This is a genomic window from Xenorhabdus sp. PB62.4 (assembly GCF_014467285.1).
Lineage (GTDB): Bacteria > Pseudomonadota > Gammaproteobacteria > Enterobacterales > Enterobacteriaceae > Xenorhabdus.
In genome coordinates this window covers 57,672-115,342 of sequence record NZ_NKHR01000013.1, presented here as the reverse complement: position 1 = coordinate 115,342, position 57,671 = coordinate 57,672, and the positions used below count along the sequence as shown (strand labels likewise).

General features: G+C 42.4%; 47 protein-coding genes, 1 pseudogene and 1 other annotated feature (2 of these 49 cut by a window edge). Of the genes and pseudogenes, 16 read left to right on the top strand and 32 right to left on the bottom strand.

The window, feature by feature from the left end:
- Window positions 1-329, bottom strand: the 5' portion of a protein-coding gene (locus Xenpb_RS12295) for a gamma-aminobutyraldehyde dehydrogenase (RefSeq protein ID WP_187654586.1). Its footprint begins 1,102 nt before the window's first position; 329 of the gene's 1,431 nt are visible here — the first part of the coding sequence; the start codon lies at window positions 327-329; its stop codon lies beyond the left edge, outside the window.
- Between the two features lie 324 nt (window positions 330-653).
- Between Xenpb_RS12295 and Xenpb_RS12290 the strand changes: the two genes are divergently transcribed.
- Window positions 654-1,052 (top strand): hypothetical protein, encoded by a 399-nt coding sequence (locus tag Xenpb_RS12290; RefSeq protein ID WP_187654585.1) that lies wholly within the window; start codon window positions 654-656, stop codon window positions 1,050-1,052.
- A gap of 179 nt (window positions 1,053-1,231) precedes the next feature.
- The gene (locus tag Xenpb_RS12285; protein WP_187654584.1) at window positions 1,232-1,459 is read left to right on the top strand and encodes a hypothetical protein; all 228 of its coding nucleotides are present in this window, start codon (window positions 1,232-1,234) and stop codon (window positions 1,457-1,459) included.
- Here the strand turns inward: Xenpb_RS12285 and Xenpb_RS12280 are convergent.
- The 3 genes from Xenpb_RS12280 to Xenpb_RS12270 form a co-directional block, all read right to left on the bottom strand.
- Complete coding sequence (locus Xenpb_RS12280; protein WP_187654583.1) at window positions 1,435-1,971, bottom strand: IS630 family transposase; 537 nt, start codon at window positions 1,969-1,971, stop codon at window positions 1,435-1,437. The genes Xenpb_RS12285 and Xenpb_RS12280 overlap by 25 nt on opposite strands.
- Window positions 1,965-2,438: a helix-turn-helix domain-containing protein gene (locus Xenpb_RS12275; RefSeq protein ID WP_187654582.1), complete on the bottom strand. Its 474-nt coding sequence runs from the start codon at window positions 2,436-2,438 to the stop codon at window positions 1,965-1,967. Before Xenpb_RS12275 ends, Xenpb_RS12280 begins: the two co-directional genes overlap by 7 nt.
- Window positions 2,439-2,847: 409 nt before the next feature.
- The gene (locus Xenpb_RS12270) at window positions 2,848-3,111 is read right to left on the bottom strand and encodes a hypothetical protein (protein WP_187654581.1); all 264 of its coding nucleotides are present in this window, start codon (window positions 3,109-3,111) and stop codon (window positions 2,848-2,850) included.
- Window positions 3,112-3,601: 490 nt separating this feature from the next.
- Between Xenpb_RS12270 and Xenpb_RS12265 the strand changes: the two are divergent.
- Both Xenpb_RS12265 and Xenpb_RS12260 read left to right on the top strand, forming a co-directional pair.
- Window positions 3,602-3,765 (top strand): annotated as a pseudogene (locus tag Xenpb_RS12265) (ISKra4 family transposase); the annotation flags it as partial.
- 53 nt (window positions 3,766-3,818) lie between these two features.
- Window positions 3,819-3,986 carry a hypothetical protein gene (locus tag Xenpb_RS12260; RefSeq protein WP_187654579.1) on the top strand — a complete coding sequence of 56 codons (168 nt, stop codon included), beginning with the start codon at window positions 3,819-3,821 and terminating at the stop codon, window positions 3,984-3,986.
- A gap of 75 nt (window positions 3,987-4,061) precedes the next feature.
- On the opposite strand, the gene Xenpb_RS12255 is transcribed toward Xenpb_RS12260, so the two are convergent.
- From Xenpb_RS12255 to tnaC, 3 genes are all read right to left on the bottom strand, one after another.
- Window positions 4,062-5,309, bottom strand: coding sequence for an aromatic amino acid transporter (locus Xenpb_RS12255; protein WP_187654578.1), 1,248 nt, complete (start codon window positions 5,307-5,309; stop codon window positions 4,062-4,064).
- Between the two features lie 65 nt (window positions 5,310-5,374).
- Window positions 5,375-6,778, bottom strand: a complete 1,404-nt coding sequence (locus tag Xenpb_RS12250) for a tryptophanase (RefSeq protein ID WP_187654577.1) — start codon at window positions 6,776-6,778, stop codon at window positions 5,375-5,377.
- Window positions 6,779-6,886: 108 nt separating this feature from the next.
- Window positions 6,887-6,991, bottom strand: a complete 105-nt coding sequence (gene tnaC / locus Xenpb_RS20485) for a tryptophanase leader peptide (protein WP_072061467.1) — start codon at window positions 6,989-6,991, stop codon at window positions 6,887-6,889.
- Between the two features lie 301 nt (window positions 6,992-7,292).
- Between tnaC and Xenpb_RS12240 the strand changes: the two genes are divergently transcribed.
- The 5 genes from Xenpb_RS12240 (at window position 7,293) to Xenpb_RS12220 (ending at window position 25,429) form a co-directional block, all read left to right on the top strand.
- Window positions 7,293-7,586, top strand: a complete 294-nt coding sequence (locus tag Xenpb_RS12240; RefSeq protein ID WP_187654576.1) for a hypothetical protein — start codon at window positions 7,293-7,295, stop codon at window positions 7,584-7,586.
- Window positions 7,587-8,671: 1,085 nt separating this feature from the next.
- Entirely contained in the window at window positions 8,672-13,036 is a 4,365-nt protein-coding gene (locus Xenpb_RS12235; RefSeq protein WP_187654575.1) for an AMP-binding protein, read from the top strand.
- Window positions 13,036-13,791: an SDR family oxidoreductase gene (locus tag Xenpb_RS12230; RefSeq protein WP_187654574.1), complete on the top strand. Its 756-nt coding sequence runs from the start codon at window positions 13,036-13,038 to the stop codon at window positions 13,789-13,791. The genes Xenpb_RS12235 and Xenpb_RS12230 overlap by 1 nt, the downstream gene beginning before the upstream one ends.
- Window positions 13,792-13,876: 85 nt before the next feature.
- The gene (locus Xenpb_RS12225; RefSeq protein WP_187654573.1) at window positions 13,877-23,905 is read left to right on the top strand and encodes an amino acid adenylation domain-containing protein; all 10,029 of its coding nucleotides are present in this window, start codon (window positions 13,877-13,879) and stop codon (window positions 23,903-23,905) included.
- A gap of 87 nt (window positions 23,906-23,992) precedes the next feature.
- The gene (locus Xenpb_RS12220) at window positions 23,993-25,429 is read left to right on the top strand and encodes an MATE family efflux transporter (RefSeq protein ID WP_222942960.1); all 1,437 of its coding nucleotides are present in this window, start codon (window positions 23,993-23,995) and stop codon (window positions 25,427-25,429) included.
- Between the two features lie 369 nt (window positions 25,430-25,798).
- Here the strand turns inward: Xenpb_RS12220 and pdxY are convergent, their stop codons facing one another.
- The 4 genes from pdxY to anmK form a co-directional block, all read right to left on the bottom strand.
- Window positions 25,799-26,677 carry a pyridoxal kinase PdxY gene (gene pdxY, locus Xenpb_RS12215; protein WP_187654571.1) on the bottom strand — a complete coding sequence of 293 codons (879 nt, stop codon included), beginning with the start codon at window positions 26,675-26,677 and terminating at the stop codon, window positions 25,799-25,801.
- Window positions 26,678-26,779: 102 nt separating this feature from the next.
- The gene (tyrS, locus tag Xenpb_RS12210; protein WP_187654570.1) at window positions 26,780-28,051 is read right to left on the bottom strand and encodes a tyrosine--tRNA ligase; all 1,272 of its coding nucleotides are present in this window, start codon (window positions 28,049-28,051) and stop codon (window positions 26,780-26,782) included.
- Window positions 28,052-28,264: 213 nt separating this feature from the next.
- Complete coding sequence (pdxH, locus tag Xenpb_RS12205; protein ID WP_187654569.1) at window positions 28,265-28,918, bottom strand: pyridoxamine 5'-phosphate oxidase; 654 nt, start codon at window positions 28,916-28,918, stop codon at window positions 28,265-28,267.
- Between the two features lie 118 nt (window positions 28,919-29,036).
- The gene (gene anmK / locus Xenpb_RS12200; RefSeq protein WP_187654568.1) at window positions 29,037-30,146 is read right to left on the bottom strand and encodes an anhydro-N-acetylmuramic acid kinase; all 1,110 of its coding nucleotides are present in this window, start codon (window positions 30,144-30,146) and stop codon (window positions 29,037-29,039) included.
- Between the two features lie 334 nt (window positions 30,147-30,480).
- Here anmK and Xenpb_RS12195 point away from each other — a divergent pair, with 334 nt between their 5' ends.
- Window positions 30,481-30,954: a glycine zipper 2TM domain-containing protein gene (locus tag Xenpb_RS12195; RefSeq protein WP_187654567.1), complete on the top strand. Its 474-nt coding sequence runs from the start codon at window positions 30,481-30,483 to the stop codon at window positions 30,952-30,954.
- A 77-nt stretch (window positions 30,955-31,031) separates the two neighbouring features.
- Here Xenpb_RS12195 and slyA read toward each other — a convergent pair whose 3' ends face one another.
- The 20 genes from slyA to Xenpb_RS12095 all read right to left on the bottom strand — a co-directional run bounded on the left by slyA (window position 31,032) and on the right by Xenpb_RS12095 (window position 51,634).
- Window positions 31,032-31,469, bottom strand: coding sequence for a transcriptional regulator SlyA (gene slyA, locus Xenpb_RS12190; protein WP_187654566.1), 438 nt, complete (start codon window positions 31,467-31,469; stop codon window positions 31,032-31,034).
- 677 nt (window positions 31,470-32,146) lie between these two features.
- Window positions 32,147-32,386 (bottom strand): DUF1289 domain-containing protein, encoded by a 240-nt coding sequence (locus Xenpb_RS12185; RefSeq protein ID WP_187654565.1) that lies wholly within the window; start codon window positions 32,384-32,386, stop codon window positions 32,147-32,149.
- A gap of 649 nt (window positions 32,387-33,035) precedes the next feature.
- Window positions 33,036-33,422 (bottom strand): 4-amino-4-deoxy-L-arabinose-phosphoundecaprenol flippase subunit ArnF, encoded by a 387-nt coding sequence (gene arnF, locus Xenpb_RS12180; protein WP_187654564.1) that lies wholly within the window; start codon window positions 33,420-33,422, stop codon window positions 33,036-33,038.
- Entirely contained in the window at window positions 33,422-33,769 is a 348-nt protein-coding gene (arnE, locus tag Xenpb_RS12175) for a 4-amino-4-deoxy-L-arabinose-phosphoundecaprenol flippase subunit ArnE (protein ID WP_187654563.1), read from the bottom strand. The genes arnF and arnE overlap by 1 nt, the downstream gene beginning before the upstream one ends.
- Window positions 33,766-35,427 (bottom strand): lipid IV(A) 4-amino-4-deoxy-L-arabinosyltransferase, encoded by a 1,662-nt coding sequence (arnT, locus tag Xenpb_RS12170; RefSeq protein ID WP_187654562.1) that lies wholly within the window; start codon window positions 35,425-35,427, stop codon window positions 33,766-33,768. The genes arnE and arnT overlap by 4 nt, the downstream gene beginning before the upstream one ends.
- 7 nt (window positions 35,428-35,434) lie before the next feature.
- The gene (arnD, locus tag Xenpb_RS12165) at window positions 35,435-36,328 is read right to left on the bottom strand and encodes a 4-deoxy-4-formamido-L-arabinose-phosphoundecaprenol deformylase (protein WP_187654561.1); all 894 of its coding nucleotides are present in this window, start codon (window positions 36,326-36,328) and stop codon (window positions 35,435-35,437) included.
- Window positions 36,329-36,369: 41 nt separating this feature from the next.
- The gene (arnA, locus tag Xenpb_RS12160) at window positions 36,370-38,355 is read right to left on the bottom strand and encodes a bifunctional UDP-4-amino-4-deoxy-L-arabinose formyltransferase/UDP-glucuronic acid oxidase ArnA (protein ID WP_187654560.1); all 1,986 of its coding nucleotides are present in this window, start codon (window positions 38,353-38,355) and stop codon (window positions 36,370-36,372) included.
- Window positions 38,355-39,329, bottom strand: a complete 975-nt coding sequence (arnC, locus tag Xenpb_RS12155) for an undecaprenyl-phosphate 4-deoxy-4-formamido-L-arabinose transferase (RefSeq protein ID WP_187654599.1) — start codon at window positions 39,327-39,329, stop codon at window positions 38,355-38,357. The genes arnA and arnC overlap by 1 nt, the downstream gene beginning before the upstream one ends.
- 3 nt (window positions 39,330-39,332) lie before the next feature.
- Window positions 39,333-40,478 (bottom strand): UDP-4-amino-4-deoxy-L-arabinose aminotransferase, encoded by a 1,146-nt coding sequence (gene arnB / locus Xenpb_RS12150; RefSeq protein WP_187654559.1) that lies wholly within the window; start codon window positions 40,476-40,478, stop codon window positions 39,333-39,335.
- A 158-nt stretch (window positions 40,479-40,636) separates the two neighbouring features.
- Window positions 40,637-41,404 (bottom strand): vitamin B12 ABC transporter ATP-binding protein BtuD, encoded by a 768-nt coding sequence (gene btuD, locus Xenpb_RS12145; protein ID WP_187654558.1) that lies wholly within the window; start codon window positions 41,402-41,404, stop codon window positions 40,637-40,639.
- 53 nt (window positions 41,405-41,457) lie between these two features.
- Complete coding sequence (gene btuC / locus Xenpb_RS12140) at window positions 41,458-42,453, bottom strand: vitamin B12 ABC transporter permease BtuC (RefSeq protein ID WP_187654557.1); 996 nt, start codon at window positions 42,451-42,453, stop codon at window positions 41,458-41,460.
- A gap of 101 nt (window positions 42,454-42,554) precedes the next feature.
- Window positions 42,555-42,851, bottom strand: coding sequence for an integration host factor subunit alpha (gene ihfA, locus Xenpb_RS12135; RefSeq protein WP_038233943.1), 297 nt, complete (start codon window positions 42,849-42,851; stop codon window positions 42,555-42,557).
- Between the two features lie 4 nt (window positions 42,852-42,855).
- Complete coding sequence (pheT, locus tag Xenpb_RS12130) at window positions 42,856-45,243, bottom strand: phenylalanine--tRNA ligase subunit beta (protein ID WP_187654556.1); 2,388 nt, start codon at window positions 45,241-45,243, stop codon at window positions 42,856-42,858.
- Between the two features lie 14 nt (window positions 45,244-45,257).
- On the bottom strand, window positions 45,258-46,241 hold the full coding sequence (pheS, locus tag Xenpb_RS12125; RefSeq protein ID WP_187654555.1) for a phenylalanine--tRNA ligase subunit alpha: 984 nt from the start codon (window positions 46,239-46,241) through the stop codon (window positions 45,258-45,260).
- Between the two features lie 81 nt (window positions 46,242-46,322).
- Window positions 46,323-46,445 (bottom strand) — a sequence feature (Phe leader region).
- Window positions 46,397-46,441 (bottom strand): pheST operon leader peptide PheM, encoded by a 45-nt coding sequence (pheM, locus tag Xenpb_RS20480; RefSeq protein ID WP_366301101.1) that lies wholly within the window; start codon window positions 46,439-46,441, stop codon window positions 46,397-46,399. It overlaps the preceding feature by 45 nt.
- A gap of 171 nt (window positions 46,446-46,616) precedes the next feature.
- Window positions 46,617-46,973 carry a 50S ribosomal protein L20 gene (gene rplT / locus Xenpb_RS12115; RefSeq protein WP_010847342.1) on the bottom strand — a complete coding sequence of 119 codons (357 nt, stop codon included), beginning with the start codon at window positions 46,971-46,973 and terminating at the stop codon, window positions 46,617-46,619.
- A gap of 42 nt (window positions 46,974-47,015) precedes the next feature.
- Window positions 47,016-47,213, bottom strand: a complete 198-nt coding sequence (gene rpmI, locus Xenpb_RS12110) for a 50S ribosomal protein L35 (RefSeq protein ID WP_006118955.1) — start codon at window positions 47,211-47,213, stop codon at window positions 47,016-47,018.
- A 95-nt stretch (window positions 47,214-47,308) separates the two neighbouring features.
- Window positions 47,309-47,848, bottom strand: coding sequence for a translation initiation factor IF-3 (gene infC / locus Xenpb_RS12105; protein ID WP_099115544.1), 540 nt, complete (start codon window positions 47,846-47,848; stop codon window positions 47,309-47,311).
- Window positions 47,849-47,851: 3 nt separating this feature from the next.
- A complete protein-coding gene (gene thrS / locus Xenpb_RS12100) occupies window positions 47,852-49,780 on the bottom strand; it encodes a threonine--tRNA ligase (protein ID WP_187654553.1) in 1,929 nt (642 codons plus the stop codon).
- A 282-nt stretch (window positions 49,781-50,062) separates the two neighbouring features.
- On the bottom strand, window positions 50,063-51,634 hold the full coding sequence (locus tag Xenpb_RS12095; protein ID WP_368666823.1) for an alpha/beta hydrolase-fold protein: 1,572 nt from the start codon (window positions 51,632-51,634) through the stop codon (window positions 50,063-50,065).
- A 209-nt stretch (window positions 51,635-51,843) separates the two neighbouring features.
- Between Xenpb_RS12095 and Xenpb_RS12090 the strand changes: the two genes are divergently transcribed.
- Window positions 51,844-52,227, top strand: coding sequence for a hypothetical protein (locus Xenpb_RS12090; protein ID WP_187654552.1), 384 nt, complete (start codon window positions 51,844-51,846; stop codon window positions 52,225-52,227).
- Between the two features lie 6 nt (window positions 52,228-52,233).
- On the opposite strand, the gene Xenpb_RS12085 is transcribed toward Xenpb_RS12090, so the two are convergent.
- A complete protein-coding gene (locus tag Xenpb_RS12085) occupies window positions 52,234-52,914 on the bottom strand; it encodes a transglycosylase SLT domain-containing protein (RefSeq protein ID WP_368666822.1) in 681 nt (226 codons plus the stop codon).
- A 294-nt stretch (window positions 52,915-53,208) separates the two neighbouring features.
- Between Xenpb_RS12085 and Xenpb_RS12080 the strand changes: the two genes are divergently transcribed.
- From Xenpb_RS12080 to Xenpb_RS12060, 5 genes are all read left to right on the top strand, one after another.
- On the top strand, window positions 53,209-54,123 hold the full coding sequence (locus Xenpb_RS12080; protein ID WP_187654551.1) for a metal ABC transporter substrate-binding protein: 915 nt from the start codon (window positions 53,209-53,211) through the stop codon (window positions 54,121-54,123).
- The gene (locus tag Xenpb_RS12075; protein WP_187654550.1) at window positions 54,120-55,031 is read left to right on the top strand and encodes a manganese/iron ABC transporter ATP-binding protein; all 912 of its coding nucleotides are present in this window, start codon (window positions 54,120-54,122) and stop codon (window positions 55,029-55,031) included. Before Xenpb_RS12080 ends, Xenpb_RS12075 begins: the two co-directional genes overlap by 4 nt.
- Complete coding sequence (locus tag Xenpb_RS12070; protein ID WP_187654549.1) at window positions 55,028-55,903, top strand: metal ABC transporter permease; 876 nt, start codon at window positions 55,028-55,030, stop codon at window positions 55,901-55,903. The genes Xenpb_RS12075 and Xenpb_RS12070 overlap by 4 nt, the downstream gene beginning before the upstream one ends.
- On the top strand, window positions 55,900-56,796 hold the full coding sequence (locus tag Xenpb_RS12065) for a metal ABC transporter permease (protein WP_187654548.1): 897 nt from the start codon (window positions 55,900-55,902) through the stop codon (window positions 56,794-56,796). Before Xenpb_RS12070 ends, Xenpb_RS12065 begins: the two co-directional genes overlap by 4 nt.
- A gap of 130 nt (window positions 56,797-56,926) precedes the next feature.
- A protein-coding gene (locus tag Xenpb_RS12060; RefSeq protein ID WP_187654547.1) for a fructosamine kinase family protein crosses the window boundary here: on the top strand, window positions 56,927-57,671 show its 5' portion. Its footprint extends 119 nt past the window's final position; the window shows 745 of its 864 coding nt (coding positions 1-745); it begins with the start codon at window positions 56,927-56,929; its stop codon lies off the right edge, out of view.

Genomic DNA, 57,671 nt, shown 5'->3' with positions numbered 1-57,671 from the left:
TCCACCGAGGTTGCAATCTCCTCGGAGGCAATCAGGTGCTTGAGCTGCCCTGTATTGCGGCTTTGCGATTCAATCAGGCGTTCAGCATTTTTTTCTACCGTATCAGCCAGCGCTAGCAACGCCTGCTGACGTGCCGAGGGGGTGCTGCGTCCCCAAATTTTAAACGCCTCTTTGGCCGATGCGTAAGCATCATCAACATCCGCCGCGGTCGCGTTAGGAGAACGCGCATAAGATTCACCAGTGACCGGGCTTACCAGATCAAAATATTCGGAACCTTTAGATTCAATATACTGACCATTAATGAAATGCCTGAGCTTCGGTACTGACATCGCTACCTCCTGATAGATTAAATGTATAAGATATAACCTATGATTTAATATATTTAATGGTTGCATTTTAGTCAAACTTGTAGCGGAAATGTAAAAATAAGAGGCAATTTAGATACATACATGTAACTTTAAGTATTTCTGTCAGAAAAAAATATTCAGATCTGTGAAGAGGATCGAGGATTTCATATTTACGGACCGGATGTTACGGATCGGGTTTTACGAAGAGACAGTACGAACAAACCGGCTGGTTCAGTTCGTGACTCCTGAAATGATGATAGACTCAATTCCAACCTCAACTACACCCATATTAAAGGTAAATGTACAATGAGTAGATTTCCAGAAAATTCAATTATTGTTAGAGACATATCAACTAATACTTTAAAGATTATGGTTACAAAAAACGGAGATATGCTAGTTAATAAGATGAAGTTACTAGGTTTTTCTCTAATGAATGATGAAATTAGAGAATATTATAAGGATGATGATAGATATTATATAGACCCCTTTGCAAATTTTATGAAACTATCGGTAGATACGGAAGAGGAAAAAATAAAAATAATTAAATTATTAATCAAAGAAGAAGCTCTCTTTTCATGCGGACGTAGTTGGTCCCCTGAAGAAGTCATGGATTATTACAAAAATGATAAGAAGCTTATATCAGAAAAATATAAAACTATACATTGGTATGGTTCGGAAAAGTATTACATTAAAGAAATAGAATAATATTTGTTTAAAAATAAAACTGGGAGAGCTTACGGTCTTCTGGTTTTATTATCACATCAAATTTTTACATTGACATTGATCTATAAAAAGAGCTAACTATAATATAATTATAAAAGAATTTAATGAGCCGTGAAGTGAAAATAATTAACTAGATTTTTAGAAATTTAAGAGATTTTACAATGAAAGAACTATCTTTAAATATTACAAGTATTACTTTGGTATCAAAGAATTATAACAAAGATTCAAATGTAGTTACTTATTATTTGGATATAGGTGGAATTAGCAAACATTTTCAGGCAAAACTTCATGGTGGAGCAAGTGTTGAAATTTTAAACGATTATGAATTATCTAGATTACCTTATAAATCTAGCGAGTTAAGTACTCAAGAAAAATTAATTGTAAATTGATCGCTATAACCTTCCAATAACGTATTTAGCTCATACTCCATGGTATCTTGAGTCCAGGTGATAAAACGTCGCCAGTGATATTTGGCTTGTTTCCAGACGATTTCAATCAGGTTCAGCTCTGGGCTGTAGGCGGGAAGATAAAGTAAAAGCAGGTTGTGCTCTCGTAACCAGCGATGTCTGGTTTTTTCCGCGATCCCATGGTGGATACGCGCATTATCTAGCACTAAAAATGTCAAACGGTTGTCTCCTTGTTTGGCGACCTGCTCTAAAAAATCAATCACATCAGCTCGTGTGATACTGCCTGACGCTGTCTGGTAAAACAGCGTGTTGTCCGTGTAATTTAACGCCCCCAGAACTGACCATCTGCCATGGGCTTGAGGCTCAGTCTCATGGGGCTTACCCCGTGGACTCCAGCCATATTGCACTGGAGGAGATGCGGCAAAACCCGCCTCATCAAAATAGACCAGACGGTAATGGCCTAACTGTGCCCCGGCCTTAATTTTGCTCAGCAAGGCGGATTTTTTCGCAAACTCCGTTTCGTTGCGCTTTTTTTAAGCGACAGGCGGGTTCGTTTATAGGTCAGTCCCTGCTTTTTCAGGGTATTCGCCAGCGTTTCAAGCGTACAGGGCAGGGAACCATGCCTTGCCTCAACGCACTGGGCTATTCGGGCGAGCGTCAGGGACTCTGCGCTGGCCGCTTCGACCGCAGTGGCAATCATTTCAGGCGTCATAGCGAGATACCGGCCGCCAGCATGACCGCCTAATAATCCCGCAATCCCGGAATTGTGCCATGTGTGAACCCAGTTGTAGATAACCCGGAGACTGCATCCTATCTCAGCGTTGATCTGGGACGGCTTGATGCCTCTGGCAAGCATGAGCAAACCCGTTCCTCGCGTACGGACGTCCCGGTGTGGGTGATTCAAGGCCAGTTGTTGCAATGTAATTCGTTCAGGCTCAGAAAGTGTTATCTTCGATTTCATAAGAACAGGTGGAAAATCGGGTTATCGGGTTATTGATTATAACAGTAATGCAGATAATTTATCTTATTAACTTACAACAAATGGATCTGAAGATATGAAAAATATACATTTTTATGGTGATGATACTAAAACTAAAATATTCATAGATGGTAAACCCTATTAATAATAGTATATTTAAAACAACTTTACTGTTTTTTTAAGAAATAATTTAATACTTCGAATAGAAAGTTAAATTCATGTAAATAAAAATCCACTGAATTCAGTGGATTTTTATTTATTAACGAATTTATTGATTAAGAATAAACTAATTTTCTATGTTCTTTTCAAATATAAAAGCAACCTTTAGTTAGGCCTTCAGAGATATACAGTTTGGTTGCCAACACGCTCAGCTTAGGACCTTCAGTTGCAATCAACTGAGAAACATATTCAGATAGGTTTTCGATAGTTGTTTCTTTTCACAGATGTGAATATTCACGTCTTTGGTATTAGCCAAGGTCGTAGTTTCCAAAGCCATCTCTATGAAACCGTGTTGTTCAGTAATATAGCTGATGACATTAAAATGCTCATTAAGTACGCTCTGAATAACCAGGTTTTCTTTGTTAATGAAAATGCAATTGGTTAAACGTTTAATCCGACGGTAATATTCTTCGCTGACTTCTATTACTTTATCCATTGGAACTTATAGATCTTTCTGGAAGTACAAATAAGATAAATGGCCGTAAGCAATGTTCTTACAACCATAAGAAGAACTGTTTTCAGGGAGAGCATAAAAAAACCTTAGGGCATTTTCATTCAGTAGGCGATAGAATGAGCAACTAAACGTACTGATCGGGCATCTCATCATGAAAGCCTATGTCGTTAAAAGGCCCTTCGAGGTATCAGCCCTATGGTCTGGCGCCGCTTCAGAATGTCAGTCAATACTTCTTTAGCCGATTTTCACTATATTATTCTGATCGCTCAGGGATTACATTTCCTGATAATCCTGACAAAATCGCGCTTGATGACTTTAAATTTGATGCCGATGATCGTACTTATGAGTACAATTTTTTCGAGAACTGACTTCACAATATTACATTAACTCAATCTTGATTCGCCTGAACTTAAATCTGTTGTGACAAAGCCATAACGGGTATGTATGATCGATATCCATAAAGATATGGTGAAAAAAACAGCAAATGCAATGGAGCTAACAAGGTATCATTGCTTACTCCAGACGCGAATAGCAGTACTCAATGATGATTTAAAATTCCGCTTTGAGCGTGAGTATCCGGGAATAAAATTAAGTGAAGAAACAGAGAATTATTTTACAGAAGTGGTTGCTACATAAGTGCCCCACAGTTTTTTTATATTCTCTCTGATAATGGCGGCTCCGAAAGCCGTTTGCCTGTCGAACAAAGCGCAGATCTTATCGACTATCTGACCGCCAGCTTGTTACGTGCGATCGCCCAAATTGTGGCCTATGCCCGGGGGTATTGGCAGATTATTTTCATTCTTGCCGGTATGACAAAATGGTTTCACCATCAGGCTTCAACTACAAGAAACCCATGAGTGCGATGCCAATAAGCGGCAACAATTTATTGATGTCTACCGACACTACGCAGGTTTATTAACGGCTTATATCAATCAGCGATAAATAGGTAATATATTAAACTGTGCCAATAATTGGCAAATGATACCGAATATACCAAATGCAATGACTGTATAAATTAATCCTTTACCGCCCCATACTTTAAAACCAGATTCAGAAAATTTTTTTCGGACTTTTAACACCATCACTGCGGGACAGATAATCGCCCAAATACAAGCTGCCATACCAGCATACGCAATAGCAATTAAAAATCCGTTTGGAAAAAACATACATAACAACAGAGGAGGAGTAAAACAAATCAGTGCTGATTTAAATCTTCCACCAGCATTATCCTTAAAATTAAGCGTAGCTAATATATAATCGAATAATCCAATTGCAACGCCTAAGAATGAGCAAAATACCGCACTGATTGAGAACCATAATAAAAATGTCTCGATATAATCACTATTTAACACAGTATAAAGAGAATCAATAAACGCGTCTAAGTTACCGCCTTTGTTAATAATGGTAATAAATTGTTCTCTTGGTAAATTCCCCATAGTGCCGATCATCCAAAGTAAATAAATGATCAACGCCAACACACATCCGACAATACAACTTTTTATTACTTTTTTTTCATTCTGATTATAAATTTTATACAAACTACACACATTTCCATGATAACCAAATGAAGTAATCGCATATGGGATGATAATGAAAACAAAAGGATACAATACTAATTGATTACTTCCCTCTACCGAAAAACTAAAGAGTAATGAACTTTTTGCTTGTATAAACAAGCCTGAAAAAGCCAATACAAAAAGCACTATTTTAATGAAAAGAAATAACGAAGTAAGCCGGCTCGCACATGTTCCTCCCCACCATATGGCTGCACCAAGAACAATGGAAAATATAATAAAAATCGCTCTCAGGTTGATATTGTATCCATAGAGACGCGAAGCTCCATAAATAACAGATCCAGCAGCAGAAATATAGGCATACATTAATATATATAAAACAAAAATTAATGATACATTAGCAATATAACATGCCCACTTTGGTAATAACTCTTTTGAAATATAAAAGTAATTTGTTCCTGCACCATACTTCGATGTACATTCAAGAATATATATCCCTGAATGAAACATAATAAAGCAAACAATAAGTAAAACCAAAAGAGAGTTAATAAACCAAGCGCCTGACATTATGGTCGGTAAACTAAACATTCCGGCCCCTATCATTGCACCACCCAGCACAAAACCTCCCACAATAATTGAGGGCTCTTTATTAATTAAATAGCTCATTGTTATTTCCTTAATAGAATAAGGATGAGGCTCTCGTGCAATACGAGAGCCATTATTAATGATGGTTATTTGATAGGTTTTAATCTGGCCGTAAAGTGTCTTAATACCGGAGGCTCATATTCAAATTCAAGCCCTTTAAGGGTTGGGAGTTTATCTTTCAAGCCAATTAATGCATCTGCAATATAATCCATATGGTCATTGGTATATACCCGGCGAGCAATAGTCAGGCGCATAAATTCCATAGCAGAAGGTTTCTGTTCTCCGGTTGCCGGATCACGTCCTAAAAGAAACGAGCCAATTTCTACCGCACGCACACCTGATTCCAGATAAAGTGCATTAATAACAGTCTGCGCCGGGAACTGATCACCGGGAATATGAGGAACTAATTTTTTACAGTCGACAAAAACAGCATGTCCGCCAGTAGGATACTGAATAGGAATGCCACCTTCCCGCAGACGATCTCCCAGATATTTCACCTGACCGATACGATAATGCAGATATTCTTCCTTCGTTCCTTCTTCTAACCCTTGAACCATTGCTGCCATATCACGCCCAGCGAGTCCACCGTAGGTGACAAATCCTTCCATAGGAACACAACGTTGTCTTGCTAAAGTAAAGGTATTTTCATCATTTTTAATACATACCAATCCACCGATGTTTAATAGTGGATCTTTTTTTGCTGACATGGTTAATGCATCTGCATATTTGTACATCTCAAGAATAATTTCTTTGATTGTTGCGTCTTTATATTTAGGATCGCGCTCTTTAATAAAGTAGGCATTTTCACAGAAACGCGCTGAATCCATGACTACAAAAATATTATGTTGTTTGGCTATTTCATATACTTCTTTTAAATTACTCATTGCGACCGGCTGACCGCCTGCACTATTACAAGTTACCGTTGACACAATAGCAACCACATTATCCCCACCGTGTTCAGCAATAGTGGATTTTAATTTTTCAATATCAAAATTACCTTTCCAATCATAATAATTTTCAGAGTCGAATGCTTTTTCAGTGACAATGTTAATTGCCTTACAACCGTTTAATTCTACGTGTGCTGCGGTTGTATCAAAGTGGAAATTTGAAATAAAAACAGGCTGTTTCGCTTTACCTTCTTGTTGTTTTATTTTTAACAACACCGGGAAAAGAATATTCTCTGCCCCACGTCCCTGATGAGCTGGAATAACATAATCGTAATCAAATAATTCTTTTACCTTATCCTTTAAATCGTAATAATTTCTGGAACCTGCATAAGCTTCATCACCAGTCATCATCGCAGCCCATTGCTGGTCACTCATCGCATTTGTTCCGGAATCGGTTAATAAATCGATATATACCGCACTGCTAGGAAGTAAAAATGGGTTATAGCCTGCTTCTTTTAATGCCTCCTCACGCTCTTCTCTTGATGGAATGCGGATATTTTCTACCATTTTAATACGGAACGGTTCTACGATTCTTTTAGCCATAACAATACCTTTAATATGAAATTAAATAATTTAAGTAAAATTTTCTGACTCTTTTTGCATGAGCAAAAAAAGCGAAATTAAAATGAATAGAGGAAAATAAATCAGGTATTATTTTTGAGGGAAAAAGAAGGCGAGTTCGGTATCAATATTAAACCATTTCTTCATATTGAAGAAACCTCTTAATACTATTAATACTTCATAAGACGAGTACATACTTTTATCCTTCCATTTTGGAACTAGTATACTTTTCGTAACAATGTATATAACAGTTAAGACCATATAGTAATAGTATCAATGTATAAATTGAACAATAATCACATTATTAGTAAATTACTCATAAATAATTTAGATATACGTCACATTAATTTTCCTTGTGATTACTCTGGTTTATTGATAATGATGAATGCTCAGATAGGCTAACCCGCCCGAAAAACACCACTATCCGTGATCTGGTCATTTTGCCAAGCAGCGTTGATCTTGAGTCACAAAAGAGATAGGCGCTGAAGGAGAAACTATGAACAATAATGTCCAGAGCAGACAGGACAGTAACAAAGTCATCATTGGTGTCGATGTCGGTACCCAAGCCAGTGAACCCTGGGTGCAGTTGCCGATAGTGTTTCTGAGAGTGTCAGACAGGCGGTGGCACATTTTTCTGCCATTGACCGCACATATCAGCCAAATGAGGCCTATCACGAACGCCATAATATCCGGTTTGCATCATTTCAGTGCCTCCAGCAGTGTGCCAGAGAGCTTAAAGGCTAGTTACAGTGCATCCAAGAGAGCCTGCTTTTACAGGCTTTCTTATTGAGTGCCGGGCATACATGACAGCCAAGGAGTAAAAGTAACCCATTGACGCAGCAAGAAGTTAAAAATGGGGTGATGACACTAATTAGCTATCCTAACAAGAACCCCCTTAAATTATTCATATATTATCAAAACGCTGTAAATGTTTTGCCATTAGTCCCTGAAAATAAAAATATCTTATTAAATAATAGATTAATCGTGTTCAATTACGAACCGCTACGAAACTTATCTGCTAACGGTATCAGGCAAAAGTATCGCAGTGAGATACACCGTACTCGACTATGAAAAACAAAATACATAAGAAAGTCTTGTGAAAATAACTCAGGTATCTGTGATACTGAATGGGCATTACATATCAGATACTATCGCAAATGATTATACTAAACCGTTATGTTGTTCAAATTCCACCCAGAAAACTTTTATATTCTCAAGTAGTTATTGACATACTATTAGTTATACAACATTATTAATATGTAAACTAATTGATTTAAATGTTGCATGTTTTATAAGTATTGGTCACAACTGCATCGCTGTTGTGTCTTTGTTGTTACTGATAGAGGTTATGCAAGATTATGATGAAAGATCATTATGTGAAATTCTTTCCCTGCACTCATCATTTATGGCTGCAAGAATACAAAAACACTTTAACTCACTATTCATATCATTTAGAAAAGTTTAACTTTTATTCCTTTAAATCCAACTTTAAGACAAACATCAAACCCTTTTCCAAACAACGCCTAGCTCCGGCCAAAATCAACTGCCATTCATCATCAACTGGATAATTTATACCGGAAAGGTGATCATAAAATAATTTTCATCGCTGTATTTTAATTATCATACAGCGATGAAGATTATTTTATTTATTGCCATCCAAAATCAACCAAGTTTTCTGAATTATTATTTTAATTCACTTATACATTGTTGAAATAAGCAAGGTGGACTTTATATGTAAAATTAAACATTAGCGCTTTTCCATTAATCATAAGCACCTACATTTATCATGCTGATGCTAAATAACATACCTGAGTGATTAAAAATATCACTTAGTTCTATTTCTATTAATTTTCCGACTGAAACAGAAAGAAAAAAATGTTATTGCAAAAAATTGAGTATCACTTTTCTTATAATGCCGATAAGGTAGCGATTTATTCTAAAACGGAAGCCATGACTTATGCACAATTGGCAACCAGTTCTTATAATATCGCGAAATCCATTAATCAGCGATTAGCTGAACCTGATTCTCTTATCGCCATTTTAATGAACAGGCAGCCTGCTATTATTGCAACGCTTCTTGGGATTATGCGATCAGGCAATGCCTATTCCATTGTGGAAGCAGGCAATAATCATCAAGAAACAATGGCAAGGTTGAATGCCATTCAACCGGATTTCATTATCACTGACGAAGATAATGAAGCGTTCGCAGAGGAAAGCGGTTTCCGTTGGATAACTTACCGTACAGCAGCCTCTGACCAGAATGAGTCGGGGCTTCCATTAATGCCAGATGGTCACACTGTAGCCTATGTATTATATACTTCAGGTTCAACAGGAACGCCTAAAGGCGTTGAGGTTAGCCATGATAACCTAACCCATTATTGCCGCTCATTAACTGAACAATTAAACTTAGCGCCCCATTTAACATATGGTCATGTCAGCACACTGGCCGCTGATTTAGGTAATACATGCCTGTTCTTATCCCTTTGGTCTGGTGGTTCATTATACCTCGCCAGTGAATCAGAACGAAAAGATCCTGCTGCCCTTGCCCGCCTGATCGCTGACAAAAAAATCCAGTTTTTAAAGATAACGCCAACCCATTGGCGACCTGTTCTAACCGCATTACAGGCTCAAAAGTATAATGAACCACTTTTAGAATACCTGTTGTTGGGGGGTGAGGCTCTGCAAACAGAACTGGCTCAAACCAGCCTTGAACAACTGACAACACGACGTTTAGTCAATCACTATGGCCCGACTGAAACGACTATCGGTGTCACAATCCATCAAGTTTCGCTTCAGGAGTTACACGCTACCTCCGAATTAACATTACCGATTGGTCAACCTTTCGGGTGTACTCAAATTGTTTTACGTGGGAATGATGGTGAATTCAGCGACAAGGGTTTCATTGAAGGAGAATTATTCATCGGTGGCCCTTCTGTAGCAAAAGGTTACAGAAATTTGCCTCAGGCCAGTGCGGAGCGCTTTGTAGAACTCTCTGGCTATACCGGCCGGTATTACCGTACAGGCGACCGGGTTCGAAAAGAAGCTAACGGGACACTACATTTTCTCGGCAGGGTTGATAGACAGGTTAAAATTAAAGGTTATCGGGTCGAACTTGAAGCAGTAGAACGAGAAATACGCCACCTTGGCGGTGTCGATCATGCTGTCGCATTCTGTCATCGTTACAATAACCACGATTATTTATTATGTGCTTACTCAGGCATCGCAAACAATATTGAGGCAATGCGCCATACTCTCAGTGAGCGTGTTCCTTCTTATATGATCCCTGCCCGCTTCGAATATCTTGGCAATATGCCGATGACTCCCAACGGCAAAGTAGATTTAGCATCTATCAAGAAAATATTGATTGAAAATTTCGAACAGCGTCAGTCTAAAGAATCAATAGGCCCTGTCGGTAACCTTGCCGATAAATGCGAACAAGACGTTATATGCGCATTTAAAAAACAGCTTCAAGGCGTAACATTCACAATAAATGATGATTTCTTCCAATTAGGGGGAGATTCGCTTGATGCTATTCAACTGGTGTCCGATTTACAGCTTCAGGGCTATCCTCTCACCGCCCATAGTTTTCTTGCCCAACCTTCGGTACAAGGCGTGTTGACGAGTTTACGCAACTCGAATAATCATAAAACAACTCAACGTAAGAAACGCAGTGAAGCAACTTCTTGCTCTCCTTCGCAGCAATGGTTCTTCCGGCAAAATATGAAGGAGCCGAACCGTTGGACTCAGGCACTCGCTCTGGAGGTCGGTACCAAACTTGACCACCACAAACTGAATACTGCGTTCATGCAACTTGCTACAGAGCACCCCATGCTCACAGCACGTTTCTTCTGTAATGAGTTACAAGAATGGCAATTTATTGCCGGCCAAACCAGCCAACAGCTATTTATCCACGAACGGCTTATCCACGATAACACGCCTGTCCGCTCTTGGTCAGAAAGAGAATCAGCCGTGTGTGAAGCTTATCAAAGGCTGGAATCACAATTAGACCTTCACACAGGTCAACTCTGTCGCGCTACCCTGCTTGATTTCTGCGACGGCCCATCAATCTTACTGCTGATCGCTCACCATTTAGCTGTTGATATCATTACATGGCGATTGTTATTGGATGACCTGATGAGGCATTACGCCGTTGAAGCAGGGCTGGAAACCTCAACAAAGTCGTTCAATATCAGCCAGTTTAATGACTGGTGTCAACATTTGGAATCTGAACGGAATTTATTTGTTAATGACCTCCATTACTGGCAATCACAGCCACAGATGGAAATAACGGAATTAAATCCCGGGCAAGAAAAAGATTCAAAAACACTATGGCTTGCCCTGACTGAACAGGAATCCAGTCATGTTAATCAAGTTGCAGCCGAAAAATGGAACTGCACGCTGGACAGATATCTGCTGGCCGCATTCCTTGAAGAAGCAGCGCAACTCAACGGAAAATCAGTTATCAATGTGGATGTAGAGAGTCATGGTCGTTTGTCACTGCGCTCTGATATTGATGTGTCACGTACGGCTGGCTGGTTCACGTCCATTTTCCCGCTTACGTTCGACATAACTCAAGAAACAGATGACACATTAGTCTCTATCGTCAACGACAGGATGAACGCACTCCCTCATCTGGGTACAGCTTACGGTTTGTTGCCAATAAATGGTTTGTTACCAATAAATGGTCTGTTGCCAATAACAGGTACTGCTCCGGCAGCACTCTGCTTTAATTATGCCGGGCAATTTAAACTTGGCATGAGGAATGACTGGCAGTTAACGCCAGCCGATGTTGCTCTCCCATCATTAAGAGGAACAACGAATAGCCGCATACATGAGTTAAAGCTCACTGGTCGTATGTATAAGCAGCAATTATTGCTGGACATCAATTTTAACAGTCAACAATACAATGATGAGCAAATGTTAGCGTGGGCACAGCGCTTACATATTCGTTTGTTACGTCATACGCCTGTGAGCGGTAAAGGAAAACACCCCCCCATTCTGGATAACAACAACTCTGCTGGCGCTATCTGGAATCCACTGCCTGCTTTATTAACTCGTACAAAGCAAGAAAAACAGCGTCAATATAAACATATACTTCTTACAGGCGCGACGGGCTTCATTGGTATCCATGTTCTGCAAAAACTACTGGAACAAACGGATGCCTGCATTCACTGCTTAATTCGCCCCCGTACAGAAACAACCGCAGAACAACGTTTACAAGAAGCATGGCAAGTATTCTTTGAACCAGAAACGCTGCAATGCCATCAAGATCGAGTTCAATGTCTCTCTGCTGATCTGGTTCAGCCGAATCTTGGGTTAACGCATTTAGTCTGGGAATCTTTAGGTCAAACCATAGACGCAATCTACCATTTTGCGGCTGATACAAAACTTGTAGGCAGTGGCAATACCGCTCATGACAATATTCTCGCTCCGGTAAAAGGTTGTATTCACCTTGCGGAAACCGGCAAACCCAAAGATCTTCACTTTATGTCAACGCTCGCCGTGAGCGGTACTCGAAAAGGTAAACAGACAGGCTATTTCGATGAAACAAGTCTGGAAATAGGCCAAGAGTTTCAAAACAGCTACGAGCGATACAAATACGACGCGGAAATTTTGGTACGTAATTTCGCTTATCGGGGTAGCCAAACATTTATTTACCGTACCGGAAATGTAACCGGACATTCTCAAAGCGGGAAATTCCAACGAAATGCCGCAGAGAACCGTTTAGTACAAAGCTTAAAAGGCATTGTCGCCCTGGGTCAGATCCCGCTTTCTTACGATGAGGAAATTGTTCTCAGTCCAGTCGATATCGTTGCCCATGGATTAGTTGCCCTATCGCTAGACACATCTCTAAATGGTGGAACTTTCCATCTGGATTCTGAATACACATTACCAATACATACCCTTATTAAGGTATTGGAACGCTATGGTGCTCAAATCGAAAAGGTGAATAGCCCTTCTCTGGAACACTTATTCCGTCAATCAGGCAGGTTAGATCATAAAGATATTGCCATCGGCTACTTCTGGTCAGCACGGGGTAATCGAAACATCCAATTCAACCATAGGAAGACACTGACGCACTTAGAGCGTCACGGTATTCAATTCAAACAACTTGATCGGGAATGGGCCGAGAAATTCATCAAACATTTGCTGGATCAGCACGTTATCCAACCATCCCTGATTCATTCAACAAAAGAAAAAGCCACTGCTTGTCATTCTGAAACTTTAGGAGCGTTATAATGAAAAACCATCAAATTATTGCTATCTCCGGTGCTACCGCTGGCATGGGCAAAGCGGTGTTAGATCTCGCCGCACAAAACCAAGCCAAAGTTGTCTTCAGTGGCCGCAGAGCTGAGCGTATTCGTCAAATCGAAGAAGAACATCAGCAACTGGGACATCATGTCGTGGGACTGTGCGCCGATGCAACAAAAAGCAATCATTATGACCAACTCCATTCGCTGGCAGAACAAAAATTCGGTCAGGCTCCCACCGCTTTTGTATTGAGTGCCGGACGCGGATTGCCGGGGACACTGACCACGTCCGATTCAGGGCAATGGCAAGATCTGATTAATACCAACGTATTAGGTGCCATGCACCAATTGCGCTCTTGCGCGGCTTTGTTCTCACAACAAGCACTCGTAGAACCCAAAGTCCGGGATATTGTGGTGATAGGTTCAACGGTCGGCCGTACCGTATCAGCCGGAAATCCCGTATACGGCGCCACTAAATTTGCCCTGCATTCTTTAGTTGAATCACTACGCCAGGAACTGTGCGGAAAACTCATTCGGGTCACATTAATCGAACCCGGTTTTGTCCATTCAGAGTTTCAGGCTACCGCCGGATACAATATGGAATGGTTCGAACAGATAGAACGCGAGCAAGGGCCTTTCTTACACGCTCAGGATATTGCGGATGTTATTCATTTTGCTCTGGAACTTCCTGCCCATGTCCATGTCGATGATTTTCGCATTCGTCCAACCAGACAACGTGCCTGATTGGAAACGGAAAATTTTGACGCAATAAGTCCCCAATAATCTAAACATTGCCGTAAAGATACGGCTGGAAAATTAGAAAGATAAAATGATGGAACACATCTCATGCTCAAAACGACAATTAGTCGTTGAATTATTTGAAAGAAGCGCTGAGTGCCACGCCAATAAACCCGCTTTAATTAGCGCTCATGATACGCTGACCTTTAATCAATTAAATCAGCACGCAAACCAGCTCGCTTCTTTCCTGAGCAAAAAAGGCATTACCAAGGGAGATCCCGTTCTGTTCTGCTACGAACGCGGAGCGAATGCCATTATTTCATTAATTGCATTACTAAAAATTGGTGCTTTCTATGTACCAGTAAATCCGGATTTTCCAAGCGATCGCATCGCAATGGTTGCTGAAGATGCGCAAACACACTTTGCGCTCACAGACACTGCAACATCTCAGGCCCTTGATGGATTGGATATTGATGTCATCAACATCAGCACTCTTACACAACTAGACCTTTTTCCAACAGAAAATCCCGGCACGATATTGTCTGAAACAGACATTGCTTGGATCATTTATACCTCAGGCTCCACAGGCCGCCCCAAAGGCGTCATGGGCACGCATCTTGGGATGATCAACCGGCTGGAGTGGATGTGGCAGGCTCAACCCTTCCAGCCTGACGAAGTGTGTTTTCAAAACACCGCATTCACGACGGTAGATTCTTTCTGGGAAATTTTTGGTCCCCTTTGCCAAGGTGTGCCACTCCAGCTCTTACCTGACAACGTCGTAAAAGATGCCAATTTGTTGGTACCTGCACTGGCACGTTACTCTATTTACCGAATTTGCCTTGTGCCTTCCTATCTCAGCACCATGCTGACTATCTTCCCTGATCTCGGACAGCGTGTGCCAACCACCAAACTTTGGGTTGTGAGTGGGGAGCCATTAATTATCGATATCTGTAAACGGTTCTACGACAGCATGCCGGATGGCTGGCTATCTAACCAATATGGGCTGACCGAAAGCTGTGCAGATGTGACTTATTTTGATACACGTTCACTGCCCTTCACGCAATATGAAAGCGCCGGAGAGTTTTCTGTACCTATCGGTCGCCCAATAAACAATGTCCATTTACTTGTTCTTGATGAGAAAATGGGGCAAACGCCGATTGGAATCGAAGGCGAACTCTATATTGGCGGAGACAGTGTATCAGCGGGTTATCTCCGCCAACATGAACTCACCCGGCAACGGTTTATACAGATAGCCCCTGACACGGATATGTCCCAACAACTGGGTTTTCACGGAATTTTACTGCGTACAGGCGATCGCGCAGCCTGGCGCCAGGATGGTGAACTGGTCTACCTTGGTCGTGGGGATGATCAAGTGAAGATGAACGGCTACCGTATCGAATTGGGTGAAATAGAATCTGTGTTACAACGTCACCCCGATGTTCAGGACTCCGCTGCCACTGTTCAGCGAAACAGTCAAGGCCACCAACGCCTGACCGCATTTGTCACCATTAAGCCGGATGCCATCGCGCGTTCACATGCAATTCTGGCTGAAATACGCCAGTTGGTGGTTGCCAGACTGCCGGCCTATATGGTGCCCGGCCTTATATCATTTCTGGATGCCATACCGAAAACCAACTCCGGCAAATTAGACCGTAAGGCACTTGAACATCTGGTCGTTGATGTTCTTGCATTATCCCCCGATGAATATGTTGCCCCATCGGGTAAAACAGAAACTTGGCTCAGTCATCACTGGTCAAAATTATTGGATATCACCACTATCAGTGCTGAGGCCAATTTCTTTACTCTGGGCGGCCACTCTTTGCTGGCAACACAATTACTGTCAGCCATCAACAAACAGTTTGGCATGGCGCTTAGTCTGCGGCGCTTCTTTCAGGCGCCTACAATCCGTGCCTTAGCGGCACAGATAGATGGCGCTTCAAAAACAGAACACCGCTCAGAAATAGTGATTCCGCGTCAGGCGATATCTGAAAAATACCCGCTGTCTTTCCCTCAGCAACGACTTTGGTTCCTGTCACAACTGATGCCTGATTCAGCGGTTTATCATATCCCCATCGCCTTTGAATTGAACGGCACTTTAGATATCAAACGGTTACAACAGGCCTTCGTTCATGCCGCAAAACATCATCCATTGCTGCGTGCGCGATTTGTGCAAGAACATAATCAAGTGGTGCAAATCTTAGCTAATGCGATGACGGAGCTAAAAGTCCAGCATTGTGAAGAGCTGGCAAACCTTGATGGCGCCAGTCTGCAAACCGAGTTGGCCCAATTGCTCAGTATTGAAGCTACACATGCCATGGATTTGGAAAATGAGGGCGGATTGAGAGCAACCTTATTCCAGATTCATGAGCAGAAGCATTATTTGGCACTGACTTTCCACCATCTTATTACGGATGGCTGGTCACTCAGCTTGTATCTTCGCCAACTGGGCGAAGCCTACAATGTGCAGTGTGAGAAGACTTCACTTTCTACACTGCAAGATATCAGTTATTTTGATTTTGCCGTTTGGCAACAGACGCAAATCATGTCATCGGATATCAACAAACAGCTTGATTATTGGAAAGCGCATCTGCAAGACAGCGATGCCCTTCTGCCTCTTCCAACAGATAGGCCTCGTCCTAAATCCACCACTTATCGTGGCGCATTGCACCAGAGCAGAATCAGTAAAGAGACGCTGGAATCTATCAAACAGTTAGGTTTGAAACAGGGTGCAAGCCCTTTCATGTCCTTAATTGCTGTTTTTTCCTGCTTGCTCGCCCGTTATAGCGGTCGGGAAGATATTATTGTGGGAACTCCGGCAGCCAACCGTCATTATCCGGGGGTAGAAAATGTATTTGGCCTTTTCGTCAATACCGTTGCTATCCGCAGTGATTGCCGTGGAGAATTGACTTTCCCTGCCCTTCTGGAACAAGTACGGGATACCACACTCACCGCTTTTGAAAATCAGGATGTGCCATTTGAAAAAGTGGTAGAAGTTCTGCAACAAGAACGTGATCTCAGCTTTAACCCTATATTTCAGGTGATGTTCGATTATCAGCACCGGGATGAACTCAGGCTACAAATGCAAGGCGTTCATAGTCAGCCATTGCTGGTGGATTCAAACAGTTCTCGTTTTGATTTATCGATGACAGTATTGGAAGATGATGATGGTGCCCAGATCAAACTGGAATACTCAACCGATCTGTTTCAGGCAGAGACCATGAAGCGATTCTGTGCAAACTTCAATACCCTATTGGATGCCATCGTGCAGCAACCAAACGCTGCGCTGCACACTCATTCCGTCACGAATATTGAAGAAAACAGAACGTTATCACAATGGAATGAGACAAGTGCTGATTTCGATTTGGAGCGTAATGTCAGCGGATTATTCAGCCAGCAGGCAAGTATTCGTGGTGATGCCATCGCCGTAGTTTGTAAAGATCAGCAACTGAGTTACACAGAGCTCGACAACCGTTCTAACCAATTAGCCCATTATCTTCGCACCAAAGGGGCAGAGCCTGACAAATTGGTGGCAGTGTCGCTCGAACGATCTGTAGATATGGTTATCGCGCTGATGGCGGTGATGAAATCGGGTGCGGCCTATGTCCCGATTGATCCTGCATACCCAGCAGACAGAACCGAATACATGCTAACCCAGTCCAATGCCATTGCTTTAATCACCTCAGCTTCATTGAAAGATCAGCAAAACTGGCCGCAAAATAAAACGCTATTAATCGATACCGATTGGCCTGTTATTGCTGAATCAAGCAATTCTGCATTACCCGTACTTAGCAGGCCAGAAGATCTCGCTTACGTTATTTTCACATCTGGCTCAACAGGTACGCCAAAAGGTGTTCAGGTCATCCAACGCGGACTCAGTAATCTGCTTCTCGATATGCAACAACGGTTGAGAATAACAGCAGAGGATACCCTTTTGTCAGTCACGACAATTTCATTCGATATCGCTGGCCTGGAGCTATATCTGCCATTAATTTCTGGTGGACAGTTACGGATTGCAGATAAAGAGGAAGCCGCTGACGGTGAACGGTTGGCAGAGCTTATCACAACCAGCCATTGTTCAATGATGCAAGCAACACCGGTGACCTGGCGGCTCCTGTTAGAAGCGCACTGGCAATGCCCGACTGGATTCAAGATCCTTTGTGGCGGAGAAGCACTCAGTGAAGAGCTTGCTCATTCACTCGTCAGCACAGGGGCTGAGTTATGGAACGTATACGGGCCAACAGAGACGACCATTTGGTCTACCGCGGAGCGCCTATATCCTGATTTTGATAAAATCACCATTGGTCGCCCTATTGCCAACACCACTATCCATATTTTCGATAACCAGATGCAGCCAATACCGATTGGGGTGATCGGGGATCTTTATATTGGTGGTGCTGGCTTAGCACGTGGCTATCATCAACGTCCGGATTTAACCGCGGAACGTTTTATTGAACATCCCTCTTTAGGTCGTCTCTATTTTACCGGCGATGTTGCCCGATTTTTAGCCGATGGCCGCATTGAGTATCTTGGCCGTTCAGACAACCAGATAAAATTACGGGGTTTCCGAATTGAGTTGGGTGAAATTGAACAGTGTCTGGAACAAGCTCCGGCGGTAAAACAAGCAGTGGTTGTTCCTGTCAAAGGCCACTCTGGCGATACCAGTCTGGTTGCCCATATTATTCCGAAACATGAACACGCCTCAGCCGCAATGGATTTCAGCCTGTTCTACTTCTCTGCGGGTTTCGAGACATCGGCAAAAGAGAGCTATCAGCTCTATCTGGAAAGTGCAAAGCGTGCTGATGCCCTTAACTTTAAGGCAATATGGACACCAGAACGCCATTTCCATGCTGTAGGCGGCCAGTTCCCTAACCCTTCTGTTTTGGGCGCGGCTATCGCTATGATCACGAATAATATCCAGATCCGTGCAGGCAGTGTCGTTCTGCCACTTCATAATCCGATACGGGTTGTTGAAGAGTGGGCGGTTGTCGATAATTTGTCTAATGGTCGGGTCGGGTTGGCTTTCGCTTCTGGCTGGAACCCGAAAGACTTCGCCATACTGCCTGAGAACTTTGCTGACAGACGCGAAATCATGGCCGAACACATTGAAACGGTCAAAGCGCTGTGGCGTGGCGAAGCAATCACTGTCAAAGATGGCATCGGTAATACTGGCGAAGTCAGCGTATATCCAAGACCACAACAGGAAAATCTGGAAACGTGGATTACCGCAGCAGGCGATCCCTCTACTTTTGTAGAAGCGGGAAAAACAGGAGCCCATTTACTGACTCACCTTCTGGGACAATCTGTTGAAGTCCTACAGGAAAAAATTGCTCTTTATCGACAAACCCTGCGGGAATATGGACACAATCCAGCCGAAAAAACCATCACCTTAATGCTTCACGCCTTTGTCTGGAAGGATGAATCAGACGCGGTGGAAATCTGCCGCAAGCCTTTCTCTGACTATTTGCGTGCTCATTTATCCCTTGAGAAGATGGCAAAATCCTTTGGTAAGGAGGAAATGTTCGAAACAGAAGAAGAAGCAGAATCCATCATCGAACTTGCGTTTGAAAGATATTCCAAAACGTCTTCACTCATCGGCAGCGTTGAATCTTGCCTGAATATGGTACGCCAATTAAAAGAGATCGGGGTTGATGAAATCGCCTGTCTGGTTGATTTTGGCATCCAATCATCACGGGTATTGGAGGGGCTTGATTATCTGGGGCAATTGCAAGAGAAAGCCAAGACCTTGTACTCAGTAGATCGCAACCTGCTGAAAGAACACATGCGCAGCCAGCTTCCTGATTATATGGTTCCGGCACACATTATTGTTGACCAAAGTTTCCCGATGACGTCCAACGGTAAAGTGGATCGCAAACGCCTTATTGAGGACACACAAAAACAGGGGCTCACCCATATTGAGGAAGAAGAACGCCCTGCACAAACTGATACTGAGCATCGCTTAGTATCACTATGGAGTGAAATACTTGGTTTAGAAGTACGTAATATCGGCGCAAACTTCTTTACTCTGGGAGGGCATTCATTACTCGCCGCACAGTTGATCGCAAAAATCCGCAGTTCGATGCAGGTTAATTTGCCTCTGCGCGCAATTTTCGATGCCCCAACGATTTCTCAATTGGCCCAGAAAATTGAAGGATTGCTGGACAATAGCGTAAATCCGGCTTCCCCAACTCACACTGAAAGGACATCAAATTTACTCTCTTGCGCAACTTCACATATTGCACCTTTATCATTCGCTCAAGAGCGGTTATGGTTCATTTCCCGACTGCAACCAAACTCACCGCTATACAATGTTCCTATCGCCTTTGTCTTAGAAGGTCTGTTAGACAAGCCAGCATTTGTTCGGGCATTTCGTGAATTGTTGGTATCTCATGAAGTTTTCCGTTCAACGATTAATCAGGAGAATGAGCAACCTGCGTTGAATATCAGCGCCAATGCCCCTGATATCCTGCAATTTGTTGATGGTAAAGCGTTCGCCAATGATCAGCACTGGCTGCGTAATCTCAATATGTCGTTGCAAAGCGAAGCAATCCAACCTTTCGATATTGAGCATGGGCCACTTATTCGGGCCAGCCTGATAGAGATAAGCGCCACTCGCAATGTCTTTTTCATGAATGTTCATCATCTGATCTGGGATGGTTGGTCACGAACCATCTTCCTGCATGAACTTGGACAACGATACAGCGCTATCATCGAAAACAGATCGATCCCCATCGATAAGCAAGGACTGTGTTATAGCGAGTTCGCTACTTGGCAACGTCAGTATCTATCTCATCCGGATCTTCAACATCAGGCAGATTATTGGCGCACTAAGCTATCCGGTGCCCCGGATTATTTGGCCTTGCCAACAGACTATACACGTCCGGCACAATTGGGATATCACGGAAAAGTACTCAACTCCCGGATACCTTACGAAACCTATATGCAGTTACGTAAATTAGGCGAACAGAGCGGTGCCACTTTATTTATGATGCTGCTTACCGCCTATAAGGCCCTGTTGTTCCGCCTGACTACCCAAGAAGATCTTGTTGTCGGCGTTCCCATCGCCAACCGGCATTATCAGGGTGTTGAAAAGACCATTGGCCTGTTTGTTAACACCGTTGCTATCCGCAGCCAGTGTGCTCCTGAGATGCCGTTCAGCCAATTCTTGGAAGTCGTCAAGAACAATACACTGGATGCTTATGAACATCAGGATATTCCGTTTGAACGAGTCGTGGAAATCTGTCAGGCCAAGCGCGGGCTTAACCAGCATCCGGTGTTTCAGACGATGTTTGATATGCAAAACGAAAACGAATGGCAACTGGATTTGCCTCATGTAAAAACAACGTTCTTCGAAGTCGATACGCAAATCGCCCGCTTTGATCTATTACTTGCCGTCAAAGAAGATAGCCACGGGCTTGAGCTGGCTTTTGAATATTCGACAGAACTGTTCCGTGAAGAGTCTATCCGTCACTTTGCCGACAGTTTCGCTGCCTTACTTCAGGCAATCGCGAATACGCCAAAACTGGCGCTGGCAAACATACCACTGCAAACAGGTTCGCTGTCCATACCTACGGCATCAATATCTAAGGCCGAAGGTAATGTTGTGTCGATCTTCAGGCAACAAGTCAGCGCTAATCCTGATGCCATTGCACTCATCACAGGGGAACGCTCAATCAGTTATGTTGAGTTGGATGCAAAATCATCAGAACTTGCAGACTTCCTGCAACTCAAAGGAGTTTCGTATGAAACGCCTGTCGGTATGTTGTTACGCCCTTCGCCTGAAGCCATCGTTACGATTCTGGCAATACTCAAAGCGGGAGGAATGTACGTCCCTGTTGATAATGACTATCCAATAGAAAGAATTAATCTCATCCTGAACGATGCGAAAGTGAGATGTCTGATTACTGACGATGACACAAAGGACAAATGTAAAGCGTTTGAGGGTGAAATCATCTATCTAAACTCAATTAACGAGTTGCCTTACGCTGAAGGCGCTATTTCTGAGCAGATAAGAGATATCAAGCGGGACAATCTGGCCTATGCTATTTATACCTCCGGTTCCACAGGTCTGCCCAAAGGCGTTTGTGTTGAACACCAAAGTATTATAAGGCTGGTGAAAGAAAACGGTTTTCTGGATATATCGCCAGAAGATCGGATTGCTCTCGCATCCAGTCTGGCATTCGACGCTGCCACATTTGAGATTTGGGGAGCACTACTCAACGGTGCTACGTTGGTCATTTTGGATAAAACAACCGTGCTGGACCCTCACAAATTGTTTTCCGCCATTCGCGAAGCGTCTCTCAGCGTGATGTGGTTGACATCCAGCCTATTCAACCAACAAATCTCCGCTGTCCCGGATATGTTCCAGCCATTGCGTGCTCTCATCATTGGTGGTGAAGCCCTGAGCGTTCCGCATATTCAAGAATTGTTAAATAGCGGACAAGGGCCAGAAAAACTTATTAACGGTTATGGGCCAACTGAAAATACCACTTTCTCAACAACATATGATATTACCAGCCATAAGAATGACTTCGTACGAGGAATTCCTATCGGGCGCCCAATCAATAACACTTGTGCCTTTATTCTGGATAAGCAATTAAACCCATGCCCTGTTGGTGTTGTCGGTGAATTGTATTTCGGGGGACAAGGTCTGGCTCGTGGTTATCTCAACCGACCGGAGTTGACCCGCGAACGCTTTATTGAACTTCGCACAACAGACAACCTCTCTTTGCGGTTGTACAAAAGTGGCGATTATGCCCGATATCTCTCCAGCGGTGATATTGAATATCTTGGCCGGTCAGATGATCAAGTGAAACTTCGTGGTTTTAGGATCGAATTAGGGGAAATTGAAGCCGCCATGCTGACATATCCCGGCATTCACGCCGCGGTTGTTGTCATGCTCCAAGAGGAAAATGGTGATAAAGAGCTGGCAGCTTACTTTTGTACCAATGTAACGCCAACACCTGAGTGGATCGGACAGCTCCGCCAGGCGCTTTCAACACGCATTCCAGAATTTATGATCCCGACATCTTTTACGCCTGTTGATGAGATCCCGCTCAACGCCTCTGGCAAACTTGATCGTCGGCGTTTACCTGCGGTTTCTCGTCTGCAACTCAAAGACAATGCTTACCAAGCACCCCGTACTCATATTGAGCGAGCGTTAACCGAGTCTTTCCAAGAGGTTTTGGGACTGGAGCAAGTAAGTATTACCGATAATTTCTTCCAGATTGGAGGCCACTCATTACTCGCCCTGCGACTTGTTGTCGCTATCGAAAATAAGTTGGGTAAGCCTGTACAAATCATAGATATTTTCCAACATCCAACACCAAAAGAGCTGGCAGAAATCTTTGATGAAGTGACGCTGGATCCAGACAAAGAAATCTTGTTAACCATTTCAGAAACGGATTCCGATGAGGCTATTTTCCTTGTGCATCCTGTTTTTGGTTTGGCGTTTCCATATCTTGCCCTGAGTAAGCGTATGTCGGGCAAACGGATCTTTGGATTAAATAACCCTACCTTTGGTCAAAAGCAGGGGCGTTTTATCAGCATAGAACAACAAGCTGAGCACTATGTTGCCGCAATTCGTAAAGTACAACCCAATGGGCCTTACCATTTAGGAGGATGGTCTTATGGTGGCGTAGTTGCTTATGAAATGGCTCAACAGTTGCGTACCATGGGTCAAGAGGTTGAAATGCTTGTCCTGATAGATAGTTTCTTTGCATCAAATCGCTATTGGCAACAACCTGATGAGATCGCGTTGCAAGACTTTATGTCTAAGGAGGGCGTTGATCCTGAAAGTACATTTGGTAAAGCGTTCTCGGTTGAGTTACAGCATAATCCAGAACTGCTGATGAACTATCAGCCACGTCCTTACGTGGGTCGTGTCGCACTGATACAAGCGTCACAGGAGCGAGAACACAACAATCCGCTTATTTTTGACAATCTTGTTAATCATTGGGAAGCGTTAGTTGAGGGTGAATTTAACACCTATCGCATTAACGCTACCCATGATGATATTTTTAAGGAAGATAATATCGAGGAAACAGCGGATATCCTCAAACAGATATTTGCCCAACAAGGTGCTTTACCTGAAACCCATATACTCATCAGTGAAACCGAGTAATCAGTAACAAGGTAATAGCTAAAAAACAACTGCCCCACAGCCATTCTCCTGTGGGGTATATTTATAAATTTGAGCAAGGATGTAAATTTGAATAGATACCTTCGAATAAAAAATATGATTAAGCCCCCTAATTGGCTGGATGATATACGCTCCATTCTGATGCTTGCGATTCCGTTAATTATTTCTCAATGCGCGCAAAGCGGAATTTTATTCATCGATACATTATTGATGGGGCAACTCGGGCCACAGGCACTGGCAGCAGGTGCATTGGCTATTTCGGCATTTTACTTATGCTATATATTGTCATTCGGTGTCATCTCCGCGGCTGGCAATTTGGTTGCCATCTATCATGGCGCAGGCCGACGCCGTGATATTGTTTCTGCCATTCGTTGTGGATTACTTCTTGCACTGTTTTTATCTTTTGGAATGGGAATACTCTTGTGGAATATTACCCCACTAATGTTGATGCTTGGACAACCACCAGATACAGTAGAAATGGCTCAGGAATTTTTGTACATACTCGTTTGGGGGATGCCATTTGGCCTTTTATTTCTCGCATTGAGAGGATTCACCGCCGGCATTGGTAAACCGGGCCCTATTCCCTTCATTATGTTCAGTGCACTTATCCTCTCTGGTAGTTTAGGGTGGGTTTTATCGAAAATGATGGGGATATGTGGTATCGCCATTGCTTCTGCTATTACATATGGTTATATGGGAATCATATTTGTTGTGATCCTATGTCTGCATCCCGACTACAAACGTTATCCAATCTTTACCCGGTTAACCCGCAAAGACTTAGCTACCATGCCCGAACTCCTTAAAATTGGGATACCTACCGCGGGAACTCTTGGTCTGGAAAATAGTTTGTTTAATGGCTGTGCCTGGCTAATGGGAGCTTTAGGTGCCATCACTTTGGCCGCTCATCAAAGCCTCATGCAATTGGTCATCACAAGTTTCACGGTGCCACTGGGTCTGATGTATGCAGTTTCCATGCGTGCAGGGCAGGCCTCAGGTGCTGGAAACTGGCGTAAAGTACATAACTTATCCTGGATTGGAAATGCCTTAATTTTATTATGGTCATCATTGGCTATCTCAGTCTTATTACTGATCCCAAATGAATTATTGTCCCTTTTTCTACCTTCAGATGTAAATCAGGCAACTGAGGCCAAAAATATAGCATTAATGTTAGTGCCGTTTGCTGCCCTGCTATGCTTGCTGGATGGTTGGCAAACAATGGTATGTGGACTTCTCCGTGCTCTCAAGGATACACAAGTTACGGTTATTATTTCTGGAGTAAGTTATTGGGGAATTGGATTACCCATCGCATGGTGGCTATCGCAGTATTCTCTCGGCCCTGCGGGTGTATGGTGGGGCATGTGTACCGGGTTGTTTATCGCTTGTCTTGTAATGCAAATCCGGTTGCGAATGCTGTTACGGCATCAGAAGACAACGTTCTCTGCAACAGCAAAATGCCCTGCTTCAAGAGCGACTGCACCCCTGCCTACAGCAGGACATGATTGCTAGCTCCAAACCCATGCGGAACCTCTTAAGGTTGCCCGAACAAGTGATCCCCAGTGATGCCAGCATCTTACAAAATTGGATAGTTCTGGATTGGTACATTTAAACAGTTATATGGATAAGATTAAACAGCGTCTATATGTTTATGATGCTTTAACAGCAGAAGGGTTAATTTAAATCTGAAAAAGATATTTTTAATGCCATAAGCTTCCGGTGACTTACTACCGGAAGCTGAATATAATTTATACCCTTAATCTTCCAAGTTGCCGCTTTGCTGGCTGTGCTCACCCCATACATAATTTGCTATGCCCGGAGATTCGTTCTCTTGCCGTTGTGCGACATACTTAAATTCACTGGGTATATCATCTTTAACGATCAGTCAATTTGTGATGCTTTGAATTGATGTGTTGGTTTAACTATCTTATCTTGAGCAGCAACGAGCTGTAATTCAAACTCCTCACTTTTTTGCGTTTCCAACATCACTTCATAAACTGCCGCTGCAATATGTTCTAATGCAGCTTGTAGTGCTACGTTTGTCAAAGACGGGCTTTTCAATAGATTGACGAGGAATAAGCCACTGGTTAAGTCACCAACACCAACTGGTTGACGCACTCCTGTATCAATCAATGGGCGACTAACATGCCAACTATGTTCTTTAGTCACTAAGAGCATTTCAAAACAATCTGTTCGGTAACCTGCACGGCTTAAGTGCTTAACTAACACTAGCTTAGGACCTTTTTCACATAATTCACGCGCTGCGGATATGGCTTGTTCTACATTTTCAATTTTCCGCATAGCCAGTGTTTCAAGTTCCAGTAAATTGGGTGCAATAATATCACTGGCGGGTAATACCTTCTCACAAAAAAATTCAGCAACACCGGATGCAACAATACATCCCTTTTCTGGGTGTCCCATGACAGGATCGCAGAAATACCATGCTTCAGGATTAGCTTTCTTAACCTGCTTCACAATATCGAGAATATGATTCCCCTGCTCCGCAGAGCCGATATAACCACTCAGAACAGCATTGCAAGATGCCAATTTATCAATTTCGCTAATTCCCTGCACAATTTCTGTCAGATGTTCTGGCGGCATTACACATCCACGCCATTGGGGATATTGGGTATGGTTAGAAAACTGAACCGTATTTAATGGCCATACGTTCACTCCCATACGGCTCATAGGAAAAACAGCCGCGCTGTTTCCCGCATGACCAAAGACTACATGAGACTGAATTGAAAGAATATTTTTCATTATAAGGCCTAATTTATATTTTAAGATCCGTGAGTAGCTGATAAAGATGCCAGATACTTAAAGGGCAACATCACTGTTGCCCTTTAATAACATCTTTATGAATTATTTCCAGTCGATAAGGCAATAATGTTTTTTACCACGACGTAACAAAGTATAACGCCCGAACAAACGATCACCGTCCGTAAATACATACATAGGCTCAGATTGTTTTTCGCCATTGATGGAAACTGCATTGGAACTGATCATAGTACGCGCTTGCCCACGGGAAGGAACAAACTCAGCAGAAACCAGGGCTTGTTGCAAGTCAGCCCCATTTTCAAGTTCAATCGCTGGCATACCGTCCTGAGCCAGTTGAGCAAAGTCATCTTCAGTCAAATCAGCCACAGCACCGGAGAATAAACTCTCAGTAATACGCTTAGCCGCAGCAAGACCTACTTCCCCATGGACTAATTTGGTAACTTGCTCTGCCAATATATACTGCGCACGTGGTGCTTTACCGCTATTTTTATCTTCTTCTTCCAGCGCATTAATTTCTTCAATGCTCATGAAAGTAAAGAATTTCAGGAAACGGTAAACATCTGCATCTGCTGTGTTAATCCAGAACTGGTAGAATTTGTATGGACTGGTTCTCTTCGGATCCAACCAAACTGCCCCACCTTCAGTCTTACCGAATTTAGTGCCATCTGATTTAGTGATCAGTGGTACTGTCATACCAAATACTTGTTTCTGGTGTAAACGACGAGTCAAATCAATACCTGAAGTAATGTTGCCCCACTGATCTGAACCACCAATCTGCAATTCAACACCATATTTTCCATTCAGGTTAGCAAAGTCATAGGACTGTAACAGGTTATAAGAAAATTCTGTGTAGGAAATACCAACATCATCGCGATTTAAACGTTGCTTCACCGCTTCTTTGTTGATCATCTGATTAACGGAAAAATGCTTACCAATATCACGCAGGAAAGTCAGCACATCCATTTGACCAAACCAATCATAGTTATTGGCTAACTCTGCACCATTTTCACCATCAAAACTAAGGAATGGCGAAACCTGCTTGCGAATTTTCTCAACCCATTCTTTGACTGTTTCTTCTGTGTTTAATTTGCGTTCAGTTGCTTTAAAGCTAGGATCGCCAATCAAACCTGTCGCACCACCGACCAACGCAATAGGCTTATGCCCAGCAAGTTGGAATCGTTTTAAACACAGCAAGGGAACCAGATGGCCCAAATGCAAGCTGTCAGCGGTAGGATCGAAGCCACAATAGAGAGAAACCGGACCTTGCGCCAGTCTCTCAGCTAACGCCTCTTCATCCGTTACCTGGGCAACAAGGCCCCGCTCTTGCAGTTGTTTTATCAGGTTATTGCTAGACATTAATGACTCCATCGGTTTGTATACTTTACCTATATACCTATATAAGTATCTCGTTATAAATCACGTGCTATAGCATAAAACGCCAGTAATATAAGTGCCAGTATTAAAAACGGTAATTACACCCTTTGCCTTTCAAATCACTGCATTATTGACTGCAATTCGAAGGTCATTGAGGTTCATTCGGTACAGGGCATTTTGTATAAGGTAAGGTTGTTAAGGCGCTAAGCGATCAATATGCCATTTATCACCTTCACGCTGATACAAAAACCGATCGTGAAGACGATGGGCGCCTCCCTGCCAGAATTCCACAGAATCAAATTCAACTCTGAATCCCCCCCAAAAACTGGGTAAAGGAACTTCTCCATTAAGAAACTTTTGCTTCAGCTCCAAGAACTTACCTTCCAAAATACCTCTGGCAGAAATTCGTGAAGATTGTTGAGAAGCCCAAGCGGCAATTTGGCTATCTCTTGGACGGCTATGGAAATATTTTACGACTTCAGTAGGTGACAGCTTTTCCGCCTTACCGAGAAAACTGACCTGCCTTTCCAATTGATACCATGGGAAATGGAGGCTAATTCGATTATTCTGGGACAGATGCTTCGCCTTCCGACTACCAAGGTTGGTATAAAAAACTAAGCTGTGAGCGTCAAAATGTTTTAATAGAACAATACGCTGGTAAGGTTGACCATGTTCATCTACTGTAGCAATACACATTGCCGTCGGATCGCTTAATTTAGCCTCACAGGCCTGCTTTAACCAATGTTCAAAAAGTTCAATGGGTTCTTTAGTAAGATCTTTGCGCCTTAATCCACCGCGTATATATTCGCGGCGCAATTCCGCAATGGCTGTTTCATTATGTTCAGACATTTCTAACTCTCGATTTTTTAATGAGTATTAGCATATCATTGCTATCTACTGGCTAACTTATAAAGCGAACTATATAGAACTAACTATATAGCCACGCCAAATAGCTACCAACTGATTTTTATCTCATTACAGGGTAAATTGCCCCTAAAATCGTTTCCCTGTCAGCTCCCGTTACTGATGGCAAATTACCAGACAATCCGGACATGGTTCGGAATGCCAACCAAGCAAATGCCAGTGCTTCCATGTCATCACCACTCAATCCATATTTGTCTGTCGTAGCCACTTCAGAATCTGGCAATAAAGCTGATAACCGGCTCATCACAAGCGGATTTCTGGCCCCACCACCACAAACCAGAAGACGCTCACATCCACCACTCAATTCAACTTGCTGGGCAATACTTACAGCCGTTAATTCAGCCAGTGTTGCCTGAACATCCACAGGTGAAATATCAGGAAAATCAGCCAACTGCCTTTCCAGCCATGCCATATTAAAGTATTCGCGTCCTGTGCTCTTTGGTGCAATACGTGCAAAATAAGGGTCAGAAAGCATTTTCTGGAGTAAAGATTCATTGACAATGCCTTCACTGGCCCACAACGCATCTTTGTCATATGGTATTTGCTTATGCTGCCATGTCCAGGCATCCATCAACATATTCCCAGGCCCGGTATCATATCCCTTAACCGCAGAATTAGGCAGAAGCGCGGAAATATTCGCAATACCACCAATATTCAAAATAACACGCCTCTCTGCCGGGTGACCCAATACCGCCATATGGAATGCAGGAACCAAAGGTGCTCCCTGCCCACCATAAGCCATATCACGTCGTCTGAAATCACCTACAGTTGTAATATTGGTCAATGCTGCCACACGATTATTGTCGCCAATTTGCATAGTAAACGGTTTCTCTCCATCTGGCTCATGCCATACCGTCTGCCCATGACACCCGATTGCAGTAATATCGCTCGCGGTCAGAGCTACCTTATCCAACAACCCTTGCACAGCCTCGGCAAAAAGAGTACCAAGTTCATAATCAAATCTTCCCACCATTGATAATGTCGTTTGCTGCCCCTGACAGATGGAAAGCAATTTTTGTTTCAGTTCTTGTGGGAAAGGATGGTTATAACTCACTTGCTGAGTAACGGCTTTATCACTAATCTCCGCCAGAATAACATCAACTCCATCCATGCTGGTGCCAGACATAACACCAATATAACGCCCTGACTTCATAAATATTCCCCTATTAAAGAATGGATTACATTTAATCTTGAGTAAACTATAAAGCACATCGACTCGGACTATATATGTTTAATGATTATTATCAGAGATAAAATCTGAGTTTTGGAAAGCTCTTCACAAAACATGCTAAACTTTTGGTCAGGAATTATTCCTTTCGGAGTTGATTGTGGACACTTATTATATATGCAGATATGAATCATTAGTGGTTGGCAAATTTATTCTTCCTGCCGCTAGCAATAGTATCTGTTACTAACAATAGTAGCCGAATGCTTGGTTATAGGTTTATTATCAAGCTTCTCTATCAGGTATTAAAATAGGAGTGACTATGTTAAAACGTTTCCTGGTTGGTGCAGTTGTCCTTACCACATTGTCTGGTTGTGCAGACATGGGAGCGCTTTCTAGTGATACTTATTCCATTGATCAAGCCAAACAAGCTCAAACTGTAACCTATGGCACCATTCTGTCTGTACGTCCTATCACTATCAAAGGTAATCAAGCTGGCGATCCTAATATGTTAGGTCTCATTGGCGGCGCTGTTTTAGGTGGGTTGTTAGGTAATACGGTCGGTGGTGGTTCTGGTCAAAAGCTTGCTACAGCCGCAGGTGCTATTGCCGGTGGTCTGGCTGGACAAGGCATCGAAGGTGCTATAGACCAAACGAAAGGTGTTGAGTTAGAAATTCGTACGGACAGCGGAAAAAATATCATCGTAGTACAAAAACTAGATCAGGTCAGATTCAACAGAGGACAACGAGTCAGAATTGCTAACAGTGGAGATTCTCTGACTGTATCACCACTCTGAAACATTCAAGTAGCACAAAACTAAAAAATCGCGGATTGCCAGTATCTGGACCGCGATTTTATATTATTAATTAACTTTTATATGACCTGTTTATGTAATTGGTTAATATTTTTTTCGATTTTTTTTATTACGGAGGATAGAAGAATTAACTCATCATGAGTAATTCCCTCCAAAATTTCTTTCCTTGTCAAATCAATAACACTATCCACTTCTCTGATAAAAGTTTCAGATTCTCCGGTTAATTTGATTCTTTTGGCTCGCCGATCATTGGCACATGTGTGACGCGTAATCAGTTTCTTTTCTTCTAATTGATCAAGAGTTCTCACCAGAGATGGCTGCTCAATACCAATAGCTTTCGCGAGCTGTATCTGTGACTGCTCTGGTGGCAGCTGACTAATATTGTATAGAGTAACCCAATGCGTCTGAGTTAATTTCAACGGTTTCAAACGATGATCAATTAAAGCGCGCCAAACACGAACTAAACGTGCCAGGTCTGATCCCAATGTCAATTCCAATTACCCCTCCTTATAATTAGAGACTCATATAACATCAATGAATTACCCAATCAGTTTATTCATATGAATAATGGATACGCACCCTATATCATTCTTACATTAGCAGAGTCAGAAATTTTGCTAATTACCTAATTAGTGTCGCGTTGGCTTGTTACTCAAAGTTGACATCTTCGTCGCCCTAAAGAGCGAAGTTTTACGGCGCACCGAATAAAATCGCGCATTAATCCACCAACGATATAAACTGTATAAAATAATCCTCCAACTAAACTATTGTAAGTTTAAATATCAACTAAAAAAATACAATCCCCCAAAATATATACATTTCCACTCGGTTAAAGTTCTATAAGAATAACCGCCATCCAAATACTAATCTATATATTTTTACATTAATATCATTTTTCTCTTAATGATAGCGTCAACTTTAGAATAAAAAACATAAAAAACAATAAGATAACAAAGCAGCACTTTTATTGTTCAATAAATAATTCTTTAATAAGAAATTTTTACTGAAACATTTCAATTATCCAATGCGAGTGATATTTTAGAGCGACTTATGTCAAATAAAAGATATTTAATACAGGCATTACATCATTTATTACTGGTAATATTTCTTATTTCCACGGTAATTATGAAACCTTATTCATATAAGAGTTCTTTTTCGGCAATTCAGTATAAAACTAAAATAATCCTGGATGCTCTGGTATAATATTTCTTTCTTTCGCTTTTATTTTTAACTCCCTTAGATATCTATGATGACATAAGTGCAATATTTTTCTTTTTTCACCATCTGATAATTTCATCCATATAAATCGCTCCTCTCTGCTCCGATAGCATCCTCGACAAAAACCGCGGGAGTCAGATTCACAGATCCCTCGGCAAGGGTTTGGAATAGCAAAAAATTCTAATTGTTCAGCCATCTCATCCTCCCGCATTCAGGTTTATAAGCCTCTTCTCCACAAAGAGTTTACTATGTTGACCAGTATAAAACCATATTGTAACAATTTATAACAAAAACAATAACAAAATAAAACAAAATAAAAGGACAAATTGAATCATTTTATCTATACACGTTGTAGTTGTATCAACTATAAAAGAGAGCTGCCTGGATTTCATTGGATAAGCCCGTAATCACTCAACATCTGTTTGAAATTACTATGTTTTTCATTTTTCTTGTTTTCGTGCATTCAAGGCTATTTTGTCATTATCAGCACCCCATGCAGCCCCCTGAACAGCATGAGGTACCCAAGCAGAAGAGTACTACTATAGTATAGAAAAACGCCTGTGGGCAGATAGTACTATGCGTTACCGTTGCCATTTGAATATTCTCCTAAATAAGAAAATTACACCTCAATCAGCAAATTGATATCATGACTGTATCAAGAGACGTTTTTATCAAGTGCGTAATGATTGCTGAGGCGCAGACTGGCGCGGAACTTCATCTTAAGTTGGAGGGAATAGAATGAGAAAAAGCTTGATGGTTACCGCTGCCTTCTGGGAAACAACCAAGTAGATGGTAATAACAAATATTTTGAGCTATTTTTTATTAATAGCCCAATGCTCCAGTAGCTACGTATTTTCTGGTCGGCTAATTAACCAAACACCTAATAAGATAAAAGCCACTCCTGCCGTTTTCAGCAATGAAACTGTTTCATTGAACCAAGGCAATAAAGCCGCCATTAAATAGACAAAAGCATAACTCAAGCTAATAATCGGATACGCTTTATTTAATGGCAGATATTTCAAGGTAAAAAACCAACATAACATGGACAGTGCATACCCCGCCAACCCGGCCATAATCATCAGCAAAGGAGTATGATTTGCCCAAAGCCAATCGATATCCAGCCAATGTGCTGACAACGAAAGTTCTGGCAAACGGGCCACTCCCCATTTCAATAGCAATTGTGCTAAAGTGACCAACAAGGCGCTCGCTATTCCCCAAAGATAACCTTTCATTAACTCAGGCTCATCAATAAAATTCCCAACATAATCGCAAAAACGCCGATCCAGTGTCTTAGCCCCACTTTTTCCTGATATAAAAATTGCCCAATCAGAGTCACTACTACAAAATTTATACTGAGCATAGGATATGCAATGCTCAGCGGCAAAAATTGTAATAATCGCAGCCAAAATATCATTCCTATGCCCAATAGAAGAATAGCACTGGACAACCATATCGCCATAGATACCCCTTTATAGGGGGTATCTTTTTTTTGCCAACAAATAACTGCCTGTTTCTGACATAGTTGTCCGGCACAGGTTAGTAAACTAACCAAAAATAATAATACTATGTTGCTGCTCATGGTTGTTTCTGATAAATCACTAGGACAAAACGATAGTTACTGCGTATTCTATCTGGCTTAGGTAACTCAGGAAGCTCCCCTTTTGAAGACAACAGGAAAACAATCGCAACCTGACCTTCTTTACGCGCATTCTTTAACCATTCAGGAAATTTTTCGTGTGTTACATATCTATATTGGCTATCTGGGTAATTAAGCCCATATTCCAATTCGCCCGGACGATCAAACATATAAATGTCATTGCGTTTTAATTCCCATGCAATCGCCGCGCCTACCCCAACGGACTGAGACAGAATATATTGACTATCTGCCAATTCTTTTTCATTTTGTCTAACAAAATGCTGAGGAAGTTTGGAGTTAATGGTTTTGTTAGGCAGTGCAGCTCCGATTGATAAACTGAGCACGATGGAACAGGCCGCAGCCCATAACCAATATTTACCATTATGAATGAAGCATAGATAACCAACCCCACCCCAAGCCCCAAAGGCAATAATGCCCATAATCCATTTCAGCCATTCATTGGGTTGGTAGAGAGGCTGACTAACCAACGTTTCCATGACAAAAAGCACTAAAATAGCAATCACTCCAATGAAAACATTCACTAGTCCATTTATTTTTAATGCTTTCATATTGCCATTTTTGACACAATCAACAGCATATTTTGCCATCATCAGTGCCAATGGGCCGATAAATGGTAAAACATAAGTTGGTAATTTTCCTTTTGCTATACTGAAAAATGCAAAAGGAATAATGAACCAGCAGAACAAGAAAAACATCTCTGGATGGCTCTTTTTCTCTTTCCAGCTTTTAACCAGCGCACCAGGTAGTAATCCTAACCACGGAATCACACCTAATACCAATATCGGCAAGTAATACCAAATGGGCGCAATATGTTGTGCTTTCTCAGAAGCAAAACGTTGTATATGCTCTACCCAGAAGAAGTAATGCCAATAATCCGGCTCGCGCAAAGCAACTGCAATCACCCACGGCAAACTAATTAAAACAGCAAATATAACGGCAATCGGTCCAAAACGAACCATTTCCAGAAAGCGTTTCTGGTATATTGTGATGGGTACCATTGCTATCACAGGTAACGCCAATGCCAGAAATCCTTTGGTCATAAAAGCCATGCCGCAAGCCAGCCCTAATACAGACCATGCCAGAACCCGTTCTCGAGTACTTCCTGCCTTAAGTGCCCAATAACAACTCACTATCCCCGCGGTAACCCATAAAGAGAACATCGGATCAAGGACACTATAGGTACCAATGGAAAGAACAATAAACATGGAAACATAAATCAGGCTCGCAACGAAAGCCGTCTGGCGACATTGCCACATCATCATGGCAAGTCGGTAAAGCAAAAATGCACTCAGTAGGATACTGAATACAGAGCCAAAACGAACAGCAAAGTTATTGTGTCCAAAAATCCATTGGCTAATATTATTAAGCCAATAGCCAGCAACAGGCTTTTCAAAATAGCGGATATCTAAGAAGTAAGGAACAATCCAATCCCCACGTTGCAGCATTTCCCGGCTAATTTCGGCATACCGCGTTTCATCCGGTTGCCATAATAGGCGGCTATCCAGAGGTAATAGGTAAGTAAGAATAAAAAAAAGAGCCATCAGAACGGCTCCAGCTTTACTCGTCTGAGTATTCAACATAACTGTGTTATACCCCTTGTTGGCAACCTAACCAGCCTTCACGACCGGGAAAATCTGAACGTACAATTTTCCCAACAGGAAGCGTGTCTCTATTTTCAGGTAATAAATGACTTAACTTACAGAACTGAACACCTTGCTGATGAAGCATGTTCAATAGTGTTTCAAACTGTGAAGACTTCGACATACCTTCAACTTCGGTATGAATGGTATAAACCGGAACCCCGCGATCATTTTTGATGGCTTCAAGGATAAAATGATTAAAGTCATCATCGCTGACCTGTATGCCAACAACTTCATCATAAGTCGGTAATGTGACAGGAATTTGTACAGTGCCCAAGTTTCCATCTGGCAAAAGTGGTCTAAATGGATGTGTCCCTCGACAATCACTATTGTAATCAAACTCAAAACTCTGTTTAATCGTCAGTACGCGTTCGTCCGCTCGCCAGCCAGCAACAGCCGAACATGTAACAGGCTGCCCTATCGCCATTTCCAAAGCATTAATTCCCAATCGCACTTGCTCTACCAGTTCAGCTTCGGACCAGTGCCCCACTTTAGCCTGCCAGCCTTGATGATCCCACGCATGCAAACCAACTTCATGACCTGCATCCATCGTTTGTTTCATCAAGTAGCCCAGATCTTTTGCGATTTTTTTACCCGGCCATGCTGTACCTGCCAGCAAGATATCCAAGCCATAAAGGGATGCTGCATTTGATCTCAACATCTTCCAAAGGAATTTAGGCCGCAACAGGCGCCATAAATGGCGCCCCATGTTATCCGGCCCAACACTGAAGAAAAAGCTGGCTTGAATATTATGCTTCCGCAAAATTTCAAGCAATCGCGGTACACCTTCCTTTGTGCCTCGATAAGTATCCACATCAATTCTCAAACCAACTTGTTTCATTACATTTAATTCCTGATGCCGTTCTAATTTCCAATGAATCTCTAGTGTTTTCTTTTCAGTTCTTCAACCGCTCCACACAAGAAGAAATCCAATGTTTCATCAATGGTTTGCTTCATATCAATAGTGGGTTTCCATCCCAACAAACGCCCCGCGTTCTTAATGCTAGGTCTGCGATGTTCAACATCCTGGTAACCTTGACCATAATAGCTACTGCTTTCGATCTTCTTAAACCCAGCAAATGGTGGGAAATGCCCCCGAAGTTCGTGTTTTTCAAAGCTATCTAACAGCATTTCAGCCAATTGCCGTATGCTGGCTTCATTTGTCGGATTACCAATATTGATAATTTGTCCGTCACACGCTCCATCCCGGTTTTCAATGATCCTGAACAGTGCTTCAATGCCATCATGAATATCGGTGAAACAACGTTTTTGCTCACCGCCATCAACCAGTTTAATCGGAGAACCTTCAACTAAATTCAGAATTAATTGGGTAATTGCCCTTGAACTACCAATACGAGCCGAATTCAGGTTATCCAATCTTGGCCCCATCCAGTTAAATGGACGGAATAAAGTGAATTTCAGGCCTTCTTTCGCACCGTATGCCCAGATAACCCGATCAAGTAGTTGTTTGGAAACAGAGTAGATCCAGCGTTGTTTATTAATTGGCCCCACAATTAAGCGTGAAGTATCTTCATCGAATTCCTTGTCGTCGCACATACCATAAACTTCAGATGTTGAAGGGAAAATAATCCGCTTGTTGTATTTCACACAATAACGAACGATTTTCAGGTTTTCTTCAAAATCCAGTTCAAAAACACGTAATGGGTTACGCGTATATTCAATCGGGGTAGCTATCGCCACTAATGGAAGCACGACATCACATTTTTTGATGTGATACTCAATCCATTCCGTGTGGATACTGACATCCCCCTCAATAAAATGAAAACGCGGATTGCCAATAAACCGTTCAATAGCAGAAGAACCAATATCCATTCCATAGATGTCATAATTGTCATCAGCCAACAAACGTTCTGTCAGATGGTTACCAATGAATCCGTTAACCCCCAAGATCAAGACACGTTTCCGACGACTAACTTGTGCCGTGGCTTTAGGGCCAACATAAACACCCGTCACAATGCCCATTTCAAGCGTGAGCCGATTGCCTTGTACATAAAGTCCTGACTCTCCCTGCCCGCTGATAATTTCCAACGCACCTTCACCACAGGCAATAACAAAGGGTTCTGTGGAAATGACGGTTCCGGGAAGTTTGCCATGAGCCTGATTGAGTGGTTTTGAACGCCAAATTGTAATTTTACGCTCACCCAAGAAAGTAAATGCACCCGGGTATGGTTCTGTCACTGCCCTGACTAAGTTGTTAATTTCTTTAGCTGATTTATTCCAGTCTATTTCACCATCTTCAGCAGTGCGACGACCAAAATAAGTCGCCTGACTTTCATCCTGTGGAATCGATGGGTAATGACCTGATTTAATCTGAGGCAAGATGCCATTCAATAATTCAATGGCGGCTTCTCGTATTTTTCTATGGATATCCAGTGAAGTATCAGTTTCATCTATTTGTACAGCCTGCTGCGCGACAATATCCCCTGCATCCGGTTTTGCCAGCATTTTGTGCAATGTGACGCCTGTTTCTGACTCGCCATTGAGTACTGCCCAGTTGACTGGGGCACGACCACGATATTTCGGCAATAGGGAGCCATGAAGGTTAAATGAGCCTTTTTCAGCCAGTGATAAAACTTCCTGACTAAGCATATTGCGATAGTAAAAAGAGAAAATAACATCTGGTTTCATTTCACGGATACGCTCGACCCAAAGTGGGTGATTCACATTCTCTGGTGCAAATACAGGCAACCCTAAATCAGCACCAATACGCGCAACAGATGAGAAAAAGTTATTTTCATGCGGATCATCTGTATGTGTAAATACAGCCTGAATATCAAAACCCGCCTTTACTAAAGCATCAAGTCCGATACAACCAATATCATGATAGGCAAAGATAACTGCTTTCATTAGCTTTCTTCCTGATTATCGTTGGTCTTTCTAACTCCGACCACTTTTTGAATAAAATAACGCGGACGGGCACGAACGTCGTTATATATCCTGCCGATATATTCACCAAGTAATCCCATTGCGACGAACTGTGCACCAATGAACATGAAAAGGATAGCAAATAGGGTAAACACACCTTCAGCAGCCCACATTGAGCCGAAAATAAGGCGTAGAGTAATCAACAATACCGCTAACAAGAAGCCAGTTACGGCAATGACGCTTCCCACGACACTCAATAACCGCAATGGAGCAGTAGTCAGGCAGGTCAGAAGGTCATACATCAGGTTTACCAATTTCATAAAATTGTACTTGGAATCCCCGAATTCGCGCTCTGCATGAGCCACATCTATTTCTATCGTTTTACGTGCAAAAGTATTAGCGAGTATAGGAATAAAAGTACTGCGTTCATGACATTGCAGCATCGCACGTACAATATGACGGCGGTAGGCCCGCAACATACAACCATAATCCCCCATTGAACGCCCCGTAGCTTTGGTGATCATCGCATTGATTATTTTGGACGCACTTTTACGGAACCAAGAATCCTGACGGTTAGCACGACGTGTACCCACGACGTCATAACCCTCTTCTGCTGTTTTAACTAAACGAGGGATCTCTTCTGGCGGATTTTGTAAATCAGCATCAAGTGTAATAATCAGATCACCATCAGCCTGATGAAATCCCGCCATAATGGCAGAATGTTGCCCATAATTGCGGTTAAGCAAAATAGCAATTACATGATTTTCAGGGATTTCAGCCGCTTGGGTTAAAATATCGGCAGAATTGTCACGGCTACCATCATCTATCAAAATTACTTCGTATTTCTGCTCAAGTTGTTGGCAGGCTGCGATCGTTCTTTTCAACAATTGGGGTAAACTTTCTTCTTCGTTATAAACAGGAATAACGATCGAAACTTTTTTGATCTTCTCAAACATCACTTACTTATGCTCCAAAAGAATTTCAGTTATCGCGTTCACAACACGATCTACATCATCGTTGTTCATATCTGGGAAAAGTGGCAGTGAACAGAGTGTTGACGAGTTCCACTCAGATACAGGCAGGGAAAGATGAGGATAACGTTCCCTGTAATATTTTTGCGTATGCGCGGCCTTAAAATGCAAACCAGTGCCAATATTTCGATCCTTCAGACGTTCCATAAAAGTATCCCGATCAATACCACAGATACTTTTGTCAACACGTACCATAAAAAGATGATGGGAATGCAAATGCTCATATTCAGGAACACTCAACATTTGCAAAGGTGAGTTGCTAAGTGCAGCAGAATATCGAGCCACCAACTCACCACGGCGTGCGTTCATTGATGCTAATTTCCCTAACTGCACAACCGCTATCGCCGCATGAATATCTGATAAATTGTATTTAAAGCCTGGCTCAACGACTTCTGCCTGAGGTTTTCTGCCTTGAATTTGTCGATCGAAAGCATCAACAGACAATCCATGAAATTTTAAACAGCGGATCCGTTGTGCAAGTTCATCATCATCTGTAACGAACATACCGCCTTCAGCACAGGTCATGTTTTTAATAGCATGGAAAGAAAAGATAGCGGTTCCCCGCTCCCCTACCCACTCGTTTTTATAGCGGGTTCCGACGGCATGAGCAGCATCTTCAATCAGAGGAATATTGGCTTCTTGAGCAACGGCGCGCAGTGCATCAAGATCACAAGGAGCTCCTGCATAATGAACGGGAATAATAGCTTTGGTTTTTGGTGTAATGGCTTTTTTGATTGTTTCTGCGTTGACCATTAACGTATCACGGTCAACATCAACCATGACAGGCTCTGCGCCCAATAAACAAATCATATTGATCGTGGAGACCCACGTTTGGGACGGAGTAATGACTTCATCGCCAGGGCCTATACCTAATGCCAGCAAAGCCAAGTGCATGCCTGCGGTAGCAGAACATAAGGCAATCGCATGCTTACACTCGAACATGCGAGAAAAATCTTGCTCTAATTGGTGATTTTGCGGCCCTGTCGTAATCCAACCTGAACGTAAAACTTTCTCTACTGCTTCTATCTCTTCGCTGCCAATCGCAGGACGAGAAAATGGCAAAAAACTATCCATAATCGCCTTATGCCTTGCGTAATCTAAATATGTTTTATAATTAAACGATTCTAGATGATGCTTGTTTAACGAAACATCAACGAAGAAACAAATATTAGTCAACCAAGGCACCAAAAAAGATAGGCTTTAATGATTATGATAGATTTCAATTACAGAAATTACAGTTGGTTGACTCTCCATAATTTATAGCCAGTATTTTTAATATGTCTAATTTTTACTTCAAAAATTTCTGATAAATTTCGTTCAGTCATTACATTCTGTGGTATACCAGATGTTAATAATTTTCCATGTGAAAGTAACCACACTCCCGTCGCTTGCTCATAAGTATGATCAAGGTCATGGCTACTCAGCAGTACCGTTCCCCCTAATGAACAGAATTGTTTGATCAACTTATCTAAAATAGCTTGTTGGGTAATATCAAGGTTATTTGTAGGTTCATCAAGCAAAAGCAATCTTCCGTCAGGATTCAATTCCGGCCATACTTGAAAAAAAGTTCCGGCTAATCTGACACGCTGCCACTCTCCACCTGATAGCTGACTAATTGGAGAAGAAAGTAATGGAAGGAGCTTCATTTGCTGGCAGAGTTCATATAATACGTTTTCACTCTGAGCCAGTGGAGCCGATTCAGGGCGGAACATGTCCAAGTATTGGAAGACGGGCATAATGGGAGTAGACGATGATTGAGAAAACCAAGCTCGGCATCTTGCCTGTTCGTGTTGACGATAATGTCTCAACTCCCGGCCAATTAAATGAATACAGCCACTGTAGGATAAAATTCCTGCAATCGCTGAAAGCAAAGTACTTTTCCCTGAACCATTTAATCCAACCAAATGAATTTGCTCTCCAGCCATAACAGATCCAGACAGAGCTTTCAGTCTGTTGTTAACACTAACGTTATCCAATTCCAAGATCGGTTTGTTAGTCATGTTATTACTCTCACCTTATTGCCTTTATTAATAGTTGGATAACCATTTGTTTTTTAATAATGATGTGCTCTTAATAAAAGCCATATAAAAACGGGAGCACCTAAGGTCACAGTAACGACTCCAATTGGTATCTCTGCGTGAGATAATGACAATCGGGAAAATAGGTCAGCCAATAACAAACCACAGCTCCCCGCTAACGCACTGGCTGGAAGCAGCGCCTTATGATCAGTCAAGCCAATCAATCTTAAGATATGAGGAATAACTAAGCCGATAAAACTTATCGCTCCTGCAAGAGCAACACTCAATCCAACTAATAACCCAACCACTGATACAAATAAATTGCGCCATTTGTGATGAGATATACCTAATTGACGTGCCTGCAATTCTCCAAGCGATAGATAATTCAAAATGTTCCCCTTACGGCTTAACCATAAGATAGCGGGGAATAATGCAATTACTAACCATTTCTGACGCCAATCAATGCCGCTGAAACTTCCCATCATCCAATACATCAACTGCCTTAGATCCAAGCTTGTGCTGAAATAAACCATCCATGTCATCAAGGCCCCAAATATCACTCCGAAAGCAACGCCGATCAATAACAAACGAGTATTCGTCACTTGATGCCTTCGGGAAAATCCCAATAAAATTGCTGTCATAAAAAGCGCGCCAAGTACCGCTCCAACGCTTAATAACCATAATGGGGCAATACCATGAAAAGCCAGTATCAAACATACCACGACAACGCCTGCACCATTACTGACTCCAAGTAATCCCGGCTCTGCCAACGGATTTTCAAACAACGCCTGCATAATAGCGCCTGATACAGCCAAACTAGCCCCGACAGCCATCACTGCAAGCGCTCTGGGTAATCTCAATTGCCAAATAAATAACCGGGCAGAATCAGATAACCATTGATCAGGCCAGAACCAGATTTCACCTGCACATAATGACAAAACAAACAGGATAATGAAAAAAACAGACAGAATTGCTATCACTTGATGGTTACGTTTTCTCTGACAAGTGATCAACTCATAAACAGAGTGCATGTTGATATGGAACCATTTAGGGAAAGAAAACCCATCCCGTTGCTGACAATGGGATAAGAAAGATAAGAAAAAGACCGCACAGGTGCGGCCTTTTTGTGTATTTATTCTTTGGGTAACGCTTTTTCTACCCGATTTTTCAACTTTTGGCCTGGGCGAAAAGTGACAACACGGCGAGCCGTAATCGGAATATCCTCTCCTGTTTTTGGATTCCGGCCTGGACGTTGATTTTTATCTCGCAAATCAAAGTTGCCGAATCCAGATAACTTAACCTGCTCCCCGTTCTCTAAAGAGCGACGCACTTCTTCAAAGAACATTTCCACTAGATCTTTAGCGTCACGCTTGCTAATACCCAGTTTTTCAAAAAGATTTTCTGACATTTCAGCTTTAGTAAGCGCCATAAGTTCAGTCCCTCAAGGATGCTTGGAATCGCTGTTCTAATGCAGCAACGCATTTGTTAACGGTCGCAGCAATTTCTTCTTCTTCCAGTGTACGCATGGTATCCTGCAAGATTAAGCTAATAGCAAGGCTCTTGTAGCCTTCCGCGACACCTTTACCACAATACACGTCAAATAAGTTTATGCCAACTATATGATTTACGCCAACTTTCTTACATTCAGCCAGAACATCTTCTGCAGCTACATTTTCAGGCACAACTACTGCGATATCACGGCGGTTAGATGGAAAGCGAGAAACTTCCGTCATCTCAGGAATTACGCGGTCTGCCAGACTAGGCCATAATAACTCGAATACCACGGTACGGCCGTTTAAGTCAAGTTTACGCTCCAGTTCTGGATGAACAACACCAATATAACCAATGTAACTATTTTCCAGATAAATCCCAGCACTTTGTCCAGGATGCAAAGCGGAATGTTCTTCTGCTTTAAAGGAAATGCCTGACATTTTACCTGTTAATTCTAAAACAGTTTCTAAATCACCCTTCAAATCAAAGAAATCAACCGCTTGTTTTTCAATCGACCAGTGTTCTTCGAAACGATTTCCTGCAATAACGCCAGCAAGCATCAATTCCTGACGAATGCCATTCTCCGCATTTTCATCTGGTACAAATCGCAAACCAGTTTCAAATAAACGCACACGGCTCTGTTGACGATTCTGATTATACGCAACAGTGGTTAATAATCCCGTCAGCAGGGATAATCGCATCGCAGACATATCCGCCGAAATTGGATTAGGCAGGATTAATGCTTCTTCCTGTGGATGCAGATGTTGCTGAATTTTAGGATCAACAAAGCTATAAGTAATTGCTTCTTGATAACCTCTGTCCACCAGCATTGTTTTGACACGTTTCAGAGACAAATCGGCTTCGCGATGCGAAGTCATCACAAGATCAGCACGCACTGGCACGTCAGGAATATTGTTGTAACCGTAAATACGGGCAACTTCCTCAACTAAATCTTCTTCGATCTCCATATCAAAACGCCAACTAGGTGCAACAGCTTGCCAACTATCACTCTGGACTGTTACTTGGCAACCTAAACGGATCAGAATATCTGTTACCTGTTCATCAGCGATATAATGACCAATAAGGCGATCCAATTTCTTACGGTGCAGTGTAATAGTTGCGGGTTTTGGCAAATGAGACTCACTCGTCACATCAACGATCTCTCCCGCCTCTCCACCACAGATGGCAACCAACAACTGAGTAGCATATTCTATCGCTTTATGCTGAAGTTGTGGATCAACCCCACGTTCAAAGCGATGAGAAGCATCCGTATGCAGACCATAACGGCGAGCACGACCTGCAATTGCCAACGGTGCAAAAAATGCAGACTCCAGCATAATATGCTGAGTTTCCACATTAACTCCCGAATATTCTCCACCAAAAATCCCTGCTATAGCAAGTGGTTGCTTTTCATCAGAAATCACTAGCGTTTCAGCAGAAAGTTCCGCTTCATTGCCATCTAATAGGGTGAGTTTTTCACCTTGCTCAGCCATGCGAACAATAATTGAGCCAGTTAAACGCTCTAGATCGAACGCATGCAACGGTTGCCCTAGTTCAAGCAAAACATAGTTGGTGATATCAACCACTGGATCAATGGAACGAATACCACCACGGCGCAGTTTTTCACGCATCCACAACGGAGTAGTAGCCTTGACATTCACATTTTTAATAACGCGCCCCAAATAACGAGGACAAGCTTCAGGAGCGTCAACACGGATAGGGAATTTCGTGTCTAGGGTTGGTTTAACCGTTTCGATTTTTGTTTCGGTCACAGACAATTTGTTGATAACTGCTACGTCACGGGCAACACCCATGATGCTCAGGCAATCAGCACGGTTTGGTGTGATGCTGATTTCAATCGCGTTATCATCTAATTTCATGTAACTACGCAGATCAGAGCCAATCGGGGCATCTACCGATAATTCGATAATTCCGTCATGATCGTTAGCAATACCTAGTTCAGAAAATGAACACAGCATTCCTTCTGATGGCTCTCCGCGCAGTTTGGCGGCTTTAATTTTGAAATCACCGGGTAGTACAGCTCCAACTGTAGCCACAGCGACACGAAGACCCTGACGGCAATTGGGTGCACCACAAACAATATCCAACAGACGTTCGCCGCCGACATTAACTTTTGTCACACGCAATTTATCTGCGTTTGGATGTTGGCCACATTCAACAACTTCACCAACAAATACACCGTGGAACTGGCCTGCCACTTTTTCAACACCATCAACTTCCAAACCAGCCATGGTGATTTGATCAGACAATGCTTCACTGTTAATGGCTGGGTTTGCCCACTCGCGTAACCAGAGTTCACTGAATTTCATGAGATATACCCGCCTTATTTAAATTGTTTGAGGAAACGCAAATCATTTTCAAAGAATGCACGCAAGTCTGTAACACCGTAACGAAGCATGGTCAAACGCTCCATACCCATACCAAAGGCAAAACCAGAATAGACTTCGGGATCAATACCAACGTTACGCAATACGTTCGGATGTACCATACCGCAGCCTAACACTTCCAGCCACTTGCCATTTTTGCCCATGACATCAACTTCTGCGGAAGGCTCTGTAAATGGAAAGTAAGAAGGACGGAAACGAACCTGCATATCTTCTTCAAAGAAGTTGTTCAAAAAGTCATGCAATGTGCCTTTCAGGTTGGTAAAGCTGATATTTTTATCAACAATTAATCCCTCTACCTGATGGAACATTGGGGTATGCGTCTGATCGTAATCATTGCGATATACACGCCCTGGGGCAATGATACGGATTGGTGGCTGACCATCTTTCATGGTACGGATCTGCACCCCAGAAGTCTGGGTACGCAGTAAACGTGTCGCATCAAACCAGAAAGTATCATGATCAGCCCGTGCTGGATGGTGCGCAGGAATATTCAGCGCATCAAAGTTATGATAGTCATCTTCGATTTCTGGCCCCGATTCAACAGAAAAACCCAACTCGCCAAAGAAAGTTTCAATACGTTCAATCGTGCGGGTAACAGGGTGCAATCCACCATTTTCCATACGGCGGCCAGGCAATGAAACATCGATTTTTTCTGCTGACAAGCGTGTATTGAGAATATCTGATTCTAACTTCGCTTTACGTGCATTCAATGATTCTTGAACTTCTTGTTTCGCCTGATTAATAACAGCCCCAGCCGCTGGACGCTCTTCAGCCGGTAAATCACGCAGCGATGACATCTGGAGAGTTAAATGGCCTTTTTTTCCCAGGTATTCAACTCGCACCAAATCCAACGCGGCAACATCCTGGGCTTCTTCTACGGCTGCTTTTGCCTTTGCAACCAGCTCAGTAAGATGTGACATCGTTTTCCTCTTCCTTTGGCCAGATGGCCCTTTAGTTGTTATCGACTATGCCCTCAAATTATCTATTGATGAGGCCATAAAAATAAAAAAGCCTCCACACTGGAGGCTCAAGCGCTATTTTTCGTTTCTTTTCTTACGCGCAAAGCCCCCTGTTCTCAGGTGCTAAAGTAAAAGAAGAAACGAAAAAAGGCTAACTTCATCATGTCGGTTCTCTCTCCTGTATCCTTTTTAAACTGGCTACTCGTAAACTGATTATGATTCAAATCTAAATAATAGACTAAGTAATAATAACTTAAACAATAATAACCTAAACAATAGTAAGCCACATTTTGGAAAAAAGTAAAAGAGGGAGCAAGCTCCCTCTTTTAATCTGACTTATGCCAGAGCGCCCTTCGCTTTTTCAACCAGAGCAGCAAATGCCACTTTGTCGAATACAGCGATGTCAGCCAGAATCTTACGGTCGATTTCAATCGAAGCCTTTTTCAGGCCGTTGATGAAACGGCTGTAAGACATGCCGTTCTGACGTGCAGCAGCGTTGATACGTGCAATCCACAGTTGACGGAACTGACGTTTACGCTGACGGCGGTCACGGTAAGCGTACTGACCAGCTTTGATAACAGCCTGGAAAGCAACACGATAAACGCGCGAACGAGCACCGTAGTAACCTTTCGCTTGTTTCAAAATTTTCTTGTGACGTGCACGGGCAATAACACCACGTTTTACGCGAGCCATATACTTCTCCTATCGTCTCTGAGTTCTAATCTAAAAAATTGCTTATGCGTATGGCAGACAAGCAACAACCAGGCCCAGATCACCTTTGGAGACCATGCCTTTTGGACGTAAATGACGTTTACGCTTGGTTGATTTCTTAGTCAGAATGTGACGAAGGTTAGCGTGCTTACGCTTGAAACCGCCGCTTGCGGTTTTTTTGAAGCGTTTAGCTGCGCCGCGTACTGTTTTAATCTTTGGCATTTTAATTTCCACTTCGCATTGTTAATTACAACGAACTAGTAAGGCGAATAGGCTCCATCCAGAAACTGGCTGGAGCCTATTACTTGTTTGCCTGACTATTTCTTCTTAGGAGCGAGCACCATGATCATCTGGCGGCCTTCAACCTTCGTTGGGAAGGATTCAACCACTGCCAGTTCACTCAGATCGTCACGGATACGGTTAAGCATCTCGATACCAATCTGTTGGTGCGCCATTTCACGCCCACGGAAACGCAGGGTGATTTTGGCTTTATCGCCATCTTCCAGAAAACGAATCAGGTTGCGTAGTTTGACCTGATAGTCGCCTTCATCTGTACCAGGACGGAATTTAATTTCCTTGACCTGAATAACCTTTTGTTTCTTTTTCTGTTCTTTGACTGACTTACTCTTCTCATAGAGGAATTTGCCGTAATCCATGATACGACAAACTGGCGGTTCGGCATTTGGGCTGATTTCCACTAAATCAACACCAGCTTCCTCAGCTTTCTCAAGAGCTACCCTCAGACTGACAATACCAATCTGCTCGCCATCTAATCCAGTTAAACGAACTTCAGAGGCGCGAATCTCTTCATTAATGCGATTTGGGCGCGCCGGTTGAATTCTTTTTCCGCCTTTAATACCTTATTCCTCCAATTGATGAAGATTACGACTGCGTATTTCTGTCAGCAGTTTTTCTGTAAATTCACTGACGTCAATGCTACCTAAATCCTTGCCGCGGCGAGTACGGACAGATACTTTTCCTGACTCGACTTCTTTATCACCACAAACAAGCATGTAAGGTACACGACGCAGAGTGTGTTCACGGATTTTAAAACCAATCTTCTCGTTTCTCAAGTCTGCTTTTGCACGAATGCCCGCATCTTGAAGTTTTTTAACCAATTCCTGTACATAATCTGCCTGACCGTCAGTAATATTCATGACGACGACTTGCTGAGGAGCCAACCATGTTGGGAAAAACCCAGCATACTCTTCTGTCAGGATACCGATGAACCGTTCCAGAGACCCCAGAACCGCACGGTGAATCATTACAGGAACCTTACGTTCGTTATTTTCACCTACATATGACGCACTCAAACGCGCTGGCAGTGAAAAATCGAGTTGCACAGTACCACATTGCCACGCACGATCCAAACAATCATGTAGAGTAAATTCAATTTTAGGGCCATAAAATGCACCTTCGCCCGGTTGGTATTCAAATTCAATACCTTTTTGGGTCAATGCCTCAGCAAGATCGGCTTCTGCTTCATCCCACTGTTTTTCTGTACCAATGCGTTTCTCTGGGCGAGTTGATAATTTAACGACAATCTTCTCGAAACCAAATGTACTGTAGACGTCGTAAATCATTTTGATGCAGCTACTGACTTCCTGAAGAATTTGCTCTTCAGTACAGAAGATATGAGCATCATCCTGAGTAAAGCCACGTACACGCATTAAGCCATGTAAAGCCCCTGATGGCTCATTACGGTGACAACTACCAAATTCAGCCATACGCAGAGGTAAATCACGATAAGACTTCAACCCTTGGTTGAAAATCTGGACGTGCCCTGGGCAGTTCATTGGTTTTACACAGTATTCACGGTTTTCGGATGAAGTCGTGAACATATTTTCTTTATAGTTTTCCCAGTGCCCTGTTTTTTCCCACATGATGCGATCCATCATGAATGGGCCTTTAACTTCTTGGTACTGGTACTCTTTCAGTTTTGTACGGACAAATGTTTCCAACTCACGGAAGATTGTCCAACCATCATTATGCCAAAACGCCATGCCTGGTGCTTCTTCCTGCATATGATACAGGTCAAGCTGCTTACCAATTTTACGATGATCACGTTTTGCCGCTTCTTCCAAGCGTTGTAAATAGGCATTAAGCTGTTTCTTATCAGCCCATGCAGTACCATAAATACGTTGCAACATTTTGTTGTCGCTATTGCCGCGCCAATATGCCCCAGCAACTTTTTGCAGTTTGAAATGATGGCAGAAACGCATATTAGGAACATGCGGCCCACGGCACATATCAACGTATTCTTCATGGTGATACAGACCCGGACGATCATCATGGCTGATATTTTCATCCAAAATCTGGATCTTGTATTCTTCGCCACGAGCTGCAAAGGCATCACGCGCTTCTTGCCAACTGACTTTTTTCTTAATGACATCGTAGTCTTTTTTGGCAAGTTCAAGCATGCGCTTTTCAAGCAACTCGATATCTTCCTGCGTCAAAGAGCGATCCAAATCGACATCGTAATAGAAGCCATTATCAATCACTGGGCCGATAGCCATCTTCGTATTAGGCCACAATTGTTTAATGGCGTGCCCCAACAAGTGTGCACATGAGTGGCGAATGATTTCCAGACCTTCTTCATTCTTGCTGGTGATAATCGCGAGATTGGCATCGGTTTCAATTAATTCACACGCATCAACCAACTCACCATTAATGCGGCCGGCAATACATGCTTTTGCCAAGCCGGCACCGATATCACGCGCCACATCCATTACGGAAACAGCATGCTCAAATTGACGTTGACTACCGTCAGGAAGAGTAATTACAGGCATTTAAAATCCTTATATACAGTGGTGACCCACACGCAAGATCACTTGTATTAAATCAAATTTATTATTAATCAGCACGTTAGAAACAAATTCTTGCTTCACTCCGCAAGATGTGTACGCATTTTAAGGAGACATTTTGAAAACGTATCCGGTACATTTGCCTAACTCGTTCGACATACTATCACACAGAGTAGGTGTTAAAATAGCTTATCTTAATATTACATCAGGTTAATCAATTGATTGATAATTATTCTGGTGCAAAATCCAAAACAACCCTTTTGATAATTACCAATGTGAAGAAAGTGACCGAATTCCATCATAAAGCGTTTCACACCATGAGACATAATCATGCCCACTGGGTAACTCACGGGTTTCTAATGGATAGCCTTTCTGGGTTAATAATTCACTCAACCGATAGTGATTCTGAATAATGCCTCCCCAGCTTCCCCGTTTTTCAAATAACCCGGCCTCAAGATAAAAACGGAGTGGTTTCTTTTCCATCGTTGCAATTTTTCGCAATAACCATTCATGTTCTTCCCCTTCAGGCGCCCACCAATAAGAGCCTGACATACTCAGTACATTGCCGAACAATTCCGGGTGCTGCAATGCGTTCCAGGTGGAAGCCAGACCGCCATAGCTTGAGCCAGCAATAATTGTTCTGCTAGCCGGAACTGTAATACCTTTTGCAGCAAGTGCCGGCATCAACTCCTCTGCGAGAAACTGTGGAAAATGTTCATTAGGTGGTAATTCCTTACTTCGCAGCTTTGGACTGATGCTGTCGACAAATACAATATATATTGCGGGCATTTTCCCTGCGGATATCCAGTTATCAAAAAAATCTGCCATCTGATAGGTATGCAGATAAATCTGCCCATCAAGTAACACCAACATTGCTGGAGTTGACGTCTCTGTAGCAGGGTGTAATATCGCAATTTCCCGGCTGTTACCCATCACCTTACTTTCAAGACGGAAACTCTCCAGCCTGCCTTTGCGATGATAATTTTCTATTTCTCTGAAATGGCATTGGCGCTGTTGCGGAGCAAGTGATAGCAATGAAAAATGATTGTATTTATCCCGCCGTGATGTCGGAGATGGATAGTGGTTCAAGGGATCGGCCTGTGCAGTCGTCAGTATCTCCTTACGTTGAGCAATACCGCCTTGAGCTATTTTCGGAACATCTGGGGCAATCTTGTACTGCATCAGAGTGTCATCAGGAACGATAAACGTTCTGTACCAAACATCTGAACCGGGCAAATGAGACATCACCTCATGATTACCGGAAGGTGCTCCCAGAATATAAACGTTAGATTTCGCACCTCGCCACAGGAAAGTCACTTTCATTTGTTTTTCTGAATGAGGTTCAACAAGTGGTGTTCCTATTGCACTGATTTCATTCCAGAAGTGTGTCGTAGAACCGCCCTCTTCTATTGTTTTCTTTAATTGCTGTAACTTTGGGCTGATAAGCTCACCTTCAGCCTGAATAGCCAAAGGTTGATAGTCCTGTATATCGAAGCTTATCTGCCACCCCTGCTCTGGCTCTCCTTGCAGTTGCAGATGGTATTGCTCTGTTATCGGCACAATGTAAGAAACTGATTGTGCTTCCTGAACCGGAACACGTTCAAGCAATACTCTGTAAGGTTGGTTATCAGCATCTGACAGAGTTACGGATGAAAAACCCTGCCCCTTTAGCTGAATATATTGTTGGTCTGAAAACTGGATAGTCAGGCAACTCTTACCTTCTTTATTATATATACCTTCAATTAACTGGTTTTGAGCAATCACCTGAATACAATCCGGCTCTGAAGCAAGAGCCAATGTTGATATCAACATAGCGCCAATGAATGGGAGGGTTTTCACGTATTTTCCTAATATTATATTTTTTTGATAATGATAATTATTATTATCAAATAACTCACCCTCTCTCAATCTTCATGTATCTGTTTCTGTATTAATTGAGTTATCAAATGTAATACGCTCAGTAACCCTATCTTACCTTTCTCTTAGATCCTCTGTGCCCAAATAATTTCAGAAATGATGAACAGCGTCTTATCTGCATGAACGACAACATGAAAGAAAGTGATCAACTGTTTTATCATGATCTTATGCGACCAAATAGTTTTACAGAGATGACAGAAATTTTTATTCGTCATAGGAACAAAATTATCGCCGGCATCTCAGTTCTCAGAGACAACCCGTTTCAGCATCAGGAAGTGATGAGGCTCAAAGCTATTCTTCCCGTCGCTGAATTAATGACTTTTGATATTTTGCCTGAACCACAGATTACATTCACACTAAAAGAACAAGAAACTATTCATTTGGTCAAGGAGGGCGCCAGTAATAAACGTATTGCATTACTACTTGAAGAGTTTTTTAGGATTATGGTTAAAATTGGCGGACTCACCAACTTAATAAAAGACCAGAGAAGCGAGCTTCTGGGCAATGAAAATTAGCCTGATTTATTGCGTTATTGCTAAACCACGATAAGCATTTTTCACTTTCCACAAATAACGCGGAGCCTGTGGTGCAGGGTGATTATTTTGAACATATTGATAAAACTGATCAGGCGTCATTCGATTGATCTTATTAATTGCCACAGTTCGGTTTGAATCAAATGTACGTAGCAATGCCCCTGCACCATTTACATAAGCGACTATTGTTGCATAATACAGCGTTTCTGGGTTTGAAATACCTTCCAAATGCTGTTTTTTCAACATACTGATATAAGCAGTACCAAGGTCAATGTTCGTTTCAGGATCTTTCAATTCACGCACTGTCGGCTGCCCTGATTTTCCTTTCATTCTGTAAGCATCTCGCCCGGCCGTCGTTGCTTTAATTTGCATTAACCCAACAGCATTCGATTTGCTGACAACTTCTGGACGAAAACCTGACTCCACTTGAATAATCGCTTTAATAAGGGTTTCATCAACACCATAACGTTTTGCAGCTTGCTCAATGAAGGCATCAAACGGAGTGGGTTCAGATCGATAGGTCAATTTAGGAGAACTAAAAGTAGCTCTATTGCCATCCAGCATACGTTTTGCGGTTGGTTGTCTGTTGATGTCTGATTGATGCCCTTTTTGGCCTGCACATCCCGTCAACAACAGTGCCAACACAATATAACGAAGTCTTAATTTCACGCAGTATCCCCTAAATAAAATTAATCCTATAAAGGATATATAATTTTATCGATAAGCCAAAAATATTTTTCCATTGCTTATCAAAATAAGTTAATCCATTGTTCTTGGGTAATTCTGGACAATATGCTGTTTTTTTGTTCGCATGTGGTTCACTACTGTCATACCAATCAACAAAGAATAAAGGAGTATCTAACAAATCTATTATCAATTTTGCTGATATCACCTTGACTTCACACAAGTGATATTGATAATCATTATCAAAGATAATATGTATAACAAATAGGGTCTGCCATAATGAATAAAAAACGTTCTCTCTCTGCTGTACCGATATTTAACCTAATCATTGCGCTACTAACAATGGCTTTATTCAGCCAACACGCTCATGCAGATAAGACGTTCAGAGTCGTTACGACATTCACTATCATTCAAGATATGGCACAAAATATCGCTGGTGATGCTGCTATTGTTGAATCCATCACAAAGCCCGGTGCAGAAATCCACGATTACCAACCAACACCTAAAGATATTATCAAAGCACAGCGTGCAGATCTCGTTCTTTGGAATGGCTTAAACTTAGAACGTTGGTTCGAACGCTTCTTTGAAAATATGAAAGATATACCTACTGCTGTCATTACCGATGGGATTACTCCTTTGCCTATTCGCGAAGGGCCTTACAATAAAAATCCCAATCCCCACGCTTGGATGTCACCTAAAAATGCGTTGATATATATCGAAAATATTCGTAGTGCCTTTGCTAAATACGATCCGGCAAATGCGGAAATTTATAATCGCAATGCCAAAGCTTATGCAGCAAAAATAGCCCAATTAGATGCTCCGCTCAGAGAACGCCTCTCGCGTATTCCTGAAGAACAACGTTGGTTAGTCACCAGTGAAGGTGCTTTTAGCTACCTCACACAAGACTATGGTTTCAAGGAAGTGTATTTATGGCCAATTAACGCTGAAGAACAAGGTTCCCCTCAGCAAGTTCGTCGTGTCATCGATACAGTAAGGGCTAACAAGATCCCTGTTGTTTTCAGCGAAAGTACTGTCTCAGATAAACCGGCAAAACAAGTCAGTAAAGAAACAGGAGCCCGTTACGGCAGTGTACTCTACGTTGATTCTCTTTCTACCCAAAAGGGACCAGTGCCTACTTATATTGACCTGCTGAATACCACCGTAGATACCATTGCGAAAGGATTTAATCAATGAATCACTCATCGTTAAACCACCAGCCATTATTTGAGCAACCCCACTTGGTTGTTGATAACGCGACTGTCACTTACAACAATGGGCACACCGCTATTTATGATGCCAGTTTTGATATTGCCGGCGGCACGATTTGTGCGCTGGTCGGTATGAATGGCAGTGGAAAATCCACACTATTTAAAACAATCATGGGATTAGTTACCCCTTCTCAAGGAAAAGTGACTCTCAATACTCAATCTATAAAAACCGCATTAAAACAAAATATCATCGCCTATGTTCCACAAACTGAAGATGTAGATTGGAACTTCCCGGTTTTAGTTTCAGATGTCGTGATGATGGGACGTTACGGAAAAATGGGATTCTTACGCCGCCCCAGTAAACGGGATCATCAGGTTGTGAATGAAGCTCTTGAGCGTGTCGGATTAAAAGAACTACGTGATCGTCAAATTGGTGAGCTTTCAGGAGGCCAGAAAAAACGCGTATTTTTAGCCCGCGCACTCGCTCAAGAAGGAAAAGTCCTGCTACTGGATGAACCTTTTACCGGTGTAGATGTGAAAACAGAAAATGCCATCATTAATTTACTCCGTGAATTACGGGATGAAGGACATTTAGTCTTGGTATCGACGCACAACCTCGGCAGTGTTCCTGAATTTTGTGATCGTGTTATTTTGATCAATCGCACAGTGTTGGCTAGTGGTCGTACTGAAACTACTTTTACCCAAAAAAATCTGGAAATCACCTTTGGCGGTGTCTTGCGCCATATTAATCTTTCCGGTTCTGAACTGCATGAAGATGATGACCCTCGTTCATTGACCGTCATTACTGATGATGAACGTGCCGCTGTCTTCTATGGACATGACCACCATATCCCACCACGGCAAAGCCCAAAACAAAAGGAAAACCAGCCATGATGGAATTGCTTTTACAGCCATTCAATTACAACTATATGGTAAAGGCCATGTGGGTAAGTGCCATCGTCGGTGCTGTTTGTGCTTTTCTATCAGCTTATCTGATGCTGAAAGGTTGGTCACTGATGGGAGATGCACTCTCCCACTCTGTTGTACCCGGAGTGGCAGGTGCGTATGCTCTTGGCTTGCCTTATGCTGGAGGCGCTTTTTTTACGGGGATGCTTGCGGCACTATCAATGACATTGGTGCGTCATATCACTCGATTGCGTGAAGATGCAGTAATCGGCTTTATATTCTCCACCTTTTTTGCTGCCGGATTGCTGATCGTCTCCCTGAACCCTACATCCGTGAACGTACAAACCATTATTCTGGGTAATATTTTAGGCATTGCTGACGAAGATGTTTTACAAGTTGAAATCATTACCGCCGTTTCTTTTATTACCCTAATGTTGCTTTGGAAAGATTTGTTGGTTGTTTTCTTTGATGAAACTCACGCGCGTTCTATCGGGTTATCACCATTACGGTTAAAAATCATTTTCTTTACTTTATTAAGTGCCTGCACGGTTGCCGCATTACAGACGGTAGGCGCTATCTTGGTTATCGCAATGGTCGTTACCCCCGGTGCAACCGCCTATTTACTGACCGATAAGTTTAAAAACCTGCTAATCATTGCGGTTGCCATCGGTTCACTTACAAGTGGTATCGGGGCATATTTAAGCTATTTTCTTAATGGCGCAACTGGCGGTGTCATTGTCACCCTACAAACAGTGGTTTTCCTGTTAGCGTTCTTTTTTGCCCCTAAACATGGCATGCTGGCTTCCCGCAAACGAGCGAGAAAGGAATCTCTGGCGTTGACTCAGGAAGGACGTCCATGAATACATTGATTGAATTAATGACTGAACCCTTCAGGCATGAATTTATGCAGCGGGCTATCTTTGCTGCCATCATAGTGGGTACGGTCTGTGCTGTGCTTTCTTGTTATCTGGTCTTAAAAGGCTGGTCTTTGATGGGTGATGCGATTTCTCATGCCGTGCTGCCCGGTATCGTATTGGCCTTTGCAGCAGGCATACCACTTGCAGTAGGTGCTTTTCTCTCAGGTATATTTTGTGCGTTTGCCACCGGATATCTGAAAGAACACAGCAGAATCAAAGAAGATACTGTCATGGGAATTGTTTTCTCTGGTATGTTTGCGTTTGGTTTAATCTTATTCACTCGTATAGATACGGATCAACACCTGACACATATTCTATTTGGCAGCATACTCGGCATTACCCAACGTGAATTGATTCAAACACTGTGTATTGCAGGAGTCACGCTGGCTATTGTTTTGTTGAAGCGAAAAGATTTCATGCTCTACTGCTTCGATCCCAATCAGGCTCGAGTTGTTGGCCTTCCAGTGAAACTTCTTCATTACGGCTTATTATCTCTGTTAGCTCTAACAATCGTCGCCTCTTTGCAAGCCGTCGGCATTATTCTGGTTATAGCCATGCTGATCTCACCAGGTATTATTGCTTTTATTCTTTGCCGGAGTTTTGATCACATGCTGATTGTTGCAATGATTGCTTCTGTATCATCCTGCGTGCTCGGTACTATCATCAGTTTCCATATTGATGGGGAAACAGGGCCTTGCATCGTAATCATCCAAGCCATTTTCTTCACTATCGCTCTTATTTATAACCAAATAAAATTGGCTCGCAAGAAAGTGAACAGGGAGCTCTCAGAAAAGGTGCCTTCTCAAACATTGTCAACACCCAAAAAATCCAATTAACAATCCAGAGCGCCATATCCAATTTAAGATATGGCCTTATTAATTGCTATTAAAGTCCTTTTTAACCTGTTCAAATGTTGCATCTATCTGTAATATGAGCTTAGCAATTGTCAACTTAATGAGGTGAATCATGTGGCAAACCGTGAACCGTCTATTAAGTGAGCATTTTGATGACACTGAAATTCACGATAAAACGGAATTAGCAGGAGGCGACATTCACCGTTCTTGGTGCGTTAAATATGGTGAACAGCATGTTTTTGTCAAATCCAACGTGAAAGAAATGCTGCCAGTTTTTAAAGCTGAAGCAGAGCAATTGGAATTACTGGCCCGTAGCAAAACAACCCGCGTTCCCGAAGTTTATGGTGTAGGGCATGATCGCAATTATAGCTTCCTTTTACTGGAATATTTACCTATAAAGCCATTTAATGCCCATAGCGCGTATTGTTTTGGTCAACATCTTGCGAAACTACATCAGTGGAGCGAACAACCTAAATTTGGTTTTGATTTTGATAACATGCTTTCAACCACCATACAGCCTAATGGGTGGCAAAAACGCTGGAATCAATTTTATGCGGAGAAACGCATAGGATGGCAATTGCAACTTGCTGCTGATCAAGGGATGGTCTTTGGCGATATCAACCTCATTGTCCAAATAGTCAGTGACAAATTACACTCCCATCATCCTCAGCCTTCCCTCCTTCATGGTGATTTATGGCCTACAAACTGCGCATCGTTGAATGATGATTGTGCTGTAATATTTGATCCTGCCTGTTATTGGGGAGATCGTGAATGTGACTTAGCGATGTTGCCACTTTACCCGAACCTTCCCTTACAAATTTTTGATGGTTACCAAAGTATCTGGCCATTGCCACAAG

Coding starts and splice junctions, on each gene's coding strand:
- pdxY (WP_187654571.1), bottom strand. CDS start 26,677: ATGAAAAATATTCTTTCAATTCAGTCTCATGTAGTCTTTGGTCATGCG.
- Xenpb_RS12275 (WP_187654582.1), bottom strand. CDS start 2,438: ATGAAATCGAAGATAACACTTTCTGAGCCTGAACGAATTACATTGCAA.
- anmK (WP_187654568.1), bottom strand. CDS start 30,146: ATGAAGTCAGGGCGTTATATTGGTGTTATGTCTGGCACCAGCATGGAT.
- arnD (WP_187654561.1), bottom strand. CDS start 36,328: ATGAAACAAGTTGGTTTGAGAATTGATGTGGATACTTATCGAGGCACA.
- Xenpb_RS12285 (WP_187654584.1), top strand. CDS start 1,232: ATGAAAGAACTATCTTTAAATATTACAAGTATTACTTTGGTATCAAAG.
- arnA (WP_187654560.1), bottom strand. CDS start 38,355: ATGAAAGCAGTTATCTTTGCCTATCATGATATTGGTTGTATCGGACTT.
- arnT (WP_187654562.1), bottom strand. CDS start 35,427: ATGTTGAATACTCAGACGAGTAAAGCTGGAGCCGTTCTGATGGCTCTT.
- Xenpb_RS12225 (WP_187654573.1), top strand. CDS start 13,877: ATGATGGAACACATCTCATGCTCAAAACGACAATTAGTCGTTGAATTA.
- Xenpb_RS12070 (WP_187654549.1), top strand. CDS start 55,028: ATGATGGAATTGCTTTTACAGCCATTCAATTACAACTATATGGTAAAG.
- arnC (WP_187654599.1), bottom strand. CDS start 39,329: ATGTTTGAGAAGATCAAAAAAGTTTCGATCGTTATTCCTGTTTATAAC.
- Xenpb_RS12255 (WP_187654578.1), bottom strand. CDS start 5,309: ATGAGCTATTTAATTAATAAAGAGCCCTCAATTATTGTGGGAGGTTTT.
- Xenpb_RS12195 (WP_187654567.1), top strand. CDS start 30,481: ATGTTAAAACGTTTCCTGGTTGGTGCAGTTGTCCTTACCACATTGTCT.
- Xenpb_RS12270 (WP_187654581.1), bottom strand. CDS start 3,111: ATGGATAAAGTAATAGAAGTCAGCGAAGAATATTACCGTCGGATTAAA.
- Xenpb_RS12230 (WP_187654574.1), top strand. CDS start 13,036: ATGAAAAACCATCAAATTATTGCTATCTCCGGTGCTACCGCTGGCATG.
- Xenpb_RS12235 (WP_187654575.1), top strand. CDS start 8,672: ATGTTATTGCAAAAAATTGAGTATCACTTTTCTTATAATGCCGATAAG.
- tyrS (WP_187654570.1), bottom strand. CDS start 28,051: ATGTCTAGCAATAACCTGATAAAACAACTGCAAGAGCGGGGCCTTGTT.
- Xenpb_RS12185 (WP_187654565.1), bottom strand. CDS start 32,386: ATGGCTGAACAATTAGAATTTTTTGCTATTCCAAACCCTTGCCGAGGG.
- ihfA (WP_038233943.1), bottom strand. CDS start 42,851: ATGGCGCTTACTAAAGCTGAAATGTCAGAAAATCTTTTTGAAAAACTG.
- rpmI (WP_006118955.1), bottom strand. CDS start 47,213: ATGCCAAAGATTAAAACAGTACGCGGCGCAGCTAAACGCTTCAAAAAA.
- btuD (WP_187654558.1), bottom strand. CDS start 41,404: ATGACTAACAAACCGATCTTGGAATTGGATAACGTTAGTGTTAACAAC.
- thrS (WP_187654553.1), bottom strand. CDS start 49,780: ATGCCTGTAATTACTCTTCCTGACGGTAGTCAACGTCAATTTGAGCAT.
- arnF (WP_187654564.1), bottom strand. CDS start 33,422: ATGAAAGGTTATCTTTGGGGAATAGCGAGCGCCTTGTTGGTCACTTTA.
- Xenpb_RS12065 (WP_187654548.1), top strand. CDS start 55,900: ATGAATACATTGATTGAATTAATGACTGAACCCTTCAGGCATGAATTT.
- arnB (WP_187654559.1), bottom strand. CDS start 40,478: ATGGATAGTTTTTTGCCATTTTCTCGTCCTGCGATTGGCAGCGAAGAG.
- arnE (WP_187654563.1), bottom strand. CDS start 33,769: ATGAGCAGCAACATAGTATTATTATTTTTGGTTAGTTTACTAACCTGT.
- Xenpb_RS12290 (WP_187654585.1), top strand. CDS start 654: ATGAGTAGATTTCCAGAAAATTCAATTATTGTTAGAGACATATCAACT.
- Xenpb_RS12080 (WP_187654551.1), top strand. CDS start 53,209: ATGAATAAAAAACGTTCTCTCTCTGCTGTACCGATATTTAACCTAATC.
- pdxH (WP_187654569.1), bottom strand. CDS start 28,918: ATGTCTGAACATAATGAAACAGCCATTGCGGAATTGCGCCGCGAATAT.
- Xenpb_RS12240 (WP_187654576.1), top strand. CDS start 7,293: ATGAACAATAATGTCCAGAGCAGACAGGACAGTAACAAAGTCATCATT.
- pheT (WP_187654556.1), bottom strand. CDS start 45,243: ATGAAATTCAGTGAACTCTGGTTACGCGAGTGGGCAAACCCAGCCATT.
- rplT (WP_010847342.1), bottom strand. CDS start 46,973: ATGGCTCGCGTAAAACGTGGTGTTATTGCCCGTGCACGTCACAAGAAA.
- Xenpb_RS12250 (WP_187654577.1), bottom strand. CDS start 6,778: ATGGCTAAAAGAATCGTAGAACCGTTCCGTATTAAAATGGTAGAAAAT.
- Xenpb_RS12090 (WP_187654552.1), top strand. CDS start 51,844: ATGAAAGAAAGTGATCAACTGTTTTATCATGATCTTATGCGACCAAAT.
- tnaC (WP_072061467.1), bottom strand. CDS start 6,991: ATGTACTCGTCTTATGAAGTATTAATAGTATTAAGAGGTTTCTTCAAT.
- btuC (WP_187654557.1), bottom strand. CDS start 42,453: ATGCACTCTGTTTATGAGTTGATCACTTGTCAGAGAAAACGTAACCAT.
- Xenpb_RS12075 (WP_187654550.1), top strand. CDS start 54,120: ATGAATCACTCATCGTTAAACCACCAGCCATTATTTGAGCAACCCCAC.
- pheS (WP_187654555.1), bottom strand. CDS start 46,241: ATGTCACATCTTACTGAGCTGGTTGCAAAGGCAAAAGCAGCCGTAGAA.